This window comes from Agromyces fucosus (genome assembly GCF_004134865.1).
Taxonomy (GTDB): Bacteria; Actinomycetota; Actinomycetes; order Actinomycetales; family Microbacteriaceae; genus Agromyces; species Agromyces fucosus.
This window is the reverse complement of record NZ_SDPO01000002.1, coordinates 394,630-452,300: the sequence shown is the minus strand read 5'-3', so window position 1 is coordinate 452,300 and position 57,671 is coordinate 394,630. Positions and strand designations below refer to the sequence as shown.

The window sequence follows — 57,671 nt, the reverse complement described above, 5'->3', positions numbered from 1 at the left end:
GAGTACTCGACGAGGGCGACACCCGAGACCGGTGCGGGCCCGGGGTCGTTCGAGTTCACCGTGACGCGCACCTCGCCCTTGGCGGTGTACTCGTCGTGCTTGCCGTTGGCCTTGCCGGGTCGGTCGTCGTCCTTCGGCTTCCCGTTGCCGTTCCCGTTGCCGGCGCTGGAGTCGAAGACGATCTCGACCGTCGGCGCCGTCACGTCGACCGGTGCGATGCGAACGTCGACCGTGACGTCGGTGCCGTCGTCGGACTCCGAGGCGAGTGCGGGCGTGGGCGAGAGGGCGAGCATGAGGCCGAGCGCCGCGGCGGAGGCGATCGCCGGTGCGGTGGCCGACCGGCGTCGTGTGGTGCGCTGGCGGGGCGTCATCGCTGCGACTCCGGGACGGGACCGTCGGCTTCAGTGTCCACGGTCTGCTCCGCCTCACGTCGGCCGGCCTCACGGGCCTGGTCGACGAGCTGCTCGATCTGCTTCGTGCGGCGCCGACGGCCCCAGAAGAGGCCGGTGATCATGAGCGCCAATGCGAGGACGATGACGATCTGCGGCCATGGGATCGCCCAGACGGTGACGTCCTGCTCGACGGGGTCGAGCTGCGACGCCTCGCCATCGGGCGTGATGACGGCCTGGGTGATCGTGAGCGGCAGCGTGACGACGCCCGTCGGCCAGACGTCGGGCACCTGGATGGTCAGCGTGCGCCGATCACCCGGGAGCAGCTCGATCGGCTGGGCCTGCTCGCTGTCGGGCGCGGGGAACGTCGCTCCGCCGTGCTCCACCGATCCGCTCACCGAGAGCCGCACGTTGCCGGTGTTCTCGAGCACGTACGCGAACTCGACCCGCCCGGGCTCGAACGGATTCCAGGAAGTGACGTAGTCGGGGGAGGTGGTCACCGCGAGCCCTGGCTCGACGGCACCGGTCACTCGCGTCATCACCCGGAATCCGACCCGGCTCTCGACCCCGAGACCGGCGCCTTCGCCGGCGCTCTCGGTGTAGATCGAGGCGGCGATGCCGGCGGCGTGATCGCCGGGGGTCGCGTCATCGGGCACCTCGACCGTGAACGGGAGCACGGCGGTGCCTCCCGGTGCCACGGTGACCTGGTCGTCCACGCTGATCCAGGTGCCAGCGTCGACCGACGTGGCGTCGGACGGGAGCATGTTGAACCGCCCGGTGGGGGTGAAGTACCCGTCGGCGGCGGTGATCGCGAAGGTGATCTCCCGATCGCCGAAGTTGCGCACCGCGAGGTGCTCGGTGACGGTGGCGCCGGGGTCGAGCTCGAGCTCGACCCACGACCTGCCGTCGGGGCCGGCCGCGTCGGCCGGGCTCATCGCCCAGGTCACCGGCGACTCGGTCTCGCCCTCTTCGGCGGCCGCAGCCGTGGGCAGCGCGAGCGCGGTGATCCCGAGCAGGGCGAGGCTGGTGAGGACGAGACGGAAGTGCTTCATGGCGCGACGTGTTCTCCGAGCGGGATCGGGGCGTCGGTACTGGTCGACGCCTCGATCCCGACCCTAGTTCATTCGAAGACCGAGATGGTCAGGTTGCAGACGGAGTCGCCGGGGCGGTGCCGGCAAGGGGCGGTGGCCCGTCGAGAACGACGGGCCACCGCCCCGGTCGGCCGGGTTCCGGGCAGGTTCATGATGCCGCTGCGTACGCCGTCTCGAGCGTCACCGTCACCGGTGCGCCGTTGGTCACCGCGGTCGCGGTGATGGTGACGGCGTCCGCAGGCACGCTCGCCTGACGGGTCGTGAACACGTGCGTCGCGTTCTTGCCCGGAGCGACCGCGGCGAACGACTTGGTGCCGTACGCCGACTCGAAGGTCAACGCCACCGGCACCGACTCGTTGTTCGTCGCCTTCACCGACACGAGCACCTTGCCGGCCACGCACCGCGTGCTCGCCGTCGCGACGACGTCGAGCGCCGGGGCGTCGGGCATCTCGAACTCCGCGGGGGCGCTCTCGTTGCCGGCGACGTCGAGCGCGCGGTAGTGGATGGTGCTCGGACCCTCGGCCGAGATGCGGACGGGCGCCGTGTAGGCGACCCATTCGCCCTCTCCGACTGCGTACTGCACGGCGCCGATGCCCGAACCGGCACCGTCGTCGGCCGTCAGCGTGAGCGTGATGCCACGGGTGGCCCACTGACTGTCGGCCGGCGCCTCCACGCTCGTCGCGATGACCGTCGGCACGGTGGCGTCGAGCTTGACGGTGAGCTCGCCGATCGAGCTGACGTTGCCGGCCTGGTCGGTGGCGCGGTAGCGCACGAGCGTCTCGCCGTCGTCCGTGACCGCGACGGGCTCGTCGTAGGCGGCCCATGCACCGTCGCCGATCGAGTACTCGATCGACTCCACGCCCGAGCCGGCACCGTCGTCGGCAGTCAGTTCGACGCTGACGTCGGAGGTGAACCAGCCCGAGGCGCCGGGGTCGCCGGCGTCGGCGGTCACGGTCGGTGCATCCTGGTCTGACGAGGCGTTCGCCTCGTCGAGGAAGATGCCACCGATGACCGCGTTCGGTCCGGTGCCCTTCGCCGCGCGAACCTGCACCGGGCCGACGACCTGATAGGTGAGCCAGACGCCGTGCTTGTTGTCGGTGACCGACTGGGCGGGTCCGATGAGGGATCCATCGGGTCGCGCCAGCGTGATCGTCGCCTGTCGGCTGGCATCGTAGCTGTTGTAGTACACCGACAGCTCGTACGCCTCACCTGCCGGAATGCCGACATCGACTGCCGCGGTGGTGGGACTGAACCACGTCGAGGCTCGCCGCGACGTGCCGGCGGGCGGCAGCTGCAGGGCAGCGGCGTTGGTCGAGGTCTGCTCCCAGGTGTACGCCGAGGTGCCGGCTGCAGGCGTCACGGTGACGCCGGCCGGCAGCTCGGTTCCGACGTTCGGAATCGCGTGGCCGAGTTCGCCGTACGTGCCGATCCAGTTTCCCTGGGTCGCGTTGTCGATCACCGGGGTGCCGGCGGGCGGCTCACCGACGCCGGCGCCGATCGCCTCGAACACGTCGAGGGTCATCGACCAGTTGACGCCGGGGTTCGACTCGAAGACGAGGTAGACGTCGTGCGTGCCGGCGGGCGCCTCGATCGGGGTGGGGTCGGTCTCCTTGAAGGTGAACCAGCCGCCCGTGCTCGCGACGGGAGTGCTCGCCACGAGCTCGCCGGTGGGCGAGTCGAGGCGCAGCTCGATGGTGCCGCCGCCCTCGGGGCCGGCCGAGACGCGGTAGCGCACGGCATCGATTCCCGCGAAGTTCACGTCGCCGTAGCGCAGCCAGTCGCCGTCCTGGATGTCTCCGACGTACTGCCCGTACTCGGCCGCCGCGTTGTTCTCCACGGCGACGTCGTTGACCTCGTCCCAGTAGTGCGCCTGGAACCGCTTCGCACGGTAGACGTTGGTGTCGCTCGACGTCAGCGGCGAGATGCCGCCGTCGCCGCCCTTGTCGGTGTAGCGCGCGTCGATCACCCAGAAGGCGTCGGCTGCGGCGTGGCCCTCGTCGAGGATCGTCAATGCGTCGCCCTCGCAGGCGTGCACCGCGTCGACCGGGTGGGCGTGGTCGTCGTGCCCGAGCGCCGGTTGCACGGAGAGGTCGGCGCAGTCGATCTCGCCGTCTTCGGGGTCGGTGACCTCGACCTTCCACGGCAGGGTGTCGCCCCAGCCGAAGAAGCCGCCGTTCTCGGGTGCGGTGATCTCGACCGTCGGCGCGGTGTTGCCGACGACGATCGCGACCGTCGCGGTGCCGGTCTTCGCGTACTCGGTGGTCTCCGTCACCGTGAGGCGGGCCTCGTAGTTGCCGTTCGCCGCGTAGGTGTGGCTCGGGTTCGCCTCGGTCGAGGTGGCGCCGTCGCCGAACTCCCAGAGGAACTCGAACTCGTCGCCGTCGTGGTCGACGGTGCCCTCGCTCGAGAACGCGACGGTGAGCGGGGCGCCGCCGGAGGTCACGTCAGCGGATGCCGCGGCCGTCGGTGCTCGGCCGGTGGACGAGTAGTCGATGCGGTAGAGGCCCGAGTTCGGGTTGTCGCGACCGTAGCCGCCACCCCATTCGAGCAGGTACAGCGCGCCGTCGGGGCCGAACTGCAGGTCGAGCGGGGAGAGGAACTGCAGGTTGTTCAGCACGGGGTTGATGGCCTTGAGCTTGCCGTCGCCGCCGAGCTGGAACTCCTTGATGTAGTTGCGTCCCCACTCGTAGAAGAGCGGCGTGCCGTCGAAGTACTGGGGCCACTTGCGGTCGGACTCGAGCGTCTCGTCGAAGTGGTACACCGGCCCCGCCATGGGCGAGCCGGAGCCGCTGCCGAGCTGCGGGAATTCCGCAGATGCGCCGTAGGAGTAGTAGACCTCGGCGGGGATCGACGCGGGCAGCTGCGTGAGGCCCGTGTTGTTCGGCGAGTCGTTCACCGGGTTCGCGCAGTCGAACTTCGCTCCCGACGTGTTCGTCGCGAAGTTGAAGTCGTTGTAGGCGATGTTGTTCGCGTGGCAGTACGGCCAGCCGTAGTTGCCGGGCTCGCGGATGACCTGCCACTCGACGTAGCCGGCGGGGCCCCGGTTGGCGTTGGCGCTGCCGGCGTCGGGGCCGTAGTCGGCGAGGAAGACCGTGCCGTCGAGGTCGACGCTGAAGCGGAACGGGTTGCGGAAGCCCATCGCGAAGATCTCGGGCCGCGTCTTCTCGGTGCCGGGGGCGAACATGTTGCCCGCGGGGATCGAGTAGGTGCCGTCGTCCTCGGGGTGGATGCGCAGGAGCTTTCCGCGGAGGTCGTTCGTGTTCGACGAGGTGCGCTGGGCGTCGAAGTGGCCGCGCCCGGCTCGTTCGTCGATCGGGGTGTAACCAGAGGACTCGAAGGGCACGACGTCGTCGCCGACCGAGAGCCACAGGTCGCCGTTGCCGTCGACGCGCAGGGTGCCGCCGGTGTGTCCGATCTCACCCGCGACGCGGGTCGCCGGCACCTCGAGCATCACCTTCTCGGTGTCGAGCTGCATGGTGTTGCCCGACATCGTGAACCGCGACAGGCGGTTCACCGGCGTTCCGACCGGGGAGTAGTAGAGGTACACCCAGCCGTTGGTCTCGAAGTCGGGGTCGAGCGCGAGACCGGTCATGCCGTTCTCACCGTCGCCGTAGACGGGGATCGTCGCCGCCGTCACGGTCGACTGCAGGGCGGGGTCGTAGATGCGGACCTGGCCGCGCACGAGCTCGGTGAAGAACACACGCTCGTCGGGGGCGATCGCGATGCCCCACGGCGCCGAGGTCTCGGTGTCGAGCGGCACCTTGTCGAAGTTGTCCCAGTCGGTCGCCGTGCAGTCGCCGTCGACGACGCCCGCGGCGTAGCGGATGCCGCCGAGCGCGTGCTGGCGCACGAGGGGCTCGCTGTAGGACGCCTTGGAGTGGCCGATCGAGGTGATCCAGGTGCGACCGCCCTCATAGGGCGCGCACCACGTCACGGGGTGGTCGAGCATTCGGCCGGGGGTGTTCGCCGGCACGCTCGTCGGGTCCATTTCCGTGAGCACGTGCTTGTCACCGCGCACCGACTTCGTGAACCCGTACCACTCCTCGTTGCGAGTGATGCTGTCGGGCAGTTCGGCGGTCGACGGGTGCTCGTCATCGACGACGTCGAGCACTCCGGGCGTGTTCGCCGCCGAGTGCGCCGTGAACTCGGTGCCGATGAGCGAGCGGTAGAAGGCGTTGCCCTGCTCGCTGTCGATCGGGTTGTGCATCGCGACGACGCCGCCGCCGGCGCGCACGTACTTCTCGAATGCCGCTTCCTCTGACGCGTTCCAGAAGTCGCCCGAGGCCTGCGCGAGCACGATCACGTCGAAGTCGGCGAGTCCGGCGTCGGTGAAGAGGGAGGAGTCCGTGGCCTGGACGACCTCGAAGTGGTTCGCCGCGGCCAGCTCGTCCCACATGGCCTTCGCCTCGGCGACGGAGTCGTGGACGAATCCGGCCGTCTCGGAGAAGACGAGCGCGCGGAACTCGGGTTCGGCCTCGTGACCCGGATGGGCTGAGGCTGGGCTCACGAGGCCGACGGTCAGCGCCGCCGCCATCGCGAGTCCGGTCGCGAGGACCGGAGTCTTTCGGTTGGGCTTCATCGTGCTACCGAGCCTTTCAACATTGAATTGGCAACTTCCGTCACTGAGTTGGCATAAGCCGACGCTCAGCATGCTATGGTCAGCACCACGAAACGTCAATACTGGCAAGTATGGCGATCGACAGCATCCCGCGCAATGATGGCGGCCATGCGGTGCAAAGTTCCATACCGGCCGTCTGCTCACCCGATCGGCGGCCGAATCGATCGAGAAAGAGGTTCCCCATGCCGGAGATCGGAATCGGCTTCCACACCGATGCGTTCAACTCCAGCCACAAGTCGTTCGAGCAGGCGCTGGCCTGGGCGCAGGAGCACGACGTGCACTACATCGAGCCCGGCGTCATCGAGGGCGCCTGCTGGATCCACGGGCTCGGCTACTTCCCGCACATCTCCCTCATCGAGGATCCGGTGCTGCTGCGCCGGAAGATGGAGGGGTACGGGGTCGAGTTCTCGCAGATCGACGCCGCCTACCCGTTGTCGGGTCGTGACGGCATGTCGGTCGGCGTTCCGTACGTGCAGAAGGCGATCGCCTGGGCCTCGCTCGCAGGGTCCCCGCGGGTCGCCACCACTGACGGCCTCTACAAGCCCGAGGGCCTGAGCGATCGCGAGGCCCTCGACCAGATGAAGCGCAGCTACGCGGAGATCATCCGCGTCGCCGAGGCGCACGAGGTCGTCGTCACGATCGAGACGCACGGCTACTTCACGACCCGCCCCGAGTACCTCGCCGAGATGCTCGACTTCTGCGGCCAGACGCCGTGGCTGCGGCTGAACCTCGACACGGGCAACACCTTCATCGCGGGCAACGACCCGGTCGCCTTCGCCGATCAGTTCATCGATCGCATCGCCCACGTGCACATCAAGGATGTCTCGGCGTCGCTCGCCGAGGCCGCCCGCGGCGGCGCGACCGGCATCGCGATCAGCCATGTCGCGGCCGGCGACGGCGTCAACGCCGACAACATCCGCGCGATCCTGCAGCGCCTCAGCGCACACGGTTTCGACGGCGTGCTGAACATCGAGTGCGAGGGTCAGGGCGGCCCGATGCTCGCCGACTCGGTGCGGTGGTTGCGCACGGAGATCGCGGCAGCGGGGTTCACCGAGCGCGTCCCGAGTTTCGCCCGCGTTCCCGCCGGCGTATGACCGATCGGCTCCGACCGGTGGTTCCCCGGTCGGGGCCGGTCACTTCCCTGAATGGCCGGCACCGCGTCAATACCCGCCGGTATGGCGAAGTGCTACGGTAATCGCGTGGCCACCATCTCCTCGGCGAAACCCGACGAACTCGCTGCTGCGGCGTTCGCATTGTTCTCGACGCGCGGCATCGCCGGCGTCAACATGGACGAGATCGCGGCCGGCGCGGGCGTCACCAAGGGCAGCCTGTACTGGCACTACGCCTCGAAGAAAGAGGTCATCCTCGCGGCGTGCAACCTGTACTACAACGCCTGGCGCATCCAGATCGCGGGCGCGACCGAGGTGCACGAGCGCCTCGCCGACCAGCTCGAGGCCGCGGTCGCCTTCTCGGTGCGCAGTTGCCTGCTCGACGACGCGAATCGCGTGTTCACGACCGAGATCGTGGCGATGTCGCTGTACGACGCCGACGTGCGCGCGAGCTGGACGGGCTTCCTCGACGAGACCGAGCGGTTCTTCCTCGGCCTCACGCACCGGGCGGTCGGCGCCGGCGAATTCCGGTGCGACGACGTCGATCGCGCGGTGGATCTCCTGATGGCCTCGATGGAGGGGATCAAGCAGATCGCCCTCTTCCGCCCGCAGTCCTGCCTTCCCGAGAACGAGCAGCGCACGTGCCGGCGACTCATGTCGCTGATGGGCGAGCGCGTTCCCGCCCCGGTCTGATCCGCGCTGCGGCCGAATGCGCGAAGGCCCGTGCCCCGAGGGGCACGGGCCTTCGCGCGTCGTGACGGGTGACCGGGCTCAGGCCTCGGCGATGCGCCGGAGCAACTGGGCGAAGCCGCGCAGTTCGGCTTCGGGGTGGTCGAGCAGCACGGCGTGCAGGCGCTGCTGGTTGCGCTCGCGCACCTCGCGCATCCGCTCCTCGGCGACGGGGGTCGCGACGAGCACGCGCACACGCCCGTCGCGCTCGTCGGCACGGGTCTCGACCAGTCCGAGCTCCTCGAGCAGGCGCACCTGGCGACTGACGACGGACTTGTCCATCTCGAACATGTCGGCGAGCACGTGCGCGTTCGCGGAGCCGAGTCGCACGATCGTGGAGAGCAGCTTGTAGGCGGCGGGCTGCAGGTCGGGGTGCACCTGCTGCGCCGCCTCCTTCCACACGAGGCGTGCCTTGCTGAAGAGCACGCTCAGCTGCACTTCGACATCGGCGATGGCCTCATCGACGGTTGCAGATGCCTCGGTCACGATGGTCATGCTATCGGTCGCCACCTGCGGACGAGGCGTCGTCGGCGCCACGCGAACGCGTGGTCGTCGTCGTGGTGCGCTCGGCTGCTGCATCCGCTTCGATCATCTCGATGGACGACGTGACGGGGGCGCCGATCTCGGCCTCGGCCAGGTCGATCGCGACCTGCTCGAGCTCCTCCTTCAGTTGCTCGGCGGAGGTCTTCGTCGAGAGCGCCTTGTTCGGCAGGAAGGCGATGGCGATGACGCTCAGCACCGCGAGCGGCACGGCGATCCAGAAGACGTCGGCGATGCCGCTGCCGTAGGCGTTCTCGATGATGACGCGGATGCCGTCGGGCAGCTCGGAGACGTGGGGGATGCCGCCGCCGGCGAGTCCCTTCAGCGCCTCGACGTCCTCGGGCGAGGTGGGCGTGTAGCTCTTCAGGCCCGAGGTGATGTGCGTCGTGACCTGCGTGGCGAGCAGCGACCCCATGATGGTGACGCCGATCGTGCCCGCGATCGTGCGGAAGAAGTTCACGTTCGAGCTCGCGGCACCCAGCTGCGAAGCGGGAGTGTCGTTCTGCACGACGAGCGTGAGGTTCTGCATGACCATGCCGAGGCCGGCACCGAGCACGACCATGTAGACGCTGACCCAGAGGTAGTCGGTGTCGTAGCTGAGGGTGGTCATCAGGTAGCTGCCGACGACGACGAGCAGGGAGCCGAGGAGCATGAAGCGCTTCCACTTGCCGAACCGGCTGATCAGCGCGCCGATGAGGATCGAGGCGCCCATCTGGCCCACGATCATCGGGATCGTCATGAGCCCCGACTCGGTCGGGGTCGCGCCGCGGGCGAGCTGGAAGTACTGGGCGAGGAAGACGCTCGTCGCGAACATCGCGACGCCGATCGAGACCGAGGCGATCACGGAGAGTGTGAAGGTGCGGTTCTTGAAGAGCGTCATCGGCACGATGGGCTCGGGCACGAAGAACTCGGTGACGATGAAGCCGATGATCGCCGCGGCCGAGATGCCGATCGTGACGAAGCTCGTCATGGAGTCCCACTCGAACTGGCTGCCGCCGAGCGACACCCAGATGAGCAGCAGCGAGACGCCGACCGTGAGGAGCGCGATGCCGACGTAGTCGATCTTGACGGCGCGCTTGGGCATGGGCGGCAGGTGCAGGGTGCGCGAGATGACGATGAGCGCGATGATCGCGAGCGGCACCGGCAGGAAGAAGTTGGCGCGCCAGCCCCAGGCATCGGTGATGACGCCGCCGAGCAGCGGGCCGCCGATCGTCGCGACGGCCATGATGCCGCCGACGAAGCCCATGTACTTGCCGCGCTCGCGCGGCGAGATGATGACGGCGATCAGGATCATGACGAGCGACATGAGGCCGCCCGCGCCGAGGCCCTGGATCACGCGCACGGCGATGAGGGTCGTGGTGTCCTGGGCGAAGCCGGCGATCGCCGTGCCGACGACGAAGAGGCCGATCGCCGCCATGAGCAGTGCCTTGCGGTTCACCAGGTCGGCGAGCTTGCCCCAGATCGGGGTCGAGACGGCCATCGCCAGCAGGCTCGCGGTGATGACCCACGTGTAGGCGGTCTGGTCGCCGCCGAGGTCGGCGATGATGAGCGGCATCGAGGTCGAGACGACCGTGCCGGAGATGACGGCGACGAACATCGCCACGACGAGGCCGGAGATGGCGATGATCACCTCGCGCGGGGTGCGTTGTGCCGGCGCGGCCGGCACCGAGCCGGTCGCGGGCTGTTCTGCCACTGAAGTCACGTGTTTCCTTACGTCGTACAAGTTGATATTCGACAACTATATATAATTGGTTGCATTGAGTCAACCTTGGACGTTGGTCAACTATTCCCGCGGGCCATCCTTCGCCGAGGCGGCCCTCGACAGCTGTCGAAGGAGCGTGCCCAGTTGCTCGACAGTTGGTCGATGACCGGCGCCGGGGTGGTTCCTAGGCTGTCTGGCACCTGACACAGGCAAGAACGGGCGTGGTCCGCGACTCGATGTCGCGTCGCGGGGACACCCGAACGAAGGGAACCATCGTATGAACGCCCAATCGCCCGCTCCGCCGCTCACCCCGCGCAAGGCGGCGCCGCACCCGCGCCGCCGTCGCGTCGCCGCCCTCGCGCTCTCCGCAGTGCTGACCACCGGCATGACCGTCACCGCGGCCCAGGCCGCGAACGCCGACGAACTCCCGGTCGGCAGCTCGACGCTCGTCCCGATCCAGGTGACCGGCGACCCCTCCGAGCGCTTCTCGCTCGTGATCCTCGGTGACGGGTACACCGCCGCCGAGCAGCCGCTCTTCCGAGAGCAGGTCGAGAAGCACCTCGAGACGATGTGGAGCATCGAGCCCTACAAGAGCTACCGCAACTACTTCAATGTCTACGCGGTGGAGATCATCTCGGGGGAGTCCGGCATCAGCTGCGATTCGTCGCTCGACTCGCCCCGACGTGACACCCCGCTCAAGATGTCGTTCTGGGGCGGTTGCAACCCCAAGAGCGTGCAGCGGCTGATCACGATGGACGGCGCGAAGGCTCGCGAGTACGCGAAGGCGGCCCCCGAGGTCGATCAGGTGCTCGCCCTCGCCAACAGCGACACCTACGGCGGCGCGGGCGGCAGCTACGCGACGGCGAGCGGCGGCAACTCGCTGTCCGCGCTCATCTCGCCGCACGAGATCGGCCACTCGCTCGGCGGGCTCGCCGACGAGTACGACTACTACACGCGGGGCATCACCACGGGGGACTACACGGGTCCCGAGCCGCGATCGGCGCACCACACCCTTCTCACCGTCGACGAGATGGCCGCGCAGCAGGTCAAGTGGTGGCGCTGGCTGGGTGAGCAGAGCGAAGCCGGCGGCGTCATCGGCGCGTACGAGGGCGGCCAGTACTACTCGACCGGCATCTTCCGCCCCAGCCGTCACTCGATGATGAAGACCCTCGGATACCAGATGGACCAGGTCTCCCGGGAGATAATGACCGAGCGCATCTCGTCGAAGATTCCGCTCATCGCCGAGGCGCCCGACGAGGCGACCCCGGTCGCGGCCGACGAGGTGATCTCGATCGACGTCGCCCATCCCGTCTACCACGAGCTCGACGTCGACTGGGCGATCAACGGCAAGCCGGTGCCCAACCCCCACAACACGACGCACCTCGAACTCGCCAAGACGCGGGCGAAGGCCGGTGACGTGGTGACGGTCACGGTGGTCGACAACACGCCCTTCGTGCGCGACCCCGCGCTCCGCGACTCGGCGTCGATGACCCAGTCGCGTTCGTGGACCGTCGGCGCGGATCGGGTGGCGGCCACCGATGTCGAGCCGGCGTTCACCGAGTCGACTCAGACCGAGCGCCCGGTGGGCTCGCTCGACGTGCTCTATGTCGAGACCACCCACCGGCCCGACCGTGTCTTCGACGTCATCTGGACGGTCGACGGGGTTCGCCAGTCGAACCCGCACAACGCGCGCACCCTCGAGCTCTCAGACCTCGAGCTCTCGGCCGGCACGCACACGGTCACCGCATCGGTCGGCGATTCGAAGCGCGCCGGCGCCGCCGCCGAGACCCGGACGTGGGCCGTCGACGCCGAGGCGCCGACCGTCGAGTCCGTCGTCTCCGCCCCGGTGGCGACTTCTGTCGGCGCGAACGGCGAGCCGCACTACGTCGTCGACGAGTCGTTCACGATGAAGCTGACGGCGAGCGATGACCAGGCGGGCGCCCTCGTGACCGAGTTCCGCCTCGACGGCGACGGCTGGCACAATTATTACGGCTGGCCGACCGACGCGGATGCCCCGTTCATGTTCACGCCGACCGGCACGAACGTCGACGATCTCATCTACGGCAACCTCGGCACGGGAGGCATGTCCCTCTCGCCCTTCCAGGAGCGCGAACCGGGTTACGGTCAGCATCGTGTCGAGTACCGCTCGACGGATGCCGCGGGCAACATCGGTCCGGTCGAGGCGTTCACCGTCGAGGTGCGACCCTGATCGCACGGGGCACCCGGGCCCGACGGCCCGGGTGCCCCGTGCCGCGGGTGCGCCGTTGCGCCGTTCCCGTCGCTTCAGGTCGAACATGTCCTCATGGCGGCGGGTCGAGCCGGCGATTTGGCGGAGGCCGCGACATCCGTTAGCCTGTACGGAGCCGAAGACCGCTGGTTGTCGTGCGCCCGAGAGGGAACGCGACCGAAGTCTTGCGAAAGCAAGGGCCCGCGCAGGTGTGACGAAGACTTCCGGGTGACCGGCCGAGCTCCGCGCAACTGCGCCGGAGCTTTTTTGTTGCCCGCAGCACCTCGCCACCTGAGCCGCGTTCCGAAGCCGTGCACCGCCATCGCGATGCATGTTGAGTACACAAGGAGTGGCCATGGCGAACAAGGAAGCCTCGGTTGCCGAACTCACGAACCTGTTCGAGAGCTCGACCGCCGTTCTGCTGACCGAATACCGCGGCCTGACGGTTGCCCAGCTCAAGCAGCTGCGCAACAACATCCGTCAGGACGCGTCCTACGCCGTGGTGAAGAACACGCTGACCAAGATCGCCGCGAACAACGCGGGTATCTCGACGCTGGACGCCGACCTCGTCGGTCCGTCCGCCGTCGCCTTCGTGCACGGCGACTTCGTCGCCACCGCCAAGGCCGTTCGTGACTTCGCCAAGGCAAACCCGAATCTTGTGATCAAGGGCGGCGTCTTCGAGGGCAAGGCCCTCAACGCCGACGAGGTCAACAAGTACGCCTCGCTCGAGAGCCGCGAGGCTCTGCTTGCGAAGGCAGCGGGAATGATGAAGGCGACGATGGGCAAGGCTGCCGCCACCATCGACGCGCTTCGCGAAAAGCTGGAGACCGCGGCCGCTTAAGCGTCCGACGTTCTCGTTCTACAACACCAAGAAATCTAGGAGATACATCATGGCGAAGCTCACCACTGAAGAGCTGCTCGAGCAGTTTGCCGGTCTGACGCTTGTCGAGCTCAGCGAGTTCGTGAAGGCGTTCGAGGAGAAGTTCGAGGTCACCGCTGCCGCTCCCGTCGCCGCTGCCGGTGGCGCTGGCGCTGCTGCTGAAGAGGTTGAGGAGAAGGACTCCTTCGACGTCATCCTCGAGGCTGCCGGCGACAAGAAGATCCAGGTCATCAAGACCGTCCGCGAGCTCACCTCGCTCGGTCTCGGCGAGGCCAAGGCCGTCGTCGACGGTGCTCCCAAGGCCGTGCTCGAGGGCGCGAACAAGGAGACCGCCGAGAAGGCGAAGGCTGCCCTCGAGGAAGCCGGCGCAACCGTCACCCTCAAGTAGTCCACGCCCTCGCCAGAGGGTTGCGGCTTGAGGTGACCTGCGTCACTTGAAATACACGGATGCCCCGTGGCTCGCATGAGCCACGGGGCATCCGTCGTTCCCGGCCAGATATCCCATAGCCAAGCTATGTATACTTGAGGCATGACGCAGCTCGACCTCCCCACGGTGATCGGAGACCTCATCTCCGTCAACCACCGACTCACCCGGCTCGCCGCGACGGTCACGGGCAATACCGAATCGCCCGCGGTCTGGCGCACGCTCAGCGTGCTGCGCGACCTGGGGCCGATGCGACTCGGCGAACTGGCGAGGGTCAGCCGCGTCACCCAGCCCACCATGACCAAGCTCGTCCACGCACTCGACGAGCGAGGGTGGATCCGCCGCGTCGTCGACAGCGGCGATGCCAGGGCCATGCTCATCTCGGCCCATCCGCACGGGCTCGCCGCACTCGACGGCTGGCGGAGCGAGCTGGCGCAGTCCCTCGCCCCGACCTTCGCCGACCTCGACGACGGCGAACTCGAGACGCTCGCGGCGGCGGTCGAGATCGTGCGCACGCGCCTCGAGCGGTCGCGCGCGGCGCTCGTCGAGTCCGCCTCGAGCACCGGGCCGGTCGCATGAGCGTCGACACCAGGGCGGTTCCGGTGCAGGCCGGCCACGCGGCATCCGGCGCCTCGATCCTCACGCAGCCGAAGGCCGTCTGGGCGGTCGCGTTCTCGTGCGTCGTCGCGTTCATGGGCATCGGTCTCGTCGATCCGATCCTTCCCGCGATCGCCGCCGACCTGCAGGCGACGCCCACCGAGACCGAGCTGCTCTTCACGAGCTACCTCGTGATCACGGGCATCGCGATGTTCTTCACGAGCTGGATCTCGAGCCGCATCGGCGCCAAGCGCACCCTCCTCATCGGGCTCGGCGTGATCGTCGTGTTCGCCACGCTCGCCGGCCTGTCGGGCGATGTCGAGTCGATCATCGGCTTCCGTGCCGGGTGGGGGCTCGGCAACGCGCTCTTCATCTCGACCGCCCTCGCGACGATCGTCGGTGCGGCGGCAGGCGGCAGCAGTTCGGCGATCATCCTCTACGAGGCGGCGCTCGGCCTCGGCCTCGCCATCGGGCCGCTCGTGGGCGGCCTCCTCGGCTCGTGGAGTTGGCGCGGCCCGTTCTTCGGCACCGCGGTGCTCATGGCCGTCGGGTTCATCGCGATCGTCACCCTGCTGCGAACGGAGGTCGGCGAGAAGCCGGTGCCGACGAAGCTGTCCGCTCCGTTCCGGGCGCTCGCCCGCCCGGCGCTCGGCATCCTCGCGGCGGCGGCGCTGTTCTACAACATGGGCTTCTTCGTGCTGCTCGCCTACACGCCGTTCGCGCTCGTGCCCCTCGGCATCCACAGCGCCATCGCACTCGGGCTCGTCTTCTTCGGATGGGGCGTGGCGGTCGCCGTCACCTCGGTGTGGGTCGCGCCGCTGCTGACCGCGCGCATGCGCCGCACCCGGGTGCTCCAGCTCGTGCTGCCGCTGCTCGCCATCGACCTGCTCGTGCTCGCCGCCCTCATCGACTCGGCCGTCGCGGTCATCGTCGGCGTCGTGGTCGGCGGACTGCTGCTCGGCATCCTGAACACCGTGCTCACCGAGTGTGTGATGGACGCGACCGACCTGCCCCGCTCCGTCGCGTCGAGCGCCTACTCCGGCGTGCGATTCCTCGGTGGGGCGATCGCCCCGCCCGCCGCGACGCTGCTCGCGGCCACGGTGTCGCCGTCGAGCCCGTTCATCGCCGGTGCGGTCGCCGTGCTCATCGCCGCGGCCGTCATCGTCCTGGGTCGTTCGAAGCTGGCGGCCGCCGACGGCGTCGCCGAGACCACGGTGGGCGAGGCGGAGGCGATCGGCATCGGCGACGCCGCCTGAGGCACATCAGCCACCGCGCGCTCGGCGCGGCGCGACCGTCGTGCTCGCGCCGCGCTCAGCGCGGTGCGGCCGTCGTGCTCGCGCGCACGACGAGACGCGTCGGCAAGGGGGCGCCGGAATCGGGGAGCGGGTCGGCGACGGCCCCCTCGCCGAGGAGGCGGAGCACGACGCCGACGGCCGAGCGGCCCTGCTCGCCCGGGTACTGCTCGACGGTCGTGAGGTCGAACATCTCGGCGTACTCGTGTCCGTCGACCCCGACGACGGAGAGTTCGGCGGGCATCGCGATGCCGAGGCGCTCGGCGGCGCGGAGCGCACCGAAGGCCAGTTCGTCGGATGCCGCGAACACCGCGGTCGGCCGAGGGCCCGGGTGTCCGAGCAGCTGCAGGGCGGCGCGGTAGCCGCCCGGCATGGTCATCTCGGTCTCGACGACGTCGGCCGGGGAGGGATCGTGCCCGGCCGCGCCCATGGCGTCGAGGAATCCGTGCCGTCGCAGGCCCTGCACCGTGTCGGGCCGTTCGCTCGCCCCCGCACCGGCGAGGTGCGCGATCCGGGTGTGCCCGAGGTGCAGCAGGTGCTCGGTCGCGAGCTGGCCGACGGCCCGGTCGTCGACCGAGAGTCGCGCCGCGGTGCCGCCCGTTCCGCCGAGGCACACGAGCGGCTTCTCGCGGCGGTCGAGCGCCGCGACCTCGTGCTCGGCGAGGTCGACGCCGACCGCGATGACGGCGTCGACGCGCTTCCGCGCGAGGAAGAACTCGAAGACGCGCGCCCGGTCGGGCCCGCTGTCGGAGAGGTTGTAGAGCGTCAGGTCGTAGCCGGCAGTGAGGAGAGCGCGCTCGATGCCCTCGAGCACCTCGCCGAAGAACCAGCGGTTGACGAACGGGATGACCACGCCGACGTTCTTGGTGCGCCCCGTGACGAGGCTCGCGGCGTCGGGGGAGGCGATGTAGCCGATCTCCGCGGCGGCCGTCTCGACGCGGCGCCGGGTCTCCTCGGCGACGTAGCCGTTGCCGGTGAGCGCCCGGGAGGCCGTGGCCTTCGACACCCCGGCGAGGCGTGCGACGTCGCCGATCGCGGCCATGCGCGCCTCCCTCCGTCGGGCTGGTTCGAGCGAGAGTGTACTGCGCTCGTCGTGGAATATGGAACCGTTTCCCGTCGGGCATTCGCGGCGCGGTCGTGTTCGCGCGTCATCGATGGGAGCGCTCTCCGCCAGTTCCTGCCGCAGCACGGGGCAGTGGCCGAACCGTGACCTCCCATCCCTTGTGAGGAGGGCGGCGGGTGTTCTAGCGTGGAGGCTGGAACCGGTTCCCGGCTTCGCCTGCACCACATTCACTCGACGAGGAGATGACATGAGAATCAGACGGCATCGCCGTTGGATGGCCCCCGTGGTGGCGGCCGCGGCGGTTGGACTCGCCCTCACGGGCTGCACCGGAGACGTCGCGCCAGAGGACGCTGCCGACGTCGACTGCACCGACTACGAGCAGTACGGCACCTTCGAGGACGCCGAGGTCACGGTGGCCGGCACCATCCTCGACCTCGAGGCCGACCGCCTCATCGAATCGTGGTCGGACTTCGAGGCCTGCACCGGCATCGCGGTCGACTACCAGGGCTCGAGCGAGTTCGAGGCGCAGATCGCCGTGCTCGCCGAGGGCGGCAACGCCCCCGACGTCGGCATCGTGCCGCAGCCCGGCCTCCTCGGTCGACTCGCCGCCGGCGGTTGGCTGATCCCGGCATCCTCCGAGGTCGAGGCCAATGTCGACGAGTGGTGGTCCGAGGACTGGAAGCAGTACGGCACCTACGAAGACACGTTCTACGCCGCTCCGCTCATGGCGAGCATCAAGGGCTACGTCTGGTACTCGCCGGCCGAGTTCGAGGAGAAGGGGTACGAGATCCCCAAGACCCTCGACGAGCTGACAGCGCTCTCCGAGGAGATCGCGGCCGAGGGCGACCACAAGCCCTGGTGCGTCGGCCTCGAGTCGGGCGACGCCACGGGCTGGCCGGGCACCGACTGGGTCGAGGACTACATGCTGCGTCTCCACGGCGCCGAGGTCTACGACCAGTGGGTCACCCACGGCATCCCGTTCAACGACCCGCAGGTGGCCGAGGCCTTCGACGCGGTCGGGGCGTACCTGAAGAACGACGACATGGTCAACGGCGGCATCGGAGACGTGTCGACGCAGGTCACCGAGGCGTTCCAGACCGCCGGTCTGCCGATCCTCGACGGTGCGTGCTCGCTGCACCACCAGGCCTCGTTCTACGAGACCTTCTGGAACCCCGAGGGCGGCGACGAGAACACCGTCGCGTCCGACGGCAGCGTGTTCGCGTTCCTGCTCCCGCCGGTCAACGCCGACGACCCGCTGTCCGTCACCGGCGGCGGCGAGTTCCCGGTCGCGTTCCGCGACGCCGAAGAGGTCGAGGCGTTCCGCGCCTACCTCTCGAGCGACACCTGGGCCAACAACCGCGTGAGCCTCGGCGGCGTCATCAGCGCCAACAAGGGCCTCGACCCGCAGGTCGCCTCGAGCGAGCTGCTGACGCAGTCGATCGAGATCCTGCAGGACCCCGAGACCACGTTCCGGTTCGACGGTTCCGACCTGATGCCGGGTGCCGTCGGCGCCGATTCCTTCTGGAAGGGCATGGTCGCATGGGTCACGGGTGAAGACACCGCGCAGGTGCTCGACACGATCGAGTCGAGCTGGCCGCAGGGCTGACTGGCGCGACTCACGCCCGAGGGGCATGATCGGAGGGCGGGGATGCGAAGTCCCCGCCCTCCGTCACCCGCCTTCGACGACGACTCCGATTTCAATGACGAACATTGGGAGGCACGATGACCACCGCCGATCTGCTCGGCAAGCTGCTCCAGGTGGTGATGGGGCTCGCGGTGTTCGCCGCGGTCGTCGGCCTCCTCATCTTCTTCATCGACAAGGCTCCGAAGAAGGGCCGAGACTACTGGCAGCTGGGCCTCTTCCTGCTGCCGGCGATGCTCTTCATCGCCATCGGGCTCGTGTACCCGGCGATCCGCACGAGCCTCCTGGCGTTCCAGGACTCGAGCGGTGACTGGACCCTCGACAACTTCGTCTGGACGTTCACGCAGCCGGCAGCCATCCGCACGCTGATCAACACGATCATCTGGGTGCTGCTCGTGCCGACCATCTCGACGGCGGTCGGCCTCGCCTACGCCGTGTTCATCGACAAGTCACGGGGCGAGCGCTACTACAAGGTCATCCTGTTCATGCCGATCGCGATCTCCTTCGTCGGCGCCGGCGTGATCTGGCGGTTCGTCTACGAGTACCGCGGGGGCGACCGCGAGCAGATCGGCCTGTTGAACGCCCTCGTCGTCGCGGCGGGCGGCGAACCGGTGCAGTGGTTGCAGACCGACCCGATCAACACCTTCCTGCTCATCGTCGTGATGATCTGGATCCAGACCGGCTTCGCCATGGTGCTCCTGAGCGCGGCGATCAAGGGCGTGCCGACCGAGCAGATCGAGGCGGCGCAGCTCGACGGTACGAACGGCTGGCAGCGCTTCCTCAACGTCACGGTGCCAGGCATCCGCGGCGCGCTCGTCGTGGTGCTCACGACGATCTCCATCGCGACGCTGAAGGTCTTCGACATCGTGCGAACGATGACCGCCGGAAACTTCAACACGAGCGTCATCGCCAACGAGATGTACACCCAGGCCTTCCGGGCGAGCGAGGTGGGGCGCGGTTCGGCCCTCGCACTGATCCTCTTCGTGCTCGTGCTGCCGATCGTCGTCTACAACGTCAACGTGCTCCGCAAGCAGAGGGAGATCCGATGAGCAGCGTCGCCCCCGCCGACCTCCCGGTCGGTGAGAACCTCGGCTCGATCGAGGCCGCCGAGCGCAGTGAGTACGGCTCCAAGACCGCACGCGTGAAGAAGCGGCTGACCTCGCGCACCGCGACGATCATCTCGCTGATCATCGCGGTGCTCTGGACCATCCCGACCTTCGGGCTCCTGGTCTCGTCGTTCCGGCCTGCCGAGCTGATCCGCACCACGGGCTGGTGGACGATCTTCCAGAACCCGGGCTTCACGCTCGACAACTACCGCGACGTGCTGTTCTCGACGTCGTCGGCATCGCCGCAGCTCGGTTCGTACATCGTGAACTCGATCGCCATCGCGCTGATCGCCACGCTGATCCCGCTCGTCTTCGCGTCGATGGCCGCGTACGCGTTCGCGTGGATCCGCTTCAAGTGGGTCAACTGGCTCTTCATCTTCGTGTTCGCGCTCCAGATCATCCCGCTGCAGATGGCCCTCGTGCCGCTGCTGCAGATCTTCTCGACGTGGCTGCGGCCCATGCAGGCCTGGTTGCACGACCTGGTGCCGATCATCCCCGAGCAGAACTACCTGCCGCTGTGGCTCGCGCACTCGATGTTCGCGCTCCCGCTCGCGATCTTCCTGCTGCACAACTTCATCTCCGAGATCCCGTCCGACGTCATCGAGGCGGCGCGGGTCGACGGCGCCACGCACGGGCAGATCTTCTTCCGCATCGTGCTGCCGCTGGCGACACCGGCGCTCGCGTCGTTCGCGATCTTCCAGTTCATCTGGGTGTGGAACGACCTGCTCGTCGCCCTCATCTTCTCGGGCGGCACGCAAGACGTCGCTCCACTGACGCAGCGGTTGGCCGAGATGGTCGGCACGCGCGGGCAGGACTGGCAGCGACTCACCGCGGCCGCGTTCATCTCGATCGTGATCCCGCTCGGCGTCTTCTTCGGGCTGCAGCGCTACTTCGTGCGCGGCCTGCTCGCGGGCTCCACCAAGGGCTAGGCGAGCCGAGCGCGAGCGGATGCCGCAGGCTGTGGCCTGCGGCATCCGCTCGCTCTGCTCCGGGCGAACGACGGCGGCGGCCAGCGGGGCGCGGCATAGGCTCGTGCCATGAGCATGCACGGGGGAGCGCCGCGAGGCGGCGGAGCCGGCGGCGGACGCGGAGCCGGAGGCGGTGGAGCCGGCGGCGGTGGCGGGCCTCGTCGGGGGTTCGCCGTCGACGAGGAGGCGCAGCGCGCGGCGAACGCCGAGGCGCCGCAGGTGCCGAACCTGCTCGGTCGCATCGCCGAGCTCTTCGCCCCGCACAAGGTCGCGCTCGGCACGACGGTCGTGCTCGTGCTGATCGGCGCCGGGCTCGCCATCATTCCGCCGCTGCTGACCCAGCGGGCGTTCGACGACGGTCTCTTCCCGGTCGACGCGAGCGGCGAGGTCTCCGGCCCGAACCTGCCGGTGCTCATGTGGCTCGTCATCGCGATGATCGCCGTCTTCATCGTCTCGGCACTGCTCGGCGTCTGGCAGACGTGGCTGACGGCGACGATCGGCAACAACGTCATGGGAGCCCTCCGGGTGCGGCTGTTCACGCACCTGCAGGCCATGGAGCTGAGCTTCTTCACGCGCACGAAGACGGGGGTCATCCAGTCGCGGCTGCAGAACGACGTCGGCGGCGTCGCCGGCGTGCTGACGAACACCGTGTCGAGCGTGCTCGGCAACACCGTCACCGTGATCTCGGCGTTCATCGCCATGCTCATCCTCAACTGGCAGCTCACGATCATCGCCCTCGTGCTCATGCCGTTCATGGTCATCGCCCAGCGCCGGGTCGGGCAGGTGCGTGCGCGTATCGCGGGGAAGACACAGGAGTCGCTGTCGGAGATGACCGCGATCACACAGGAGACGCTGAGCGTCTCGGGCATCCTGCTGTCGAAGAGCTTCACCCGGCAGAAGAGCGAGATCGAGCGGTACTCCGACGAGAACCAGAACCAGATCCACCTGCAGGTCAAGCAGCAGATGACGGGCCAGTGGTTCTTCGCGATGGTCAACATCTTCATGTCGTCCATTCCCGCGATCGTCTACCTGGTCGCGGGCTGGCTCATCGCCGGCGGCGCAGCGGATGTCACGGCGGGCACGATCGTCGCCTTCACGACCGTGCAGGCGCGCCTCCTGTTCCCGCTCATGGGGCTCATGCGCGTCGCGCTCGACCTGCAGACGTCGAGCGCCCTCTTCGCGCGCATCTTCGAGTACCTCGACCTGAAGCCGGCGATCGTCGACCGGCCCGACGCGAGGCAGGTCCCTTCGACGGGCTCGGGGAGCGAGGGGCCCCTCGGGCGCGTCGAGTTCGACGAGGTGTCGTTCCGCTACCCCGATGCCGACGACGACTCGCGGCCGACGCTCGACGCCGTGAGCTTCACGATCGAGCCCGGTCAGTTCGCGGCGTTCGTGGGCCCGTCCGGAGCCGGCAAGACCACGGTCTCGTACCTCGTGCCGCGGCTGTACGAGGCATCCGGCGGCGTCGTGCGGTTCGCGGGCGTCGACGTGCGCGATCTCGACCAGGAGTCGCTCATCTCCCACATCGGCATCGTGAGCCAGGAGACATATCTCTTCCACGCGACGATCGGCGAGAACCTGCGGTACGCGCGGCCCGATGCGAGCGACGCCGAGCTCGAGGCCGCGGCGCGGGCGGCGAACATCCACGAGACGATCGCCTCGTTCCCCGACGGCTACGACACGGTCGTCGGCGAACGCGGCTATCGGCTCTCGGGCGGTGAGAAGCAGCGCATCGCGATCGCGCGGGTGCTGCTGAAGGACCCGGCGGTGCTCGTGCTCGACGAGGCGACGAGTGCGCTCGACACGATCTCCGAGCGCGTCGTGCAGCAGGCGCTCGACGACGCCGCACGGGGTCGCACGACGATCGCGATCGCGCACCGGCTCTCGACCGTGGTCTCGGCCGACGTCATCTTCGTCGTCGTCGCCGGGCGCATCGTCGAACGGGGGACGCACGCCGAACTCGTCGTCGCCGAGGGCGTCTACGCCTCGCTGTACCGCCAGCAGGAGGAACGGTCGGTGCTCGAGTCCTGAGCACGTGCAGCGGCGATTCGGGGGACACGACTTCGACGGCGCCTCTTGCGATCGGGGCACCCTGCGCCGCTAGAGTGTGGAGCATCTTGCCGGGGGGCCGAGAGGGGCGACGTGTCGACGATGGAACGTGGGGCGCCGTCCGAGGCATCCGCTGACGACGGCGACGCAGCACCGCCGCCGACCGCACCGACCGTGCCGAGCCGCGCGCCGCGCGAGCGGAAGCCGCGCACTTCGAAGCCTCGCAGGGTCGGCCTCAGCATCCAGTCGAAGCTGCTCATCATGCTGCTCGGGGTGAGCCTGATCTCCTCGATCATCGTCGGCGTCATCGGCTTCGTCAGCGGCCGCGAGTCGCTGCGGGCCGCCGCGGTCGACCAGCTCACCACGATCCGCGAACTGCGCACGGGTGAGCTCGAACGGGTCTTCGGCGGGGTGCAGACGGGGGTCACGCTCGACTCGCGCAACCTCAGCGCCCAGAACGCGTCGGTCGCCCTGAACGCGGCGTTCGCCGAGGCGCAGTCGCGCCCGCTCGACGAGGCGCAACGGGCGGAGCTCGAGGCGTACTACGACGACGAATTCAACGCCGCACTGTCGGCTCGCGCCGGCGGCACCTATGCGGCCGGCGCATTCATCCCGGAATCCGTCGCCGGCCAGTATCTGCAATACCAGTACACCTCGAAGTCCTACCGGTTCCCGGGCGGCGAACTCGACTTCGAGGCCGCGATCGACGCGGGCGACGCCGGGGACGGCAGCCCGTGGTCGGCCGCACGCGAGCGGTACCACGACTACTTCCAGCGGATCATCGCCGCCTCGGGCTACGACGACGTGCTCTTGCTCGACACCGAGGGCAATGTCGTCTACACCGCCTACTCCGGGCCCGATCTCGGCATGAACATCATGACGGGGCCGTTCAAGGACTCGCAGCTCGCGGATGCCTACCGCGACGTGATGGCCACCAATTCGGTCAACGCGCTCGCCACCACCGACTACGAGCGGTACATCCCGTCGCTGAACGTGCCCGCGATCTGGGTGGTCTCGCCCGTCGGCAACACCGAGCGGGTGACCGGCGCCCTGGCGGTGCAGATTCCCATCGACATCATCAACGACGTGCTCACCGGCGATGAGCGCTGGAAGGAACAGGGACTCGGCGACACCGGCGAGGTCTACGTCGCCGGCAGCGACGACCTGATGCGGAGCAACTCGCGGCTGCTCATCGAGGATCCGCAGGCGTTCGAGAAGCTCGCGGTCGCGAACGGCACACCCTCGGAGCTCGCCGAACGCGAAGTCGAGGTCGGCGGCACCGTACTGTTGCAGCCGGTCACCACGGAGTCGGTCAGGCTCGCCCAGCAGGGCAAGTCGGGCACGACGATCTCGAGAGGCTATCTCGGGCGCGAGAACATCACCGCGTACACCCCGGTCGACATCGACGGGCTCAACTGGGTCGCCGTCGCACGCATCGACACCGAGGAGGCGTTCGCGCCGGTCACCGACTTCACCCGCAACCTCGTGATCTCGACACTCGCGATCCTGCTCGCGGTGAGCGTGCTCTCGATGCTGCTCGCCCAGGTGTTCACCCGGCCGGTGCGCCATCTCTCCGAGGCGGTGCGCCGGGTCGCCGGCGGCGATCTCACCGTGCAGGTGCCGGCCGGCTCGCGCGACGAGTTCGGCGACCTCGGCAACGCGTTCAACGACATGAGCTCGAGCCTGCGCATCAAGCAGGAACTCATCGACGAGCAGCGCATGGAGAACGAGCGCCTGTTGCACACGCTCATGCCCGAGACCGTCGCGAAGCGCTATCAGGACGGCGAGGAGACGATCTCCGAGGTGCACCAGGACGTCTCGGTCATCTTCGCCGAGCTCATCGGCTTCGACGACTTCACGGCATCGCTGTCGAGTGAGGACGAGCTCGCGCAACTCAACTCGCTCATGCGCGGCTTCGACGAGGCGGCCGAGCGCACGGGCGTCGAGAAGGTGCGCACGCTCCGCGGGGGATACCTCGCGAGCTCGGGCCTCATCGTGCCCAGAGTCGACAACGTCAGGCGAGCGGTCGAGTTCGCGACCGAGCTGCGCGCGGTCATCGAGCGGTTCAACGCGGGCAACGACGCATCCGTCGAACTGCGCGCCGGTATCGCGACCGGCACCGTGACGAGCGGGCTCGTCGGTCGCACGAGCCTCGCCTACGACCTCTGGGGCGACGCCGTGAACCTCGCCTACCGGGTGCGCAGTGTCGACGGCCGGCCCGGCATCTACGTGAGCCAGGCGGTGAAGGACCGCCTGCAGGACGGAGTGCGCATCGTCTCGGCCGGCACGATCGAGACGGCCGACGGCTCCGAGACCGTGTGGCGGGTGGAGTAGCCATGGATGAGCTCTTCGGCGAGGGATGGCTCTTCTGGGGCATCGTGCTCGCGCTCGGCGTGCCGGTGCTGCTCGTCGTGCTCACCGAGGTGCTCGGCTGGCTGACGCGTCGAGGCAGTGCCGCCGCAGGTCCGGTGCGGCTGCTGCGCAACTGGGTCGTGCCGGTCGGCGCGCTCTTCGGCCTGCTGATCTTCGCGATCCAGTCGCCAGCCGAGCAGGTGTGGGCGAGGGTCGTCGCCACGGTGCTCGGCTTCCTCGTGATCCTCCTGGTGCTCAGCGCCCTCAACGTCGCCCTCTTCGCCAACGCGAAGCCCGGCAGCTGGCGCGAGCGCATCCCGTCGATCTTCGTCGACCTCGGCCGGCTCGTGCTCATCGTCGTCGGCCTCGCGATCCTCTTCTCCTGGGTGTGGGACGCGGATGTCGGCGGGCTCATCGCCGCGCTCGGCGTCACGTCGATCGTCATCGGCCTCGCCCTGCAGAACGCGGTCGGCGGCATCATCTCGGGCCTGCTGCTGCTCTTCGAGCAGCCGTTCAAGCTCGGCGACTGGCTCGACACCGGCAGCGTGCGCGGACGGGTCATCGAGGTGAACTGGCGGGCCGTGCACATCGACACGGGCGCCGGCGTGCAGATCGTGCCGAACGCCTCGCTCGCGAACGCCTCGTTCACGAACCTGAGCCTGCCGACCGAACTGCACCGCGCGATCGCCACCGTGACCTTCTCGACCGACGACCCGCCGCACGAGGTCATCGACCTCGTCGTCGACGTGGCGCGCGGGCTGCCGATGGCGGCGTCGGGCGAGCAGCCCGCAGCCAGGTACCTCGGCGCCGCGAAGTACCTGGTCGAGGTGCCCGTCTCCGGTCCGGCGGCAGCGGATGACGCGGTGTCGCTCCTGCTCGCCTGGCTCTGGTACGCGGCGCGCCGTCGCGGCCTCTCACTGGACGGCGACTCGACGGACCCCGTCGCCGAGCCTTCGGCGCTCAGCGCTGCGCTCGAGCTCATCGCTCCGGCGTTCCGGCTCAGCGCCGACGACCGCGAGCGACTGGCGCCCTCGTGCCATCTCGAGCGGTACGGCACCGGGGAGGTCGTGCAGCAGCCCGACCAGGTGCCCGACGTGCTCAGGGTCGTCGTCGACGGGCGCCTGGCCCTGTCGATCGTGACCGATCGCGGTGCGATCGACTCGGGGACCGCGGACGTCGGCGAGTCGGTCGGGCAGACGGTGCTCACCCGCGAGCCGTCGTTCGTGCGCGCGGTGGCCGCCGAGGTGAGCACGATCCTCGTGATGCCCCTCTCCGTGATCGACGAGATCGTGCGCTCGAACCCGGCGGTGGCGCGGGACATCGGCCAGGCGATCGAGAATCGCCGGCGCGCGGCATCCGACGCCCTCGCGGCCGCCGGCATCGTGCGCGGCGCCCTCGGCGGGCGGTGACGGGCGGGGCACGCCGGCGGAGGCCGGGCCGCGACGGGGCGCGGCGATCGGGTACCGCGATCAGGGGGAGAACCCTCCCCGGTGTCGGGACAGCCCCGTGGGCGGGCGGCCAGTCGATCGCAAATATGGTTGAAGACGAGCCGCCGCCCGTCGCGACCTCCGCTCGATTGGAACCACTGAGATGTCACGCACGTCGACCACGCCCGCCAGGCTTCGCCCGCCCCTGGCGACGGCGCTCTTCGCCCGCCGCACCTGGAAGGAGTTCGCCTTCATCTGGACGGCGCTGCCCGTGGCGATGCTGGAGCTCTGCTACCTGTCGTTCGCGTTCCTGCTCGGCCTGATCGCCGCGCTCAGCTACGTCGGCATCTCGATCGCCGAGGCGTTCGCGGCCGGTTCGCGCAAGCTCGGAACGCTCTCGATCCGGCTCGCGAGGCACCAGCTGGGCCTCGAGATCGCCGATCCGCCTTCGCCGTCGGCGGGTGCGACCGACGCCGACTGGGCGACCCGAATGCGCGGTCTCGCCACCTCGCGAACCATCGGCTTCCCGCTGCTGCACCTGCCGCTCGCCGTGCTCAGCTGGGCGGGTTCCACGATCGTGCTTGCGCTCGGGGCCGGGCTCTCGACGGAGTGGCTCGTGCAGCTGCTCGGGCCGGGCCGGGTGCAGATCTTCGGCTACGTGGCCGACACCCCCCTCATGCACGTCGTGTTCACCGTCGCGGGCGTGCTGATCCTCCTCTTCGTCTGGCCCGCCGTGAACCGGGGCCTCGCAGAATTCCACGGAAACGTGATCGCGCGCATGCTCGGACGCACGCCCGCCGAAGAGCGCATCATCGAGCTCACGAACTCGCGCCGCGTCGCGGTGACCGATGCCGATGCCACCCTGCGCCGCATCGAGCGCGACCTGCACGACGGGGCGCAGGCGCGCCTCGTCGGGCTCGCCATGTCGCTCGGCGACGCCCATGAACGGCTCGCTCGTGGCGACGACCCCGAGACGGTCGTGGCACTCGTCGAATCGGCGCGCACCGCTGCCACGTCGACGCTCGCCGAGCTGCGCGACCTCGCGAAGGGCATCCATCCGCCGGTGCTCGACGCGGGGCTCGAGGCTGCGCTCGCCTCAGTGGCGGCGGGTTCGCCGGTGCCGGTCGAGCTCGACTGCCGCATCGCGGGCCGGCCATCCGCGGTCATCGAGACGATCGCCTACTTCAGCGTGCTCGAGCTGCTCGGCAACGTCGTGAAGCACTCGGGTGCGGGCCGAGCGGATGTCTCGGTCGTGCAGCGTGGGGACCGTCTCGTCGTCGCGGTCGCCGACGACGGTCGCGGCGGCGCCCACGTCGCCTTCCGCGACGAGTCGGGTTCGGGCACTGGACTCGCGGGTCTCACGGGACGGGCCCGGTCGGTCGACGGGACGCTCGCGGTCGAGAGCCCCGCGGGTGGGCCGACGCGCGTGACGATCGAGTTGCCCATGGTCGTCGCCTGATGCGCGTCGCCGTCGCCGAGGACTCCGCGATCATCCGCGACGGACTCGTGGCCCTCCTCGCGGGGCGCGGGGTCGAGGTGACCGGGGCCGTCGGCGACGGCGACAGCCTCGTCGCCCTGGTCGCCCAGGACCCTCCGGACGTCGTCATCTCCGACATCCGGATGCCGCCCGGTCACAGCGACGAGGGACTGCGCGCGGCGCTCCGCATCAAGCGCGAGCACCCGGCCACCGGCGTGCTGCTCTTCTCGCAGTACGCCGAGACGCGGTACGCCCGCACCCTGCTCGACGCGAGTTCCGAGGGGGTCGGGTACCTGCTGAAGGATCGGGTGGCGGATGTCTCGACCTTCATCGAGTCGGTGCGCCAGGTCGCGGCCGGCCACGTCGTGCTCGATCCCGAGGTCGTGACCTCGCTGCTCGGTCGGCGGCGCGCCGATGGGCCCCTCGCCATGCTCACCGACCGCGAACTCGAGATCCTGCGGCTGATGGCAGAGGGGCGATCCAATTCGGCGATCGCCGTCGCACTGTTCCTCTCGCCGGGCACCGTCGAGAAGCACATCACCTCGATCTTCGGCAAGCTCGCACTGCCGGCCTCGTCGGACGACCACCGCCGGGTGCTCGCGGTGCTGCGCTTCCTCGCGGCGGGCAACGCCTCGGCCGAGTGAGGCCGAGAGCTCCAGCGGTGGGCTAGCTGCGCTCGGCGAGCATGCCGGTCATGAGGTCGATCTCCGATGTCTGGCTGTCGACGATCGACTGCGCGAGCGCGACGACCACGTCGTTCGACGAGCGCGCGAGCACCGCGTCGGCCATCTCGACCGCGCCCCGATGGTGGGCGATCATGAGCTCGAGGAAGCGGCGTTCCGCCTCCACGCCGGTGAGGCCGCGCAGCTCTTCCACCTGAGCCGGTGTCGCGAGCCCGGGCATGGGCGCGCCGGGCACGTGGGCGCCGGGGTCTGCCGTCGCGTGGTCGTCGTGACCGGCGGCGCCGTCGATCGCGGGGCGCGTCATCCACGTCATCGACGGCTCGGAACCCGCCTGCGAGAGTCCCCATTCGGCGAGCCATCCGTACATCTGGCCGGCCTGCTGCGCCTGCGTCGTCGCGATGTCGTAGCCGAGCAGTCGCACCTCGGGGTCGTCGGTCGCGTCGCGCACGATCATGGCGAGCTCGACGCCCTGCAGATGGTGCACCTGCATGTCGCGGGCGAAGCCGGCCTCGGCGCTCGTGCTCGACGGCGTGGGCTCGGCGAGGGTCGAGAGGCGCCCGATCGAGAAGGCCACGACGGCCACGACGATGAGGGCGACGGATGCCACGGCGATGACCGCCGCCCGGCCGCCACGGCGCCGCGCGGGCACAGGGGCGGCGGCGAGTTCGCCGGCAGCCTCGTGGTCGGCGCCGACTGGGCTCACCGGATCGGCGAGCTCCGTCACGACACCTTGCCGGGCGCGTCGTAGGCGCCCGTGCAGAGGGCCCCGGGCTCGGGCACGTTCTGGCTCTGCCAGTACTCCTCGAAGAACGCGGGGATGCGCTCGTCGTCGGCGCTGTCGAGGGCGAGCTGCGTGTTCCAGCCGCTCAGGACGATGGGCGAGTCGAGGCCCTCGAAGGGCGAGAGCACGACGTAGGTCGAGGGCAGGTGCGACTTCAGCGCCTCGAGCTCGTCGGTGGGCAGCTTGGGGTCGTACGTGACCCAGATCGCCCCGTGCTCGAGCGAGTGCACGGCGTTCTCGTTCGGCACCGGCTGCTCGTAGACGCCGCAGTTCAGCCACGCCTGGTTGTGCTCGCCGCCGGCGGGCGGGGTCTGCGCGTAGTCGACGACGCCCTCGACGTGGCCGGCGCCGTTGTCGAAGGTCTCGACGCCCTCGATCTTCGATCCGTCGCCACCGGCGCCGTACGAGACGGGCTGCGGGGTCAGCACGATCGACGTGATGACGATGCCGACCACGGCGAGACCTCCCACGACCGCCGACCAGATCCCGATGCGCCGGTTGCGCTTGGCCTTGGCCTCGCGCTTCTTGAACTCGGCCAGCTTGCGCTCGCGCTCAGCCGCGCGCTGCTGCTTGACGGTGTTCTGCTGCTTCACCTTGGGGGGAACGGGCGGGGTCGCGCTCACACGTAGGCCTCTCTCGCATGGTTGTCGCTTCAATCATATGAACGGCGCGAGCGTTCAGGCTGGGAGAACGCCGGGTCGAGGCATCCGATCGGTCCTTCGCCACGATCGCCCGACCGGATAGAGTGGCCTCGTGATCCTCTCGCTGTGTTGTCGCTGACGCCGACAAAACCGACGCCGCACGCACGCGCGCACGATCGATCGTTCGCCGCCCCCGTTCGCCGACCGGGCTGAACGAGCCGACAGCAAGGACCTCACCATGAAGTACGCAGACACCATCGTCGATCTCGTCGGCGACACCCCGCTCGTGAAGCTGCACCACGTCACCGAAGGCGTCACCTCGGCGACGGTGCTCGTGAAGCTCGAGTACCTGAACCCCGGCGGCTCGTCGAAGGACCGCATCGCGGGCCGCATCATCGACGCCGCCGAGCGCGAGGGCAAACTGAAGCCGGGCGGCACGATCGTGGAACCGACGAGCGGCAACACGGGCGTCGGCCTCGCCCTCATCGCGCAGCAGCGCGGCTACAAGTGCATCTTCGTCTGCCCCGACAAGGTCGGCGAAGACAAGCGCAACGTGCTCACGGCCTACGGCGCCGAGGTCGTCGTGACGCCGACCGCCGTCGCGCCCGACAGCCCCGAGTCGTACTACGGGGTCTCCGACCGGCTCGCCCGTGAGATCCCCGGCGCGTTCAAGCCCGACCAGTACTCCAACCCCAATGGGCCGCGATCGCACTACGAGACCACCGGCCCCGAGATCTGGCGCGACACCGAGGGCGAGATCACGCACTTCGTCGCCGGCGTGGGCACCGGTGGCACGATCACCGGCACCGGACGCTATCTCCGTGAGGTGTCCGAAGATCGCGTGCGCATCATCGGCGCCGACCCCGAGGGCTCGGTGTACTCCGGCGGCACCGGCCGGCCGTACCTCGTCGAGGGCGTGGGCGAGGACTTCTGGCCGACGGCGTACGACCCCGCGGTGCCGCACGAGATCATCGCCGTCTCCGACGCCGAGTCCTTCGACATGACCCGTCGCCTCGCACGCGAGGAGGGCATCCTGGTCGGCGGCTCGAGCGGCATGGCCGTCGTCGCGGCGCTGAAGGCCGCGGCATCCGCCGGCCCCGACGACGTGTTCGTGGTGCTGCTGCCCGACGGCGGCCGCGGCTACCTCGGCAAGATCTTCAACGACAAGTGGATGCGCGCCTACGGCTTCTCGAACGCACCGGCCGGCCACACGATCGCCGAGCTGCTCGCCGCGAAGGCCGACCGCACGGCGCCCCTCGTCTACGTGCACCCGAACGACACGGTGCGCGAGGCGATCGACCGCATGACCGAGACGGGCGTCTCGCAACTTCTCGTGCTGACCGCCGAGCCGCCCGTCGTGCTCGGCGAGGTGCTCGGCGCACTGCACGAGGAGACGTTGCTCGACCTCGTCTTCTCGGGGCAGGTCAAGCTCACCGACAAGGTCTCGGGGGTCGTGGGGGAGTCGCTGCCGCTCATCGGGGTCAATGAGCCCGTGGCATCCGCTCGCTCGTCGTTCGGCACGACGCCCGCGATGCTCGTGACCGACGGGGGCAAGGCGCTCGGCGTGATCACGCGCACCGACCTGCTCGCCTACCTCTCGGCCTGACCGGCCCGGGTACATCTGCACCAGACGCTTCTCAGGAGAGACACATGCACGACCACGCACGCTTCGACACCCGCGCGATCCACGCCGGGCAGGAGTTCGATCCCACCACCGGCGCCGTCATCCCGCCGATCTACCAGACCTCGACCTACGTGCAAGACGGAATCGGCGGCCTCCGCGGCGGCTACGAGTACTCGCGCGGCGGCAACCCCACGCGCACCGCACTCGAGACCCAGCTCGCGGCCCTCGAGGGCGGCGAGCTCGGGCTGTCGTTCGCGTCGGGCCTCGCCGCCGAAGACGCGCTGCTGCGCACCGTGCTCGCACCCGGCGACCACGTCGTCGTCGGCAACGACGTCTACGGCGGCACGCATCGGCTGATCCGCCGCGTGCACGGCGCCTGGGGCGTGCGCCACACGACCGTCGACACGAGCGACCTCGACGCGGTGCGCGCGGCGATCGAGCCGTCGACGAAGGTGCTCTGGATCGAGACGCCGTCGAACCCCCTCATGAAGATCTCGGATGTCGCGGCGCTCGCCGAGCTCGGCCGCACCGCCGGCGTGCTCGTGGTCGTCGACAACACGTTCGCCTCGCCCGCGCTGCAGCAGCCGCTCGCGCTCGGCGCCGACGTCGTCGTGCACTCGACGACGAAGTACCTCGGCGGCCACTCCGACGTCCTCGGCGGCGCGCTCGTGTTCGGTGCGGGTCTCGGCGACGCGACGGGCGCCGGCTCCGGTCGTACGGAACTCGCCGACCTCGCCGAGCGCGTGACCTTCACGCAGTTCGCGGCCGGTGCGGTCTCGGGCCCATTCGACGCGTTCCTGACGTCGCGGGGCATCAAGACCCTCGGGGTCCGCATGGAGCGGCACAGCTCGAACGCCCTCGCGATCGCGCGACGCCTCGAGGAGCACGCCGGCATCGAGCGCGTCTTCTATCCGGGCCTCGAGTCGCACCCCGGCCACGAGCTCGCCGCCCGGCAGATGTCGGGCTTCGGCGGCATGCTCTCGATCTCGCTCGCGGGCGGCGGCGAGGCCGCGCGCCGGTTCGCCGAGTCGACCGAGCTGTTTCAGCTCGCCGAGTCGCTCGGCGGGGTCGAGTCGCTCGTCAACTACCCGTCCGAGATGACGCACGCCTCGGTGAAGGGCACCGAGGCCGAGGTGCCCGAGTCGATCGTGCGACTGTCGGTCGGCATCGAGGACGTCGCCGACCTGCTCGCCGACATCGACGGGGCGCTCGCCCGCCTATAGCGGCATCCGCAGCCACTACTCGGCAGGCATTCGCGGTGGGAGAATGGGAGCAGGCGCCCGGTACGAACCGGCGCCGCAGGAGATGAGCTCTCATGGTCTGGTTCTGGATCACCCTCGTCATCGTCGGCATCCTCGCGATCATCCTGTTCTTCATGTCGGTGAAGATCGTCAAGCAGTACGAGCGCGGTGTGGTGCTGCGCTTCGGCCGATTGCACAGTGTGCGCGAGCCCGGCATCCGGTTCATCATCCCGATCGTCGACGTGATGACCAGGGTGTCGCTGCGGATCGTCACGCTGCCGATCCAGTCGCAGGGCATCATCACGAAGGACAACGTCACCGTCGGGGTCTCGGCCGTCGCCTACTACCGCGTCGCCGACGCGGTGAAGTCGGTGATCGCGATCGAGAACGTGAAGGCCGCGATCGAGCAGATCGCCCAGACCACGCTGCGCCGCGTCGTCGGTCAGCACCACCTGGACGAGACGCTCGCCGACACGGCTGCGCTGAACGCCAACATCCGCGAGATCCTGGATGTCACGACACTCGACTGGGGTGTCGAGGTCACGCTCGTCGAGCTGAAGGACATCCTGCTGCCCGACTCGATGAAGCGCGCGATGGCGAAGCAGGCCGAGGCCGAGCGCGAGAAGCGGGCGAAGATCATCGCCGCCGAGGGGGAGTCGCTCGCTGCCGAGCAGCTCGGCGTCGCGAGCGACACGATGATGTCGCATCCGCTCGCCCTGCAGCTGCGCACCCTGCAGACGCTCGTCGAGGTCGGGGTCGACAAGAACACGCTCGTCCTGTTCCCGGCGCCGCTCATGGCCTCGATCGGCGAGCTCACGAACTTCATCGACCGGGAGGCGGCGGTGGCGCAGGTTCGGCGCGCCTGAGGCGCTGGCAGTATTTCGATGAAGTGTGTCATTCCTGCCAGCGGCGAGCGTCGGCGGGATACCCCAGAATGAGCGAGTGACTTCGAACCAGACCGCCGTCGCCGCCGGCGCGGCTCCCGCCGGCTCCGCGGCATCCGGCGCCTCGGCGACTGCTGAATCCGTGCCGCACCGCGGCAGCCTCGGCCTCGTGCAGGGCACGGCCCTCTACATCGCGAGCGTGCTCGGTACCGGCATCCTGGTGCTGCCCGGCCTCGCTGCCTCCGCCGCCGGACCCGCCTCGATCGTGGCCGTCGCCGCCGTGCTCGTGCTGTCGATTCCGCTCGCCGGCACGTTCGCTGCGCTCTCGGCGCGCTACCCCGACGCCGGCGGCGTGGCGAGCTTCGTTCGCCGTGCGCTCGGCGGCACCGCCGCCCGGATGACCGGGTACTGGTTCTACTTCGGCGTCTGCGTGGGTGCGCCCGTGCTCGCCGTGCTCGGCGGCGAGTACGTCGTCGCGGTGCTCGGCATCGACCGGTCGGCCGTGCCGATCATCGGCTTCGCCGTCTTCGTGCCCCCGTTCGTCATCAACTGGTTCGGCGTTCGCGTCGCCGGGTGGGTGCAGTTCGTGCTGACCGGCCTGCTGATCGCCGTCGTGGTGGGGGTCGTGGCAGCCACGTTCCCCGCGGTCGAGGTCTCGAACTTCGAACCGTTCCTGCCCAACGGCTGGAGCGGGGTGGGCGTCGCGATCAGCCTCTTCGTCTGGGCGTTCGCCGGCTGGGAGGTCGGCACCCACATCGCGGGGGAGTTCAGGAACCCCCGGCGCACCATCCCGCTCGCCACGGCGATCGCCGTGGCCGTCGTGGGTGTCGCCTACCTCGCGTTGCAGTTCGTCACGGTCGCGGTGCTCGGCGATCGGGCGGGCGACAGCCAAGTGCCCTTGCTCGATCTCGTCGAGACGACCGCACCCGGCATCGGTCCGGTGCTCGTGGCGATCATCGCAGCCATCGTCACCGTCGGCGTCATGAACGCCTACCTGCCGGCGTTCGGCAAGCTCGGCGCCGCGCTCGGGCGCGACGGCGACCTGCCCAAGTTCTTCGCCAAAGGCGCCGCCGACGGCGAGGTGCCGCGCCGTGCGCTCGCGCTCACCGGAGTGCTGATCGTCGTCTACTTCGGGCTCATGCTGCTGAACGACCTCGACCTCACCGGGTTCATCCTCATTCACACGAGCAACATGGTGGCGATCTATGCCGCGGGGATGCTCGCCGCGACCCTGCTGCTGAAGCGCTGGTCGTTCGGCTGGTGGCTCGCCGTCGTCGCGACCATCATGACCGCGGGGCTCCTCGTGCTCGCATGGGCGAACCTCGTGGTGCCGCTCGTGCTCGCCGCTGCCGCGGTGCTCGTGACGGTCGTGCGCCGCGTGCGCGCCCGTCGCCGGGGCGTGGCGATCGCAGCACCGATCGCCCATCCCGCCCCCGAGGAGCACGCATGACCGAGTACCGCGCCCACTTCGACGCCGACATCGCCTTCGTCAACGGGGGAGGGCTGCGCGCCGAGGCGTTCCGGCTCGACCTGCCGTCGCCGCAGCTCAGCGAGGCCGAGATCGGCGAGCTGCTCGTGCGCCACCTCGGGCTCGCGCTCGTCGGCAGCGTCGAGCTCTCGAACCTCGAGATCGTCGAAGAGGCGCACAAGGGCTCGCGGGGCGTCGGCGGCGGTGTCGTCGGCGATGCGAACGAGCGCGGCGCCGAGGCATCCGCTGCGCCAGGCGACCCAGAGCGCACGCAGCGCGTGCGCCTCGTCGATCTCAGCCACGTGATCAGCGAGGGGCTCGTGACGTATCCGGGCATCCCGGCACCGGTGATCACTCCGCACCTCACGCGCGAGGCGTCCCGCGAGCACTACGCGCCGGGCACCGAGTTCGAGATCGACGTCATCGCGATGGCCGGCAACACCGGCACCTACCTCGACAGCCCGTTCCACCGCTACGCCGACGGCGGCGACCTCGCGAGCCTGCCGCTCGAGACGCTCGTCGGCATCCCGGCCGAGGTCTTCAGGTTGACGGATGCCGCGGAGCGCGGCATTCCCGCAGAGGTCTTCTTCGATCGCGAGCTCGAAGGCACGGCGGTGCTGCTGCACACGGGCTGGAGCCGGCACTTCGGGCGGCCCGAGTACGCGCACGGCTCGCCGTTCCTCACCGAGGCGGGTGCTCGGCATCTCGCCGACGCCGGTGTCGCGATCGTCGGCATCGACTCGCTCAACATCGACGACACCGAGTCGGGCGGCACGCGGCCGGCGCACTCGATCCTGCTCGCGGCGGGCATCCACGTGGTCGAGCACCTCACCGCGCTCGACGAGGTGCCGGTGCGCGGCGCACGCTTCACCGCGGTGCCGCCGCGCGTCGCGGGCTTCGGCACCTTCCCGGTGCGCGCGTTCGCCGAGGTGCCGACCGGCTGAGGGGTGCTCGCGGACTGAGTAGGCCCTCGGGCTTGGACCGTTCCGGGTCCCATATGCCAGTTCCCCCTCAGCGATGAGGGGGAACTGGCAGAGCGGTTCCGAGACTTCCGATGCCGAGTTCTTCGTTCCTCCATGGATCCGGCGGGGCGTCGTGTCTGGCATCCGGTGCTCTCGTGCGTGAGGATGGACAGATGATCGCACCCGCGTACGCACTCCGCGACGGCAACACGATTCCGGCGATCGGACTCGGCACCTACGGGCTCGACGACCAAGCGGGTATCGACGCGATCACCGCGGGCATCGCCGACGGCTACCGCCTCATCGACACGGCATTCAACTACGGCAACGAAGAGGCCGTGGGCGAGGCGATCCGCCGCACCGACGTCGATCGCAGCGATCTCGTGATCACGACGAAGCTGCCCGGCAAGCACCACGGCTTCGACGAGACGATCGCGAGCTTCGAGCAGTCGCGCATGCGCCTCGATCTCGACTGGGTCGACCTGTACCTCATCCACTGGCCGCTCCCGCGCCTCGGCAAGTACCTCGAGAGCTGGCGGGCGATGATCTCGCTGCGTGAGAAGGGCCTCGTGCGGGCGATCGGCGTCTCGAACTTCACGCCCGAGATGCTGACCCGGCTCATCGACAGCACGGGCATCGTCCCGGTCGTGAACCAGGTCGAGCTGCACCCGTACTTCCCGCAGGAGGAGCTGCGCGCCTTCCACGACGAGCACGACATCCGCACCGTGAGCTGGAGTCCCCTCGCCAAGCGAACCGAGTTGCTGCAGGAGCCGGTCATCGTCGAGATCGCCGCCGCCCACGGCGTCACCCCCGCGCAGGCGGTGCTGCGCTGGCACGTCGAACTCGAGGCGGTGCCGATCCCCAAGTCGTCGGATGCCGCGCGCCGGCGTGAGAACCTCGACATCTTCGGCTTCGCGCTCACGACCGAAGAGGTCGACGCCATCTCCGCGTTGTCGCGCGGGCGCATCTGGGGCGGAGACCCCGACACGCACGAGGAGTTCTGAGCGGCGGCCCGGGTCCCGTCGAGCCGAATTCACCCCGCGTCCAGCCGCTGTTTCGCGGCATCCGCGAGTCTCATCGCATGACTCCACTGTTGAAGGGTGCCGCGACGGCATCCGTCGCCGCACTGCTCCTCGTCGCCGCCCCCGCAGCATGGGCCGCCGCGCCCGGCTCCGTCGGTGGGGACCCGGCCGTCATCACGACCGACAACGAGACGCCGGTGCTCTACGACGACGAGGCCGGCGGCAACGCGGTCGGCGACGACCCGGCGATCTGGGTGCACCCGGGCGACGCCGACGAGTCGATCGTCATCGTCACGGCGAAGGAGGGCGGCCTCCGCGTCTACGACCTCGAGTCCGACGAGCTGCAGTCGCTGCCGGCAACGGTCGCGCCGCGCGCCGACGGCACCGAGGGCCGGTACAACAACGTCGACATCGCCTACGGCGTCGAACTCGACGGCGAGCTCGTCGACGTGGCCGTCGTCTCCGACCGGTACAACGACCAGCTGCGCTTCTTCACGATCGACCCCGAGGGTTCGGATGCGGAGACCCCGCTCGTCGAGGTCACCGCGGCCGATCAACCGTTCCTCTTCAGCGCCGACCGTGCGACCGTCGACGAAGGGCAGACCGCCTACGGCCTCGCCGTGTGGCAGCCTGCCGCCGGTGATGACGCGTACGCCGTCGTCACGCAGGAGGGCGCCACGACCCTCGCGACCGCCCGCATCGTCGAGATCGACGGCGCGCTCGGCTACGACGACGTCGCCACGACCGACATGCCGGCCTCGTTCCCGCTGCCCGACGGCACGACCTGGACACCCTGCGACGAGCCCGGCATCGAACCGCACCTCGAGGGCCTCACCGTCGACCAGCGCACCGGCGTGCTGTACGCGGCGCAGGAGGATGTCGGCCTCTGGCGCATCCAGCTCCCCTTCGGCACGGCTGAGCCTCGGCTCATCGACCGGGTGAAGGACTACGGCGTCCACGACGCGTACGACCCCGAGACCGAGGAGTGCGCACCCGTCGACGCTGACGACGAGGGCTTCGGCGGCTCGGTGCTCGAAGCCGACGCCGAGGGCGTCGACCTCTACTACGGCCCCGGGGCGACCGGGTACCTCATCGTCTCGAGCCAGGGCGACGACACCTTCGCCGTGTACGAGCGTCAGGGACGCAATCGCCTCGTCGGCACGTTCGGCATCGACGGCGTCGACGGTGCCGATGAGATCAACGGCTCCGATGGGCTCGCCGTCACCAACCGCGTCGTCGGCGACTACCGAGAGGGTCTCCTCGTCACGCACGACGAGCCCGAGACCGGCGAAGGCGTCGACGGCGAACGGGATGCGACGAACTTCTCGTACGTCGACTGGGCCGACGTCGCGGAGGCACTGCACCTGAAGATCAGCACCACGGCGGGCAACGATCCGCGCTTCCGGTAGCTGAACGCACGGATGCCCCGGGCGGATGCTTCGGCGCTCGGGGCATCCGCTTGAGTTCAAGTCCCCTTGAAGTCGTAGGCTCGACAGGGTGACCTCCGAACCGACTGCTCCGACGCCTGCGCCGCCCTCGACCGACGAGTCGACGGATGCCTCGACGGTGGCGGGTGCCGCGGCATCCGCTGCGCCGGCCGGGCCGGTCGCCGCCTCGGGGCCGCTGTCGAAGCCGTACCGCTGGCTGTCGATCGGCATGTTCTCGCTGATCTTCCTCGCCGCATTCGAGGCGATGGCCGTCACGACGATCATGCCGCTCGTGGCCGAGCAACTCGATGGCGAGTCGCTCTTCGCCCTCGCGTTCGCGGTGCCGCTCGCCGCGGGCATCATCGGCATGGTCATCGCGGGCAACTGGACCGACCGATCGGGGCCGATCCCGTCACTGCTGGTGTCGGCGGCGCTGTTCGTCGTCGGCCTCGTGATCGCCGGCACCGCCGTGAACATGGAGGTGTTCATCGTCGGCCGCTTCGTGCACGGCCTGTCGGGCGCCGCCGTCATCGTGCCGCTCTACGTGATCGTCGGTCGGGTCTACCCCGAGGCGCTGCGCGCCCGAGTCTTCGCGGGCTTCGCCGCCGCGTGGGTGATCCCCTCGATCGTCGGCCCGGCGCTCGCCGGCGTCGTCGCCGAGACATTCAGCTGGCACTGGGTGTTCCTCGGGGTCATCGCGCTCGTCGTGCCCGCCGCCGCCATGATGCTGCCGCCCGTGCTGCGCGTGCGCTCGCAGGTGCAGGGCGACCCGTCGGTGGAGTGGAGCATCAGCCGCGTGGGCTGGGCGGTGCTCACCGCGGCCGCTGCGCTCGGGGTCTCGCTCGCGAAGGAGCTCGGCGACCCGTGGCGGTGGGTCGTCGCGATCGCGGCGATCGCCCTCGCCGCGTACGCCGCTCGGCCGCTGCTGCCGAAGGGAACCCTGAGCGCCGCACGTGGCATGCCGGCGACCGTTCTGCTGAAGCTCATCGTGGCCGGTGCCTTCTTCGGCAGCGAGATCTACCTGCCGTACCTGTTCATCGAGAACTACCACTTCTCGCCGAGCCTCGCGGGCGCGGTGCTGACCGGTGCCGGCGTCTCATGGGCCGCGGCGTCGTGGCTGCAGGGCCGGCTCGATCGCGTGTCGAACACGCAGGCCGTCGTGATCGGCACGATCCTGCTCGCCGTCTCGCTCGTGATCGTGCTCGTCGTCGCCCTGTTCACGCTCGCGCCGGCGATCGCCTTCGTCGCGTGGACCCTCGCGGGCGGGGCGATGGGCTTCATGTATCCGAGGTTCTCGGTCGCGGTGCTCGCACTCTCGCCGGTCTCGGCGCAGGGCTTCAACAGCGCGGCGCTGACGATCTCGGAGTCGCTCGGCGCGGCTATCGCGCTCGCGATCACGGCACTCATCTCGAGTGCACTGGGATCCGGCATGTTCGCGGCCGACTTCGCCGTGACCGCGGCGATCGCGATCGTCGCGGTGCTCCTCGCGTCGCGCGTGCGGCCTCGCCGGGAGGCATCCGTCAGCTGACGGAAGGCCGGCGACCCGATACGGCTGACGGAAGGCCGGCGGCCGGATACGGCTGACGGATGTCTCGGTGCGCCGCCGCGCTCGTCGAGGTGCGCTCAGCCCCGGTCGCCGGCGGCCGGACGCGGCGCTTCGAGGCTGCGCCCGAGCAGGAACTCGAGCATCGGGATCGCCGCCTGTTCGAGCACCGGGCCGTGTCCGAACTCCCAATCGGCGTCGGAGGCCCGCAGGGTGTGCCCGTTGATGACCGCGCGGATGGGAGTGGGCGCCTTCGCGGCGAGGTAGAGCGCCACGGCTCCGCTCGTGCGCTCGGGCAGCGCGGGAGCGGTTCCGACCTCGTGGGCGAGCATGAGATGCGCGGCCACCGCACGGGAGAGGAAGCTGATGCGCGCAGGCCGACCGAGGCGGATCGCGACGGCGAACCCACGGAGCCGGTCGGCGGGGGCCGCTGCGGCGGGGTGCGCGGAGTCGGGTGTCGCAGCGTCGCTGGCAGTGGTCGGCCCCGGTGCCGGATGACGGCGCGTGCTCACGCTCTCGAGGAATCCCTCGGCGAGACGAGTCCCGGCATCGTCGTCGAGTTCCGCCGCCTCGAGCAGGACCGCTGCGCGGTCGATCACGTCGGCAGTGGCATCGCGCCAGTCGGACGACACGTCGGACTCCCGAGCGCGGTCGCCCTGGCTGAGCGGGAGATAGCGCATGAAGTCGGCCACGTCGGGTCCTCAACGGTCGGGGTCCGCACCGATCCGGTGCTGGCAGCACGATACCGCGAGCGAGCGCGTACGGCCCTCGCCGGTGGTCGATCGGACGGCCGTCCGGCGCCGGAACACGATGTGACCGTCACACGTGTGACCGTCACATCCCGCAGCGGCATGTGCATAATGGACTCGCGGTCGGGTGTGACCGTGCACATGCCGAGAACATGATCGAGGGTGAGCGTGTCCGAGCAGCAGGCGCCGCGTGGGCGCGCACCGAGCATTCGCGATGTCGCGCGCCTCGCGGGAGTGTCGCACCAGACGGTCTCCCGTGTGCTCAACCACCACCCGAGCATCCGCCCCGAGACGAAGCAGCGCGTGCTCGACGTCATGGCCGAGCTGCAGTACAAGCCGAACCGTGCCGCCCGGGCCCTCGTGACGAGCCGATCGAGGACGATCGGGGTGCTCTCCGCGTCGAGCACGCAGTACGGTCCGGCCTCGAGCATCGCCGCGATCGAGGCGGCGGCCCGCGTCGCGGGCTACTGGGTCTCCACCGCGAACATCGACTCGTCGGATGCCGGGTCGATCGCCGACGGGCTCGCGCACCTCGCGGCGCAGGGCATCGAGGGGCTCGTCGTGATCGCGCCGCAGGTGCGCGTCTTCGAGACCATCGCCGAGCTCTCGATCGACGTGCCGTACGTGACCATGCAGTCGACCGGCCAAGAAGTCGGGCGCACCCTGTCGGTCGACCAGATCGCGGGCGCGCGGATGGCCACCCGGCATCTCATCGAGCTCGGCCACCGCAACATCTACCACCTCGCCGGCCCGCAGGACTGGATCGAGGCGGAGGCGCGCATGCGCGGGTTCCTCGAGGAGATGAGCGCCCAGGACGTGCCGACCACGGCGCCGATCCTCGGCGACTGGACCGCGAACTTCGGCTACCACGCCGGCCGAGAACTGCTCACCGTGCGCGACTTCACGGCGATCTTCGCCTCGAACGACCAGATGGCGCTCGGCCTCATGCACGCCGTACGCGACGCCGGCCTCGACATCCCGGGCGACGTCTCGATCATCGGGTTCGACGATGTGCCAGAGGCCGCCCACTTCTGGCCGCCGCTGACCACCGTGCGGCAGGACTTCGCCGAGCTCGGGCGCCGGTGCGTCGCGCTCCTGCTCGGCGATCGCGATCCATCCGCGCCGGAATACGTCGCCACGATCGCGCCCGAGCTGATCATCCGGGGCTCGACGGGAGCCCCGTCGTTCTGAGCCGAGGCGCTTCGGGCCGCCGTTGCGCTCGCAGCCGCCGCTGCGGTCGTGACCGTCGCCCGCGGAGTTCCGCAGCCGCAGGTTTCGGCGTCGTTACGATTCCGTGACCAATCGGAGTTGACAGGATGATCCGCCATCGGGCTAACATGAGCAACGCCATGTGAACGGTCACATCGATCCGGAACATGGCCAGCGATCACCCTGACGAAGGAGTCCCACGTGCAGACCAGCGCCGTTCCGACGATGCGATGCGACACGCTCGCAGGCTCGACGGGCGCATGCACGCCGGCATCGGGGCGGTGCGCATGAGCACCTTCGGACCGCAGATCGAGGTCGCCATCGCGAGGGTTCGCGCCGAGGTCGCACGCCTGCACGCCGAGCTCTCCCGCTACGACCTCGTCGTGTGGACCGGAGGCAATGTGTCGGGCCGTGTGCCCGGCGCCGAACTCTTCGTCATCAAGCCCTCGGGCGTCGCCTACGACGACCTCGCACCCGAGAACATGATCCTCTGCGACCTCGACGGCAACGTCGTCGAGGGCACTCCCGGTGCCGAGCGCAGCCCCTCGTCCGACACCGCCGCGCACGCCTACGTGTACCGCAACATGCCCGAGGTGGGCGGCGTCGTGCACACGCACTCGACCTACGCCACCGCCTGGGCGGCACGGGGTGAAGAGATCCCGTGCGTCATCACCGCGATGGCCGACGAGTTCGGTGGGCCGATCCCGGTCGGCCCGTTCGCGATCATCGGCGACGACTCGATCGGCCGCGGCATCGTCGAGACCCTCTCGGGCCACCGCAGCCGCGCCGTGCTGATGCAGAACCACGGCCCGTTCACGATCGGGACCTCGGCGAAGGACGCGGTGAAGGCCGCGGTCATGGTCGAGGATGTCGCGCGCACCGTGCACCTCGCACGGGAGGCCGGTCCGCTGATCCCGATTCCGCAGGAGTCGATCGATCGGCTCTTCGACCGCTACCAGAACGTCTACGGGCAGACGACCGACGCCCGTCGTGAGATGAAACACCCCACCTGAGACTTGCGACCGCCTTCAGCGGCCGGCGCGAGGGGAGACGACCGACGTGGACGCGGTCGACTCCGACTGTCACCAAGACAATGACGTCCCAATGAATGACACAGTGAAAGGAAACACCGTGAAGAACACGAAGAAGGTGCTTCTCGCAACGATCGCGGTCGGCTCGATGCTCGCGCTCGCCGCGTGCTCGGGCGGCTCCGGCTCCGGCAGCGACGGCGGCGACGGCGGCGGCGACGGCGGCCTCATCGGCGTCGCGATGCCCACGAAGAGCTCCGAGCGCTGGATCCAGGACGGCAACGCCGTCAAGGAGCAGCTCGAGGAGCAGGGCTTCAAGGTCGACCTCCAGTACGCAGAGGACGACATCCCCACGCAGGTCTCGCAGATCGAGAACATGATCACCAAGGGTGCCGAAGCCCTGATCATCGCCTCGATCGACGGCACCACGCTCTCGCAGGTGCTGCAGGACGCGGCCGACGCCGACATCCCCGTCATCGCCTACGACCGCCTCATCCGCGACTCGGAGAACGTCGACTACTACGCGTCGTTCGACAACTTCGTCGTCGGCCAGCAGCAGGCCACCTCGCTCCTGAACGGCCTCGGCCTCACGGACCTCGAGGGCGCGCCCGCCGCGGACGCCCCCGCCGGCCCGTTCAACATCGAGCTGTTCGCCGGTTCGCCCGATGACAACAACGCCACGTTCTTCTGGAACGGTGCGATGGACGTGCTCCAGCCGCTGATCGATGACGGCACGCTCGTCGTGAAGTCGGGTCAGACCGACTTCGAGCAGGCAGCCATCCTCCGCTGGGACGGCGAAGTCGCCCAGGAGCGCATGGAGAACATCCTCACGTCGACCTACTCCGACGGCTCGAAGGTCAACGCGGTGCTCTCGCCCTACGACGGCCTCTCGCGCGGCATCATCTCGGCCCTCACCGACGCCGGCTACAGCGTCGGCGCCGAGTGGCCGATCATCTCGGGCCAGGACGCCGAGATCGACTCGGTCAAGGCGATCAACTCGGGTGAGCAGTTCGCGACCATCTTCAAGGACACCCGCAAGCTCGCCGAGGTCGCCGTCGACATGGCGTCCTCGATCCTGAACGGTGAAGAGGTCGAGGTCAACAACACGACCGACTACGACAACGGCAAGAAGGTCGTCCCGTCGTACCTCCTCGAGTCGCAGATCGTCGTCAAGGACAACATCACCGAGGTCCTCGTCGACAGCGGCTACTGGACCGAAGAGGAAATCAACGGCTAGTCAGGTGACTTCGCCGGTCGAGTAGCGGCGGAGCCGCGTATCGGGACCAACGGGACTACGCTCTCGACCAGGTCTCGATACGCGGGCTTCGCTCGCTACTCGACCGGCGGTCCCGGCAATGGAGCAGGAGCAGCAGGAGCAGAGATGACCACAGACATTCTCGAGATGCGCGGCATCACGAAGACGTTCCCGGGCGTGAAAGCCCTCGCCAACGTCAACCTCTCCGTCGCACGCGGTGAAGTGCACGCGATCTGCGGCGAGAACGGCGCCGGCAAGTCGACCCTCATGAAGGTGCTCTCGGGTGTCTACCCGCACGGCACCTACGACGGCGACATCGTCTTCGAGAACGAGACGGTCGAGTTCCGCGACCTCACGGACAGTGAGGCCAAGGGCATCGTCATCATCCACCAGGAGCTCGCCCTGAGCCCCTACCTCTCGATCGCCGAGAACATCTTCCTCAACAACGAGCAGAAGGGCCGCGGCGGCCTGATCGACTGGAACAAGACGAACTTCGAGGCATCGAAGCTCCTCGCCCGCGTCGGACTCCGCGAGAACCCCACGACGAAGATCATGGACATCGGCGTCGGCAAGCAGCAGCTCGTCGAGATCGCGAAGGCGCTCTCGAAGGAAGTGAAGCTGCTGATCCTCGACGAGCCGACGGCCGCGCTCAACGACGAGGACTCCGATCACCTGCTCGACCTGATCCTGCACCTCAAGGGCCAGGGCATCACGTCGATCATCATCAGCCACAAGCTCAACGAGATCAAGAAGGTCGCCGACTCGGTCACCGTCATCCGCGACGGCAAGACCATCGAGACGATCGCGAAGAACGACGTCACCGAAGACCGCATCATCAAGGACATGGTCGGCCGGGACCTCGAGCACCGCTACCCCGACCACACGCCCCACATCGGCGAGGAGCTGCTGCGGGTCGAGGACTGGTCCGCGCACCACCCGCAGGACACGTCGCGAGTGATGGTCGACAAGGTCAACCTCAATGTTCGCGCCGGTGAGATCGTCGGCATCGCCGGACTCATGGGCGCTGGGCGCACCGAGTTCGCGATGAGCCTGTTCGGGCAGTCGTACGGCTCGAAGATCTCCGGACGCGTCTTCCTCCGCGGCAAGGAGATCAAGACCCGTACGGTCGCCGAGGCGATCGAGCACGGCATCGCCTACGCGACGGAGGACCGCAAGACCTACGGCCTCAACCTCATCGAGGACATCAAGCGCAACATCTCGATGGCGTCGCTGAAGAAGCTCGAGAAGTTCGGCCTCGTGCACGACAACGAGGAGTACCGGGTCGCCAACGAGTACCGCACCTCGATGAACATCAAGGCGCCGAACGTGCTCGTGAAGACGGGCAAGCTCTCGGGTGGCAACCAGCAGAAGGTCGTGCTGTCGAAGTGGATCTACGCCGACCCCGACGTGCTCATCCTCGACGAACCCACCCGCGGCATCGACGTGGGCGCCAAGTACGAGATCTACTCGATCATCAATCGCCTCGCAGCAGCGGGCAAGGGCATCATCGTGATCTCGTCCGAGCTGCCCGAACTGCTCGGCATCTCCGATCGCGTGTACGCGCTCTCCGAGGGCCGCATCACGGGTGAACTCCCGATCGCCGACGCCACGCCCGAAGCGATGCTCAAGCTCATGACCATGGAAAAGCCCCGCTGACGCCGGCGGACCACCAGGAGAATCCCATGTCGAATCCCACCCCGACCCAAACCCCGACCGGGCCGACCGGCGAATCGAACGCCGTCGGCGGCAACATCAACCCGAGCGACAACCGGTTCACGCAGTGGCTCAGCCACATCCTCGCCGACCTCGGCAAGAACGGCATCTTCATCGCGCTCATCGCGGTGGTCGTGCTGTTCGCGATCCTGACCGACGGCATCCTGCTGCGGCCGCAGAACATCTCGAACCTGATCGTGCAGAACGGGTACATCCTCGTGCTCGCGATCGGCATGGTCATGGTGATCATCGCGGGCCACATCGACCTCTCGGTCGGTTCGGTCGCGGCGTTCGTCGGCGCCTGCTCAGGCGTGTTCGCCGTGCAATGGGGCCTCCCGTGGTGGCTCTCGGTCATCCTGTCGCTCGCGATCGGCGCGCTCGTCGGCGTCTGGCAGGGCTTCTGGATCGCCTACGTGGGCATCCCGGCGTTCATCGTGACACTGGCCGGCATGCTCATCTTCCGAGGCCTCGCCCTCGTCGTGCTCGGCAACGCGAACATCGGTTCGTTCCCCGCCGAGTACCGCGCACTCGGCAACGGGTTCCTCACCGACCTCTTCGGAGAGTTCGAGATCGATCCGCTCACGCTCGGCGTCGGTGCGATCGCGATCATCGCCCTCATCGTGCAGCAGGTGCGCACCCGTCGCGGCCGCCAGAAGTACGGCCAAGAGGTCGAGCCCATGGCGTGGTTCATCACGAAGCTCGTGCTCGTCTCGGCCGCGATCGGCTTCTTCGCCTACTCGCTCGCCTCGTACAAGGGCATCCCCGTCACGCTCATCATCCTCGCCGTGCTCATCCTCGTGTACGGCATCGTGATGAACCGCACGGTGTTCGGCCGTCACATCTACGCGATCGGCGGCAACCGCCACGCGGCGGAGCTGTCGGGCATCAAGACCCGTCGGGTCGACTTCTGGCTGTTCGTCAACATGGGCACCCTCGCGGCGCTCGCCGGCCTCATCTTCACCGCGCGACTGAACCTCGCCGGCCCGAAGGCCGGTGACGGCTTCGAGCTCGAGGCGATCTCGGCGGCCTTCATCGGTGGAGCCGCGGTGCAGGGCGGCGTCGGCACGATCGGCGGCGCGATCATCGGTGGTCTGATCATCGGCGTGCTCAACAACGGCATGTCGATCATGGGCATCGGCATCGAGTGGCAGCAGGCCGTGAAGGGCCTCGTGCTGCTGCTCGCCGTCGCGTTCGACGTCTACAACAAGCGTCGCGCAGGCGGCCAGTAACACCTCGCGGTGAGGGGCGGATGCTGCCCGCATCCGTCCCTCACCAGCACGGAACCGGGCAGGCAGGAGATGCACCACGATGCCCACATCGGACACCCCCATGAGCCCGGCCGCCAGAGCGATCGGTGATGGGCGCACGAGCCTCGGCATCGAGCTCGGCTCGACCCGCATCAAGCTGTGCCTCGTCGGCGAGCACCCGGGCGACGTGCTCGCGGTCGGCAGCCACGAGTGGGAGAACCGCTTCGAGGACCGCACGTGGACGTACTCGCTCGACGACGTCTGGTCGGGACTGCAGGCGGCCTACGCCGACCTCGTCGCTGACACCCGACGCCGTCACGACCTCGAGCCGCAGAGCTTCGGCGCGATCGGCGTCTCCGCCATGATGCACGGCTACCTCGCGTTCGACGACGCGGGCGAGCTGCTCGTGCCCTTCCGCACCTGGCGGAACACCTCGACGGGCCGGGCATCGGCGGAGCTCACCGAGCGGTTCGGCCTCAACATCCCGCTGCGCTGGTCGATCGCGCACCTGCACCAGGCCGTGCTCGACGCCGAGTCGCACGTGCCCGAGCTCGATTTCGTCACGACGCTCGCCGGGTACGTGCACTGGCGCCTCACCGGCCGCAAGGCGATCGGCGTCGGGGATGCCTCGGGCATGTTCCCGATCGATCCGGCGACGAACGACTACGACGGTCGGCTGCTCGCGGTGTACGACGACCTCGTCGCCGAGCGCGCGCCCGGGCTCCGGGTCGCCGAGCTGCTGCCCGAGGTGCTCGTAGCCGGCCAGGAGGCCGGCCGGCTCACGGATGCCGGGGCCGCGCTCCTCGATCCCTCCGGCGCCCTGCAGGGCGGCGCTCCGCTCTGCCCGCCCGAAGGCGACGCCGGCACCGGCATGGTGGCGACGAACGCCGTCGCCCCGCGCACGGGCAACGTCAGCGCGGGCACGAGCATCTTCGCGATGGTCGTGCTCGAGCGCCCGCTCGAGCACGTGCACCACGAACTCGACCTCGTGACGACGCCGGCCGGCGACCCCGTCGCGATGGTGCACTGCAACAACGGGGCCAGCGAACTCGCCGCGTGGGCGGGCGTGTTCTCGCGATTCGCCGAGCTGACCGGCGCTCGCTCCGACGGCGACGCGGTCTTCGAGGCGCTCTTCTTCGAAGCGCTCGAGGGCGAGGCGGATGCCGGCGGCGTGATCGCCTACAACCACCTCGCGGGCGAACCCATCGCGGGCCTCGACGAAGGGCGGCCGCTCATCGTCCGCAGCCCCGACAGCCGGCTCACACTCGCGAACCTCATGCGCGCGCAGCTCTACGGCGTGTACGGCACCCTCGCGCTCGGCATGCGCGTGCTCGCCGGCGAAGGCGTCGAGCTCGACCGCATGTATGCGCACGGCGGCATCTTCCGCACGGCCGGGGTCGCCCAGCGACTGCTCGCCGGAGCGCTCGATGCACCCGTCGCCGTCGGCGAGACGGCGTCGGAGGGCGGTGCCTGGGGCATCGCCGTGCTCGCGTCGTACCTCACCGCACCGGCCGGCACCGGGCTCGTCGACTACCTGCGCGACGAGGTCTTCGCCGATGCCGGCTTCTCCACGATCGACCCCGACCCAGCGGATGTCGCCGGCTTCGCCGCCTATCTCGACCGCTACCGCTCGGGCCTCGCCATCGAGGTCGCCGCCGTCAGCTCGCTCTGATCGCCTCCGCTTCGACAAGCTCAGCGCACAGCACCTCCACTGAACCAGAAGGATCCACCATGGCTCGCACTCCGCTCACCACCTCACTCGACGGCTACGAGGTCTGGTTCCTCACCGGCAGCCAGCACCTGTACGGGCCCGAGACCCTCGCGCAGGTCGCCGAGCAGTCGCGCCAGGTCGCCGAGACGTTGGCCGCGGCATCCGCTGTGCCTGTGAAGATCGTCTGGAAGCCCGTGCTCACCGACTCCGACGCGATCCGCCGCACGGCGCTCGAGGCGAACGCCGCCGATCACGTCATCGGCCTCGTCGCATGGATGCACACCTTCAGCCCCGCGAAGATGTGGATCGCGGGCCTCGACGCGCTGCAGAAGCCGCTCGCGCACCTGCACACGCAGGCGAACGTCGAGCTGCCGTGGGGCGAGATCGACTTCGACTTCATGAACCTCAACCAGGCCGCGCACGGCGACCGCGAGTTCGGGTACATCCAGACCCGCCTCGGCGTGCCGCGGAAGACCGTCGTCGGCCACGCGAGCGACCCGCGCGTGCAGGCCGAGCTCGGCACATGGCAGCGGGCGGCGGCCGGCCTCGCGGCATCCCGCAGCCTGAAGCTCGCCCGCTTCGGCGACAACATGCGCTACGTCGCCGTGACCGAGGGCGACAAGACCGAGGCCGAGCTGCGCTTCGGCGTGCAGGTCAACACGTGGGGCGTCAACGAGCTCGCGGCGGCGGTCGCCGCGGCATCCGATGCCGACGTCGACGCGCTCGTCGCCGAGTACGAGGAGCTGTACGAGGTCGTGCCCGAGCTCCGCGCAGGCGGCGAGCGGCACCAGTCGCTGCGCGACGGCGCGGCGATCGAGCTGGGGCTCCGCTCCTTCCTCGAGGAGGGGGGCTTCGGCGCCTTCACCACGAGCTTCGAGGACCTCGGCGAGCTGAAGCAACTGCCCGGGCTCGCGGTGCAGCGGCTCATGGCCGAGGGCTACGGCTTCGGCGCCGAGGGCGACTGGAAGACGGCCATCCTCGTGCGCGTCGCGAACGTCATGGGCGCGGGCCTGCCCGGCGGCGCGAGCCTCATGGAGGACTACACGTACGACATGACGCCGGGCGACGAGCTGATCCTCGGCGCGCACATGCTCGAGGTGTCGCCGTCGCTCACGACGTCCAAGCCGACGCTCGAGATCCACCCCCTCGGCATCGGCGGAAAAGACGACCCCGTGCGTCTCGTCTTCACGGCCGACCCGGGCCCTGCGGTCGTCGTCGCGCTGAGCGACATGCGCGACCGCTTCCGCCTCACGGCGAACGTCGTCGAGAACGTCGAGCTGCGGCATCCACTGCCGAAGCTGCCCGTCGGGCGCGCCGTCTGGAAGCCGGCCCCCGACTTCCACACGAGCGCCGCCGCGTGGCTCACGGCGGGTGCCGCGCACCACACGGTCATGTCGACCGCGGTGGGCGTCGAGGTGTTCCGCGACTTCGCCGAGATGGCCAAGGCCGAGCTGCTCGTCATCGACGAGGAGACGACGCTGCCCGGATTCCAGCGCGAGGTGCGGTGGAACCAGGCGTACTACCGACTCGCGCAGGGGCTCTGACCCGCACGCGTTCACTCGGGACCACTCGTGTCGCACGGGACCATGGATGTCATGGGTCCGGTGCGACACGAGTGGTCCCGACTCCGCCTCCCCAGGAGCCGATGCGCCTGCCCGGCCACAGGGGTCGTCTCCGCCCGCCGGCAGCCGGTCGTGGTCCGCGATCATCGCGCCATGGACGAACGAATCGAACTCGCCGCTGCGGTCGGTGGCGGCCTCATCCGAGCTCATGACCTGCGAGAGCTCGGGGTCCACCCGTCGTCGGTGCAGCGGCTCCAACAGCGGGGACTGCTCGTGCGCGTGCGCTCCGGCGTCTACGCGAAGCACGATGAATGGCAGGCCCTGACGCCCGATGACCGGTATCGCCGGCTCGTCGTCGCGACGGCCGGCGCCGCGCGGCATCCGCTCGTGGTCTCGCATCGTGCGGCCGCCGCGATGCATCGCCTTCCGATGCTCGGCCGCGCACCGACCCTCGTCGAGACGGCCGCCCAGCATCGCGCCGGGGGCCGACGGACCGCGCACGTCGCCGCCCGTCGCGCCGGCCCCGTGCCGACGGTCGAGACGATCGACGGAGTGGCGTGCACCTCGCTGCTGCGCACGCTCGTCGACGTCGCGGTCAGCGAGCCGCTCGTTCGGTCGGTGCCGATGCTCGACGCAGGGTTGACGAGGCCCGGGGTCACGCGGAGCGCGCTGCAGCTCGAGCTCGAGCTCGTCGCCCCGGTGCGCGGCCGGGCCAAGGCGGCACAGGCGATCGGCTTCGCCGACGAGCGTTCGGGAAGCCCCGGCGAGTCCGTCAGCCGGGTGCGGATCCACGAGCTCGGCTTCGTCGCGCCCGAGCTGCAGGTGCGGTTCGACGGCATCCGTGGATCGTTCGCGCTCGTCGACTTCTATTGGCGGGGCATCCGACTGATCGGCGAGTTCGACGGTCGCCTGAAGTACTCGCGCAGTCGATCGGTCAGCGGGCTCGACCCCGCGCAGGTCGTGTACGAGGAGAAGCTCCGTGAAGACGAGCTGCGTCGCCGCGGTGAACGGATGGCGCGGTGGGGCTGGTCGACGGTGTGGTCGCCGCGGGACCTGCACGGGCTGCTCACGGAGTTCGGCGTGCCGCGGCGATGAGGTCGGGACCCGGCGTGTCGCGCGGCACCCTTCCTCTCGCGCTGGACCCCTCGATTCGCGCCGACGCGCTGCCGTGGGGGACCACTCGTGTCGCGCGGGACGTTTCGTCTCGCGCGGGACCCCTCGTTTCGCGCCGACCTGCCGCCGTAGGAGACGACTCGTGTCGCACGGGACTCCTCCTATCGCACGGGACCTCTCGTTTCGCACCGACCCATGCCGGATGGGACCACTCATCTCGCACGGGACCCCTCGTGTCGCACGGGACCACGGATGTCATGTGTCCGGTGCGAGACGAGTGGTCCGAGCGGGAGGGCGCGACGCGCGTGATCCGAGCGGGAGGGCGCGACACGGTGGTCCGGGCGGCAGGGCGCGACGCGAGTGTCCGAGCGGAAGGGTTTGACACGAGTGGTCCGAGCGGGCGGGCGGGCGCGGGCGACGCAACTACGGCCCGGTCGCGGGCACGCATTATGAGCGCTCACATTGTCCGAGCAGCGGAGGCCTCGACGAGCGTCCATGACTCGCCCGGCACTCGTGCCCCACCGTGATCAAGACGTTATGAATCTGCCACTTGTGAGCGCTCACAAGTGAACGCTAACATCCGATCACGGCCGGAATGATCTGGCCGCCCGGCACCAGGAGCTCGCAGCGCATCCGGCCGGATCACTGAACAAGGAGGTTCACGATGAAGAAGCTGATCGGCATCGCCGCAGCGGCATCCCTCGCTCTCGTACTCGCCGGTTGCGCGGGCGGCGACGGCGGAACCGGAGCGGCCGAGGGTCCCAAGGCGCTCGACGAGCTCGTCGTCGGCTTCGCGCAGGTCGGCGCCGAGTCGGGCTGGCGCACCGCGAACACCAAGGACATCCAGGCGTCGTTCGAAGAGGCGGGCATCGAGCTCAAGTTCTCCGACGCGCAGCAGAAGCAGGAGAACCAGATCAAGGCGATCCGGTCGTACATCCAGCAGGGCGTCGACTACATCGCCTTCTCGCCCGTCGTCGAGACCGGCTGGGACGCGGTGCTCAACGAGGCCAAGGCCGCCGGCATCCCGGTCGTGCTCACCGACCGCGCGGTCGACAGCAAGGACGAGTCGCTCTACGTCTCGTTCCTCGGCTCCGACTTCATCGAGGAGGGCAAGAAGGCCGGCCAGTGGGTGCTCGACGAGTACGCCGATGTCACCGAGCCGGTGAACATCGTCCAGCTCGAGGGCACGACGGGCGCCGCTCCGGCGATCGACCGGGCCGAGGGCTTCGCGGACGTCATCGCCGAGAACCCCAACCTCGAGGTCATCGAGAGCCAGACCGGCGACTTCACCCGTGCGGGCGGCAAGCAGGTCATGGAGGCGATGCTGAAGTCGAACCCCGACATCGACCTCGTGTACGCGCACAACGACGACATGGGTCTCGGTGCGATCGAGGCGATCGAGGCGGCCGGCCTCGTTCCCGGGCAGGACATCAAGATCGTCACGGTCGACGCGGTGAAGGACGGCATGCAGGCCCTCGCCGACGGCAAGATCAACTTCATCGTGGAGTGCTCGCCGCTGCTCGGCGCACAGCTCGTCGACATCATCAAGACCCTCAACGACGGCGGCACGGTGGAGCCTCGCATCATCACGGAGGAGACCACGTTCACCCAGGAGCAGGCCATCGAGGCACTGCCCGACCGCCAGTACTGAGTTCCGAGCGAGTGGATGCCGCGGCATCCGCTCGCTCGCGGCCCGGCGGGTGTGCGGACGTCCACGTCGCACACCCGCCGTGCCCTACTCTCGACCCACGGCACCGCAGCGAGCGGATGCCGTCACAACCTCGATGGAGAGACTCGTGACCCAGACATCCGTCGCCGAGCCGGTCATCGAGATGCAGGGCATCTCGATCGCCTTCCCCGGTGTGAAGGCACTCGACGGCGTCGACTTCCGCATGTTCCCCGGCGAGGTGCACTCGCTCATGGGCGAGAACGGCGCGGGCAAGTCCACGCTGATCAAGGCGCTCACCGGCGTCTACGGCATCGACGCAGGCACCATCACCCTCGCGGGCGACCAGGTGTCGTTCAGCGGTCCCGCCCAGGCGCAGGCGGCGGGCATCTCGACGGTCTACCAGGAGGTCAACCTCCTGCCGAACCTCTCCGTCGCCGAGAACATCATGCTCGGGCGGGAGCCCCGCCGGTTCGGCTCGATCGACTGGCGGGCGATGCGCCGCCGCGCGGCCGCGCTGCTCGAGGGCCTGAACCTCGACCTCGACCCAGGGTCGCTCCTCGGCGACCACTCGCTCGCGGTGCAGCAGCTCGTCGCGATCGCCCGCGCGATCGACGTGCAGGCCAAGGTGCTCATCCTCGACGAGCCCACCTCGAGCCTCGACGCCGACGAGGTCGCCGAGCTCTTCCGCGTCATCCGCTCGCTCAAGGAGCAGGGCGTCGCGATCCTCTTCGTCTCGCACTTCCTCGACCAGGTGTACGAGATCTGCGACCGCCTCACGGTGCTCCGCAACGGCAGCCTCGTGGGGGAGTACCTCGTCGAGGAGCTGCTGCGCATCGACCTCGTGCAGAAGATGATCGGCAAGGAGTTGACGACCCTCGACGACCTCGAGCAGCGCGCCCGCTCGGTGGTCGTCGACGAATCGGATGCCGCGCTCTTCGTGAATGCCGAGGGCCTCGGGCGGCGCGGGGCGATCAACCCGGCCGATCTCCCCATCGCGGCCGGCGAGGTCGTGGGTCTCGCGGGACTCCTCGGCTCCGGCCGCACCGAACTTGCGCGACTGCTCGGCGGCATCGATCGCGCCGACCAGGGCGAGCTCGCGATCCGGGGCAAGGTCACGAAGCTCCGCACGCCGCGGCAGGCGATCTCGAACCGCATCGCCTATTCGTCCGAGAACCGCCGCGACGAGGGCGTCGTCGGCGACCTCACGGTGCGCGACAACATCGTGCTCGCGCTGCAGGCCGACCGCGGGTGGTTCCGGCCGATTCCCGCGAAGCGGCGCGACGAGCTCACGCAGAGCTACATCCAGGCGCTCAACATCCGGCCCGGCAACCCCGACGCCCTCGTGCGCAACCTGTCGGGCGGCAACCAGCAGAAGGTGCTCCTCGCGCGCTGGCTCGCCATCGCACCGCGACTCCTCATCCTCGACGAGCCCACCCGCGGCATCGACATCGGGGCGAAGGCCGAGATCCAGAAGCTCGTCTTCAACCTCGCCGAGAACGGCATGAGCGTGCTGTTCATCTCGGCCGAGCTCGAGGAGGTGCTGCGCCTCAGCCACCGCATCGTGGTGCTGCGCGACCGCCACGTCGTCGCAGACCTCGAGAACGACGGGCTCACGGTCGACTCGCTCCTCGCGCTCATCGCCGAGGGCTCGAGCGACGACGAGGTTCCGGATGCCTCGGCAGGCATGCCGCTCGCCGGGGCCGCCGTGCCCGCCGTGCCCGCCGTGCCCGCCGTGCCCGCCGTGCCCGCCGTGCCCGGTGTGCCCGGCGCCGACCGCCCCCATGACTCCGCGGCATCAGACACCGACCCCACTCCCACCGACCCCACAGGAGACCCCCGATGAGCGCCCTGCTCGCCAGGCTCGTCGCGAGCCGGCTGTTCTGGCCGATCGTGATGCTGCTCGTGCTGTTCACGATCAACCTGATCGCGTTCCCCGGCTTCTTCGCGGTGACGCTGCGCGACGGCCACCTCTTCGGCAGCCTGATCGACATCCTCCGGAACGGCGCGCCGACGCTGATCATCGCGGTCGGCATGACGCTCGTGATCGCGACGCGGGGCATCGACCTGTCGGTCGGCGCCGTCGCGGCGATCTCGGGCGCGGTCGCCTGCTCGATCATCCTCGGCTCGCCCGAGCCGGCGAACCCCGCGACCGTCGCCGTCGCCGTGACGGTAGCGCTGATCATCTCGCTCGTGCTCGGCATGTGGAACGGGTTCCTCGTCGCGGTGCTCGGCATCCAGCCGATCATCGCGACCCTCATCCTCATGACCGCCGGTCGGGGCGTGGCGATGCTCATCACCGAGGGGCAGATCATCACGGTGAACAGCCCGCCGTTCAAGGCGCTGGGATCCGGCTTCTGGTTCGGCATCCCCATCGCGGTGATCATCGCGGCCGTCGTGTTCGGCATCGCCGCGCTCGTCACCCGGCGCACGGCGCTCGGCATGTTCATCGAATCGGTCGGCATCAACCCCGAGGCGAGCCGCCAGGCGGGCGTGCGGGCGCGGGGCCTCCTCTTCGTCGTCTACACGTTCAGCGCGCTGTGCGCGGCGATCGCGGGCCTCATCCTCACGGCGAACACGGCCGCGGCCGACGCCAACAACACGGGACTGTTCATCGAGCTCGACGCGATCCTCGCGGTCGTGATCGGCGGCACGTCCCTCGCGGGCGGCCGCTACTCGCTCGTCGGCACGCTCGTCGGCGCCCTCGTGATCCAGACGCTCGTGACCACGGTGTACACGGTCGGCATCCCGCCGATCGCGACGATGGTGTTCAAGGCGGCGGTCGTGACGATCGTGTGCCTGCTGCAGTCGCCGACCACGACCGAGGCGCTGAGCGGCTTCCGGCGAAGACTGGCTCTGCGCGCCGGCAAGGGGGTGGCGGCATCATGACGAAGCTCCTCGACGCCCCGGAGCGTCCCCTTCGCAGCAGTGGCCCGAGCGGCCCGGCCCCCCGAGCGGGTCTGGCACGACGCATCCGGAACCTGCTGACCAGCCCGAAGTACGGTCCCGTCACGGTCACCGCCGTGCTCTTCGTCGTCATCTTCATCGCGGGCGGCGTGCGCTACCGCGGCTTCTTCTCGGGGCAGGTGCTGCTCAACCTGCTCGTCGACAACTCGTACCTGATCGTGCTCGCCGTGGGCATGACGTTCGTGATCCTCACGGGCGGCATCGACCTCTCGGTGGGCGCCGTCGTGGCGCTCAGCGGCATGATCGCCGCGAGCCTCCTGCAGACGGGGTGGTCTCCCGCGGCGGTGATCCCGCTGATCCTCGTGCTGACGAGCATCCTGGGCCTGCTCGTCGGGCTCATGATCCACGTCTTCAAGGTGCAGCCGTTCATCGCGACCCTCGCGGCCATGTTCCTGGCCCGCGGGCTCTGCTACGTGATCAGCCAGAGCTCCATCTCGATCACCGACCCGACGTTCGTGCAGCTCGCCGTCGCGCGCATCCCGCTCGGCGGCAACCTCTCGATCACCCCGAGCGTCATCATCGCGGTCGTCGTCGTGGCCATCGCGGTCTGGGTGCTGCACGCCACGCGGTTCGGCCGCACCGTGTACGCGATCGGCGGCGGGGAGCAGAGCGGCCTGCTCATGGGCCTGCCCGTGGCCCGCACCAAGGTGCTCGTCTACGTGATCAGCGGGTTCTGCTCGGGCCTCGCCGGCGTGCTCTTCACCTTCTACACGCTGTCGGGGTACCCGCTCACGGCGATCGGCACCGAGCTCGACGCGATCGCCGCCGTTGTGATCGGCGGTACCCTGCTCACGGGCGGCTACGGATTCGTGCTCGGGTCGGTGCTCGGCGTGCTGGTGCTCGGCATCATCCAGACGATCATCACGTTCGAGGGCACCCTCTCGTCGTGGTGGACGAAGATCTTCATCGGCGCGCTGCTGCTCGTCTTCATCATCCTGCAGAAGGTGCTCACGTCGCGGCGGCGATAGCGGGCTGCCGTCTCGGATAATGATGTGCAGCACAGAGAGCGCGCGGAAGCGCCGGGCAGGAGCCGACGGAACCGGTGAGTGAAGACGACAAGGCGCGCGCGGCCACCATCTTCGATGTGGCCCGGCTCGCCGGCGTATCGCACCAGACGGTGTCACGGGTGCTCAACGACCTGCCGAACGTGCGTCCCGCCACGCGCGACCGCGTCGAACGGGCGATCAAGCAGCTGAGGTACGTGCCGTCGCAGGCGGCGCGCGCCCTGGTCACGCGACGGTCGCGCACCCTCGGCCTGATCACGACCGGCGCGCCCGACTTCGGTCCGTCGGCCACGGCGCTGCACTTCAACCAGGCGGCGCGCGATGCCCGGTACGCGGTCATCATGGCGAGCCTGCTCGAGACGGATGCCGCGTCGATGCGTTCGGCCGCCGAGATGCTCGTGCGCCAGAACGTCGAGGCCATCGTGCTGATCGCGGCGCACCGCACGGCCGTCGACGCGGTGCAGGGCATCGAACTCGGCGTGCCGCTCG

45 protein-coding genes (2 of these 45 only partly in view) are annotated in these 57,671 nt (G+C 69.2%); 36 read left to right on the top strand and 9 right to left on the bottom strand.

The window, feature by feature from the left end; all coding sequences use genetic code 11:
* The 3 genes from ESP57_RS07825 to ESP57_RS07815 form a co-directional block, all read right to left on the bottom strand.
* Positions 1–371 carry the 5' portion of an OmpL47-type beta-barrel domain-containing protein gene (locus ESP57_RS07825; protein WP_129231157.1) on the bottom strand. 154 nt of this gene lie to the left of the window's left edge, so the window shows 371 of its 525 coding nt (coding positions 1–371); its start codon is at positions 369–371; its stop codon lies off the left edge, out of view.
* A complete protein-coding gene (locus ESP57_RS07820; protein WP_129231156.1) occupies positions 368–1,441 on the bottom strand; it encodes a WxL protein peptidoglycan domain-containing protein in 1,074 nt (357 codons plus the stop codon). Before ESP57_RS07820 ends, ESP57_RS07825 begins: the two co-directional genes overlap by 4 nt.
* A 187-nt stretch (positions 1,442–1,628) precedes the next feature.
* The gene (locus ESP57_RS07815; RefSeq protein ID WP_165877412.1) at positions 1,629–6,059 is read right to left on the bottom strand and encodes a ThuA domain-containing protein; all 4,431 of its coding nucleotides are present in this window, start codon (positions 6,057–6,059) and stop codon (positions 1,629–1,631) included.
* 221 nt (positions 6,060–6,280) lie between these two features.
* On the opposite strand from ESP57_RS07815, the gene ESP57_RS07810 reads away from it, so the two are divergent.
* The gene (locus tag ESP57_RS07810; RefSeq protein ID WP_056005593.1) at positions 6,281–7,192 is read left to right on the top strand and encodes a sugar phosphate isomerase/epimerase family protein; all 912 of its coding nucleotides are present in this window, start codon (positions 6,281–6,283) and stop codon (positions 7,190–7,192) included.
* 105 nt (positions 7,193–7,297) lie between these two features.
* Positions 7,298–7,900, top strand: a complete 603-nt coding sequence (locus ESP57_RS07805; protein WP_162248719.1) for a TetR/AcrR family transcriptional regulator — start codon at positions 7,298–7,300, stop codon at positions 7,898–7,900.
* A 78-nt stretch (positions 7,901–7,978) separates the two neighbouring features.
* On the opposite strand, the gene ESP57_RS07800 is transcribed toward ESP57_RS07805, so the two are convergent.
* Positions 7,979–8,431, bottom strand: a complete 453-nt coding sequence (locus tag ESP57_RS07800; protein ID WP_115958704.1) for a MarR family winged helix-turn-helix transcriptional regulator — start codon at positions 8,429–8,431, stop codon at positions 7,979–7,981.
* A gap of 1 nt (position 8,432) precedes the next feature.
* Positions 8,433–10,073: an MDR family MFS transporter gene (locus ESP57_RS07795; protein WP_115959720.1), complete on the bottom strand. Its 1,641-nt coding sequence runs from the start codon at positions 10,071–10,073 to the stop codon at positions 8,433–8,435.
* A gap of 382 nt (positions 10,074–10,455) precedes the next feature.
* Between ESP57_RS07795 and ESP57_RS07790 the strand changes: the two genes are divergently transcribed.
* From ESP57_RS07790 to ESP57_RS07770, 5 genes are all read left to right on the top strand, one after another.
* Complete coding sequence (locus ESP57_RS07790) at positions 10,456–12,387, top strand: M64 family metallopeptidase (protein ID WP_129231154.1); 1,932 nt, start codon at positions 10,456–10,458, stop codon at positions 12,385–12,387.
* Positions 12,388–12,760: 373 nt separating this feature from the next.
* Positions 12,761–13,246 carry a 50S ribosomal protein L10 gene (gene rplJ, locus ESP57_RS07785; protein ID WP_056005584.1) on the top strand — a complete coding sequence of 162 codons (486 nt, stop codon included), beginning with the start codon at positions 12,761–12,763 and terminating at the stop codon, positions 13,244–13,246.
* Between the two features lie 49 nt (positions 13,247–13,295).
* Positions 13,296–13,673, top strand: coding sequence for a 50S ribosomal protein L7/L12 (rplL, locus tag ESP57_RS07780; protein WP_056005581.1), 378 nt, complete (start codon positions 13,296–13,298; stop codon positions 13,671–13,673).
* Positions 13,674–13,814: 141 nt separating this feature from the next.
* A complete protein-coding gene (locus ESP57_RS07775) occupies positions 13,815–14,288 on the top strand; it encodes a MarR family winged helix-turn-helix transcriptional regulator (RefSeq protein WP_129231153.1) in 474 nt (157 codons plus the stop codon).
* Positions 14,285–15,562 (top strand): MFS transporter, encoded by a 1,278-nt coding sequence (locus ESP57_RS07770; RefSeq protein ID WP_129231152.1) that lies wholly within the window; start codon positions 14,285–14,287, stop codon positions 15,560–15,562. The genes ESP57_RS07775 and ESP57_RS07770 overlap by 4 nt, the downstream gene beginning before the upstream one ends.
* A gap of 55 nt (positions 15,563–15,617) precedes the next feature.
* On the opposite strand, the gene ESP57_RS07765 is transcribed toward ESP57_RS07770, so the two are convergent.
* Positions 15,618–16,640, bottom strand: coding sequence for a LacI family DNA-binding transcriptional regulator (locus ESP57_RS07765; RefSeq protein ID WP_165877411.1), 1,023 nt, complete (start codon positions 16,638–16,640; stop codon positions 15,618–15,620).
* A 268-nt stretch (positions 16,641–16,908) separates the two neighbouring features.
* Between ESP57_RS07765 and ESP57_RS07760 the strand changes: the two genes are divergently transcribed.
* From ESP57_RS07760 to ESP57_RS07725, 8 genes are all read left to right on the top strand, one after another.
* Positions 16,909–18,267, top strand: a complete 1,359-nt coding sequence (locus tag ESP57_RS07760; protein WP_129231150.1) for an ABC transporter substrate-binding protein — start codon at positions 16,909–16,911, stop codon at positions 18,265–18,267.
* A gap of 116 nt (positions 18,268–18,383) precedes the next feature.
* Positions 18,384–19,352, top strand: a complete 969-nt coding sequence (locus tag ESP57_RS07755; RefSeq protein ID WP_056005567.1) for a carbohydrate ABC transporter permease — start codon at positions 18,384–18,386, stop codon at positions 19,350–19,352.
* Complete coding sequence (locus tag ESP57_RS07750) at positions 19,349–20,338, top strand: carbohydrate ABC transporter permease (protein ID WP_056005565.1); 990 nt, start codon at positions 19,349–19,351, stop codon at positions 20,336–20,338. Before ESP57_RS07755 ends, ESP57_RS07750 begins: the two co-directional genes overlap by 4 nt.
* A gap of 114 nt (positions 20,339–20,452) precedes the next feature.
* On the top strand, positions 20,453–22,408 hold the full coding sequence (locus tag ESP57_RS07745; protein ID WP_056007610.1) for an ABC transporter ATP-binding protein: 1,956 nt from the start codon (positions 20,453–20,455) through the stop codon (positions 22,406–22,408).
* A gap of 120 nt (positions 22,409–22,528) precedes the next feature.
* Positions 22,529–24,760 carry an adenylate/guanylate cyclase domain-containing protein gene (locus ESP57_RS07740; protein ID WP_056005562.1) on the top strand — a complete coding sequence of 744 codons (2,232 nt, stop codon included), beginning with the start codon at positions 22,529–22,531 and terminating at the stop codon, positions 24,758–24,760.
* A gap of 2 nt (positions 24,761–24,762) precedes the next feature.
* Entirely contained in the window at positions 24,763–26,187 is a 1,425-nt protein-coding gene (locus tag ESP57_RS07735) for a mechanosensitive ion channel domain-containing protein (RefSeq protein ID WP_056005558.1), read from the top strand.
* Between the two features lie 181 nt (positions 26,188–26,368).
* Positions 26,369–27,664 (top strand): sensor histidine kinase, encoded by a 1,296-nt coding sequence (locus ESP57_RS07730; RefSeq protein ID WP_129231148.1) that lies wholly within the window; start codon positions 26,369–26,371, stop codon positions 27,662–27,664.
* Entirely contained in the window at positions 27,664–28,326 is a 663-nt protein-coding gene (locus ESP57_RS07725) for a response regulator transcription factor (protein ID WP_129231147.1), read from the top strand. The genes ESP57_RS07730 and ESP57_RS07725 overlap by 1 nt, the downstream gene beginning before the upstream one ends.
* Before the next feature lie 22 nt (positions 28,327–28,348).
* Here the strand turns inward: ESP57_RS07725 and ESP57_RS07720 are convergent, their stop codons facing one another.
* Complete coding sequence (locus ESP57_RS07720) at positions 28,349–29,089, bottom strand: DUF305 domain-containing protein (RefSeq protein ID WP_243648451.1); 741 nt, start codon at positions 29,087–29,089, stop codon at positions 28,349–28,351.
* Complete coding sequence (locus tag ESP57_RS07715) at positions 29,086–29,769, bottom strand: DUF3105 domain-containing protein (protein WP_129231146.1); 684 nt, start codon at positions 29,767–29,769, stop codon at positions 29,086–29,088. The genes ESP57_RS07720 and ESP57_RS07715 overlap by 4 nt, the downstream gene beginning before the upstream one ends.
* A 256-nt stretch (positions 29,770–30,025) precedes the next feature.
* Between ESP57_RS07715 and ESP57_RS07710 the strand changes: the two genes are divergently transcribed.
* From ESP57_RS07710 to ESP57_RS07675, 8 genes are all read left to right on the top strand, one after another.
* Positions 30,026–31,393, top strand: a complete 1,368-nt coding sequence (locus tag ESP57_RS07710) for a cystathionine beta-synthase (RefSeq protein ID WP_129231145.1) — start codon at positions 30,026–30,028, stop codon at positions 31,391–31,393.
* A gap of 44 nt (positions 31,394–31,437) precedes the next feature.
* The gene (locus ESP57_RS07705; RefSeq protein ID WP_129231144.1) at positions 31,438–32,634 is read left to right on the top strand and encodes a cystathionine gamma-synthase; all 1,197 of its coding nucleotides are present in this window, start codon (positions 31,438–31,440) and stop codon (positions 32,632–32,634) included.
* A 92-nt stretch (positions 32,635–32,726) separates the two neighbouring features.
* Positions 32,727–33,518 carry a slipin family protein gene (locus tag ESP57_RS07700; RefSeq protein WP_056005542.1) on the top strand — a complete coding sequence of 264 codons (792 nt, stop codon included), beginning with the start codon at positions 32,727–32,729 and terminating at the stop codon, positions 33,516–33,518.
* 76 nt (positions 33,519–33,594) lie between these two features.
* Positions 33,595–34,986 carry an APC family permease gene (locus tag ESP57_RS07695; RefSeq protein ID WP_243648450.1) on the top strand — a complete coding sequence of 464 codons (1,392 nt, stop codon included), beginning with the start codon at positions 33,595–33,597 and terminating at the stop codon, positions 34,984–34,986.
* Positions 34,983–35,948, top strand: coding sequence for a cyclase family protein (locus tag ESP57_RS07690; RefSeq protein WP_129231143.1), 966 nt, complete (start codon positions 34,983–34,985; stop codon positions 35,946–35,948). Before ESP57_RS07695 ends, ESP57_RS07690 begins: the two co-directional genes overlap by 4 nt.
* A 191-nt stretch (positions 35,949–36,139) precedes the next feature.
* The gene (locus tag ESP57_RS07685; RefSeq protein WP_115958682.1) at positions 36,140–36,970 is read left to right on the top strand and encodes an aldo/keto reductase; all 831 of its coding nucleotides are present in this window, start codon (positions 36,140–36,142) and stop codon (positions 36,968–36,970) included.
* A 77-nt stretch (positions 36,971–37,047) separates the two neighbouring features.
* On the top strand, positions 37,048–38,397 hold the full coding sequence (locus tag ESP57_RS07680) for a phytase (RefSeq protein ID WP_129231142.1): 1,350 nt from the start codon (positions 37,048–37,050) through the stop codon (positions 38,395–38,397).
* Between the two features lie 88 nt (positions 38,398–38,485).
* Positions 38,486–39,943 (top strand): MFS transporter, encoded by a 1,458-nt coding sequence (locus ESP57_RS07675; RefSeq protein WP_243648449.1) that lies wholly within the window; start codon positions 38,486–38,488, stop codon positions 39,941–39,943.
* Between the two features lie 95 nt (positions 39,944–40,038).
* On the opposite strand, the gene ESP57_RS07670 is transcribed toward ESP57_RS07675, so the two are convergent.
* The gene (locus ESP57_RS07670) at positions 40,039–40,650 is read right to left on the bottom strand and encodes a hypothetical protein (RefSeq protein WP_129231141.1); all 612 of its coding nucleotides are present in this window, start codon (positions 40,648–40,650) and stop codon (positions 40,039–40,041) included.
* Between the two features lie 225 nt (positions 40,651–40,875).
* Here ESP57_RS07670 and ESP57_RS07665 point away from each other — a divergent pair, with 225 nt between their 5' ends.
* From ESP57_RS07665 to ESP57_RS07605, 13 genes are all read left to right on the top strand, one after another.
* Positions 40,876–41,898 (top strand): LacI family DNA-binding transcriptional regulator, encoded by a 1,023-nt coding sequence (locus ESP57_RS07665; RefSeq protein WP_129231140.1) that lies wholly within the window; start codon positions 40,876–40,878, stop codon positions 41,896–41,898.
* A gap of 305 nt (positions 41,899–42,203) precedes the next feature.
* Positions 42,204–42,929, top strand: coding sequence for an L-ribulose-5-phosphate 4-epimerase (locus ESP57_RS07660; RefSeq protein WP_056007599.1), 726 nt, complete (start codon positions 42,204–42,206; stop codon positions 42,927–42,929).
* A 166-nt stretch (positions 42,930–43,095) separates the two neighbouring features.
* Positions 43,096–44,181 carry a multiple monosaccharide ABC transporter substrate-binding protein gene (gene chvE, locus ESP57_RS07655; protein ID WP_235507645.1) on the top strand — a complete coding sequence of 362 codons (1,086 nt, stop codon included), beginning with the start codon at positions 43,096–43,098 and terminating at the stop codon, positions 44,179–44,181.
* A 144-nt stretch (positions 44,182–44,325) separates the two neighbouring features.
* Positions 44,326–45,855, top strand: coding sequence for a multiple monosaccharide ABC transporter ATP-binding protein (mmsA, locus tag ESP57_RS07650; RefSeq protein WP_129231139.1), 1,530 nt, complete (start codon positions 44,326–44,328; stop codon positions 45,853–45,855).
* A gap of 26 nt (positions 45,856–45,881) precedes the next feature.
* Positions 45,882–47,141, top strand: coding sequence for a multiple monosaccharide ABC transporter permease (mmsB, locus tag ESP57_RS07645; protein WP_056005516.1), 1,260 nt, complete (start codon positions 45,882–45,884; stop codon positions 47,139–47,141).
* Between the two features lie 79 nt (positions 47,142–47,220).
* Positions 47,221–48,831 carry a xylulokinase gene (locus tag ESP57_RS07640; protein WP_243648448.1) on the top strand — a complete coding sequence of 537 codons (1,611 nt, stop codon included), beginning with the start codon at positions 47,221–47,223 and terminating at the stop codon, positions 48,829–48,831.
* Positions 48,832–48,890: 59 nt separating this feature from the next.
* Positions 48,891–50,414 carry an L-arabinose isomerase gene (gene araA, locus ESP57_RS07635; RefSeq protein ID WP_129231138.1) on the top strand — a complete coding sequence of 508 codons (1,524 nt, stop codon included), beginning with the start codon at positions 48,891–48,893 and terminating at the stop codon, positions 50,412–50,414.
* 171 nt (positions 50,415–50,585) lie between these two features.
* Positions 50,586–51,527 carry a type IV toxin-antitoxin system AbiEi family antitoxin domain-containing protein gene (locus ESP57_RS07630; protein ID WP_165877409.1) on the top strand — a complete coding sequence of 314 codons (942 nt, stop codon included), beginning with the start codon at positions 50,586–50,588 and terminating at the stop codon, positions 51,525–51,527.
* Positions 51,528–52,209: 682 nt separating this feature from the next.
* Positions 52,210–53,196 carry an ABC transporter substrate-binding protein gene (locus tag ESP57_RS07625; RefSeq protein WP_129231136.1) on the top strand — a complete coding sequence of 329 codons (987 nt, stop codon included), beginning with the start codon at positions 52,210–52,212 and terminating at the stop codon, positions 53,194–53,196.
* Between the two features lie 133 nt (positions 53,197–53,329).
* Complete coding sequence (locus ESP57_RS07620) at positions 53,330–55,057, top strand: sugar ABC transporter ATP-binding protein (RefSeq protein ID WP_207904506.1); 1,728 nt, start codon at positions 53,330–53,332, stop codon at positions 55,055–55,057.
* Positions 55,054–56,100, top strand: coding sequence for an ABC transporter permease (locus tag ESP57_RS07615; protein WP_129231135.1), 1,047 nt, complete (start codon positions 55,054–55,056; stop codon positions 56,098–56,100). Before ESP57_RS07620 ends, ESP57_RS07615 begins: the two co-directional genes overlap by 4 nt.
* Positions 56,097–57,146, top strand: coding sequence for a galactofuranose ABC transporter, permease protein YjfF (gene yjfF / locus ESP57_RS07610; RefSeq protein WP_129231134.1), 1,050 nt, complete (start codon positions 56,097–56,099; stop codon positions 57,144–57,146). Before ESP57_RS07615 ends, yjfF begins: the two co-directional genes overlap by 4 nt.
* Positions 57,147–57,220: 74 nt before the next feature.
* Positions 57,221–57,671 carry the start of a LacI family DNA-binding transcriptional regulator gene (locus ESP57_RS07605; protein ID WP_129231133.1) on the top strand. It continues 566 nt past the right edge of the window, so only the first 451 of its 1,017 coding nucleotides appear in the window; it begins with the start codon at positions 57,221–57,223; the stop codon falls past the right edge of the window.

Excerpts from the sequence above, each read along its gene's own strand:
- ESP57_RS07820 (WP_129231156.1), bottom strand. The coding sequence starts at position 1,441 with ATGAAGCACTTCCGTCTCGTCCTCACCAGCCTCGCCCTGCTCGGGATC.
- ESP57_RS07815 (WP_165877412.1), bottom strand. The coding sequence starts at position 6,059 with ATGAAGCCCAACCGAAAGACTCCGGTCCTCGCGACCGGACTCGCGATG.
- ESP57_RS07810 (WP_056005593.1), top strand. The coding sequence starts at position 6,281 with ATGCCGGAGATCGGAATCGGCTTCCACACCGATGCGTTCAACTCCAGC.
- ESP57_RS07800 (WP_115958704.1), bottom strand. The coding sequence starts at position 8,431 with ATGACCATCGTGACCGAGGCATCTGCAACCGTCGATGAGGCCATCGCC.
- ESP57_RS07795 (WP_115959720.1), bottom strand. The coding sequence starts at position 10,073 with ATGTTCGTCGCCGTCATCTCCGGCACGGTCGTCTCGACCTCGATGCCG.
- ESP57_RS07790 (WP_129231154.1), top strand. The coding sequence starts at position 10,456 with ATGAACGCCCAATCGCCCGCTCCGCCGCTCACCCCGCGCAAGGCGGCG.
- rplJ (WP_056005584.1), top strand. The coding sequence starts at position 12,761 with ATGGCGAACAAGGAAGCCTCGGTTGCCGAACTCACGAACCTGTTCGAG.
- rplL (WP_056005581.1), top strand. The coding sequence starts at position 13,296 with ATGGCGAAGCTCACCACTGAAGAGCTGCTCGAGCAGTTTGCCGGTCTG.
- ESP57_RS07775 (WP_129231153.1), top strand. The coding sequence starts at position 13,815 with ATGACGCAGCTCGACCTCCCCACGGTGATCGGAGACCTCATCTCCGTC.
- ESP57_RS07770 (WP_129231152.1), top strand. The coding sequence starts at position 14,285 with ATGAGCGTCGACACCAGGGCGGTTCCGGTGCAGGCCGGCCACGCGGCA.
- ESP57_RS07765 (WP_165877411.1), bottom strand. The coding sequence starts at position 16,640 with ATGGCCGCGATCGGCGACGTCGCACGCCTCGCCGGGGTGTCGAAGGCC.
- ESP57_RS07760 (WP_129231150.1), top strand. The coding sequence starts at position 16,909 with ATGAGAATCAGACGGCATCGCCGTTGGATGGCCCCCGTGGTGGCGGCC.
- ESP57_RS07755 (WP_056005567.1), top strand. The coding sequence starts at position 18,384 with ATGACCACCGCCGATCTGCTCGGCAAGCTGCTCCAGGTGGTGATGGGG.
- ESP57_RS07750 (WP_056005565.1), top strand. The coding sequence starts at position 19,349 with ATGAGCAGCGTCGCCCCCGCCGACCTCCCGGTCGGTGAGAACCTCGGC.
- ESP57_RS07745 (WP_056007610.1), top strand. The coding sequence starts at position 20,453 with ATGCACGGGGGAGCGCCGCGAGGCGGCGGAGCCGGCGGCGGACGCGGA.
- ESP57_RS07740 (WP_056005562.1), top strand. The coding sequence starts at position 22,529 with ATGGAACGTGGGGCGCCGTCCGAGGCATCCGCTGACGACGGCGACGCA.
- ESP57_RS07735 (WP_056005558.1), top strand. The coding sequence starts at position 24,763 with ATGGATGAGCTCTTCGGCGAGGGATGGCTCTTCTGGGGCATCGTGCTC.
- ESP57_RS07730 (WP_129231148.1), top strand. The coding sequence starts at position 26,369 with ATGTCACGCACGTCGACCACGCCCGCCAGGCTTCGCCCGCCCCTGGCG.
- ESP57_RS07725 (WP_129231147.1), top strand. The coding sequence starts at position 27,664 with ATGCGCGTCGCCGTCGCCGAGGACTCCGCGATCATCCGCGACGGACTC.
- ESP57_RS07710 (WP_129231145.1), top strand. The coding sequence starts at position 30,026 with ATGAAGTACGCAGACACCATCGTCGATCTCGTCGGCGACACCCCGCTC.
- ESP57_RS07705 (WP_129231144.1), top strand. The coding sequence starts at position 31,438 with ATGCACGACCACGCACGCTTCGACACCCGCGCGATCCACGCCGGGCAG.
- ESP57_RS07700 (WP_056005542.1), top strand. The coding sequence starts at position 32,727 with ATGGTCTGGTTCTGGATCACCCTCGTCATCGTCGGCATCCTCGCGATC.
- ESP57_RS07690 (WP_129231143.1), top strand. The coding sequence starts at position 34,983 with ATGACCGAGTACCGCGCCCACTTCGACGCCGACATCGCCTTCGTCAAC.
- ESP57_RS07685 (WP_115958682.1), top strand. The coding sequence starts at position 36,140 with ATGATCGCACCCGCGTACGCACTCCGCGACGGCAACACGATTCCGGCG.
- ESP57_RS07680 (WP_129231142.1), top strand. The coding sequence starts at position 37,048 with ATGACTCCACTGTTGAAGGGTGCCGCGACGGCATCCGTCGCCGCACTG.
- ESP57_RS07660 (WP_056007599.1), top strand. The coding sequence starts at position 42,204 with ATGAGCACCTTCGGACCGCAGATCGAGGTCGCCATCGCGAGGGTTCGC.
- chvE (WP_235507645.1), top strand. The coding sequence starts at position 43,096 with ATGCTCGCGCTCGCCGCGTGCTCGGGCGGCTCCGGCTCCGGCAGCGAC.
- mmsA (WP_129231139.1), top strand. The coding sequence starts at position 44,326 with ATGACCACAGACATTCTCGAGATGCGCGGCATCACGAAGACGTTCCCG.
- mmsB (WP_056005516.1), top strand. The coding sequence starts at position 45,882 with ATGTCGAATCCCACCCCGACCCAAACCCCGACCGGGCCGACCGGCGAA.
- ESP57_RS07640 (WP_243648448.1), top strand. The coding sequence starts at position 47,221 with ATGCCCACATCGGACACCCCCATGAGCCCGGCCGCCAGAGCGATCGGT.
- araA (WP_129231138.1), top strand. The coding sequence starts at position 48,891 with ATGGCTCGCACTCCGCTCACCACCTCACTCGACGGCTACGAGGTCTGG.
- ESP57_RS07630 (WP_165877409.1), top strand. The coding sequence starts at position 50,586 with ATGGACGAACGAATCGAACTCGCCGCTGCGGTCGGTGGCGGCCTCATC.
- ESP57_RS07625 (WP_129231136.1), top strand. The coding sequence starts at position 52,210 with ATGAAGAAGCTGATCGGCATCGCCGCAGCGGCATCCCTCGCTCTCGTA.
- ESP57_RS07620 (WP_207904506.1), top strand. The coding sequence starts at position 53,330 with ATGGAGAGACTCGTGACCCAGACATCCGTCGCCGAGCCGGTCATCGAG.
- ESP57_RS07615 (WP_129231135.1), top strand. The coding sequence starts at position 55,054 with ATGAGCGCCCTGCTCGCCAGGCTCGTCGCGAGCCGGCTGTTCTGGCCG.
- yjfF (WP_129231134.1), top strand. The coding sequence starts at position 56,097 with ATGACGAAGCTCCTCGACGCCCCGGAGCGTCCCCTTCGCAGCAGTGGC.